We start from the raw sequence: 57,671 nt of genomic DNA, 5'->3' as shown, positions 1-57,671 counted from the left end.
TTGCTGAGTAAATACTTTGTGCTGGGGAGTGCATTTATTTACATTTTTTAAGTGTTGGCTTTTTGTCAACACTTTTTTTATACCATTCCATTCTCTAAAGCGTGATTGATTTGCTTTCTTGAAATATATTTTTTAGAACCTTTCCCCGCAAGTTGTACAGATTCGAAAACGCCATTCTCTAAATATCTTTCTATCGTTGCGCGTCCCACTTTTAATATTTTCATCGCTTCGGGAATTGTTACAAGCTCCTTTTCTTCTTTATCTACTATCTTCGAAATTTTATTCGTTAATAGCTCTATTTGTTGTTTTAAATTGTTCCATTCTTCCGCTGGAATAGTAAGCACTGCAATTTGATTTGATGTTGTCATAAATTGATTTTTTTAGATTAAAACCTACACAATTCATTTTACCGAATTGCATAGGTTTTCAATACAAAGAATATGAAAATTGTTATGGTAAATGATTTATTATTTTTGGATTTGGTATAAAAACTAAATCTCCATTTATAGCAAAGCCACTATGGTCTACTTTAAATAAATCTGATAGATGGTTTATACTAATTCGAGTACTTTTAGTTATCGGCAATACTAAAGGTTGAATCTCTGTTAATATTTGAGTGATATTGTTCAATTTATCCCAAACTAACTTCTGATTATCTGAAGTAATATAGATTGAATACTGCTTGTCTAAATCCTCTATATGACTTTGTTTTATTTGTACTTTTTTATTGACAATCTCTAAGTATTGAAAAAAAACAGCTTCTGTTTCCCATTTATCCTTTTGATTTTGGCTATACTCTTCAATGAGATTTTTTGCAGATTCGGGGAGCTCTAATAAATCAAAAACTTTCTCTTTCGATAAAGGGAACCCTTGCATCGTTTCCTCTTCAATAACTAATAAATCAATAAAAAACTTTTTAGGGTTTCTGTATATAGTAGTTAATTCTTTTACATCCTTTATTAACTCTATTGATGCGAATACTGCTAAATCATCAATAATATTTTGAACTTTTTCTACAATAATTTCTAAATCTGAAATCTTTTCATCAATTGTATTTTGGTCTCTATGTATTAATATTTTTTCCATACTTATTTATTTTTTGGTTTTTTACCGAATTGTTGTGTAAATCTTTTTGCGAAATAATTAGGGCTATTCGCTTTTAATGTTGCTAAATGATTGCCTTTGTCTAATTCATCCCAAGTCATATCATCAAATCTTTTCAAGTTTGAAGATTCTAAGGCTTTCAATTTTGACTGCTCCATTTCGTAAGGAGTTGGGAGAATAGGTGCAGCACTTAATGTTTTATTCGAATTTGATTTGTTAGAATCTTCAAAAAATTCGATTAAATGGTTAAAAAAGGCAGAAATAACTTCCTCGTCGGTTGATGCTGATTTTAACCCTAATAATTTTTGGGTTCTTTCTTTTATTCTGTTTTCCATAATCTATGTATAAAAGGTCATTTTTTGCGATTTTAGCCCAAAATGATTTGGGTCTATACCTAACTTCAAAGACAAGCTTTTTTGTTCTTCTTGCGTTAGTGGTCTACTATTTAAAGGTTGAGATTTTAATTGATTAACCTTTGAGCCTTGCTGTTTTTCAAGGTATTCTATTACATATTCGATAAACGAATACAATACTTCATCATCTTTTGTTGAATAGGATAAATTCAAAATATCGCATATTCTTTTTTTCTGAGTGGTTGTCATATTTATTTGGGGCTAATTTTCTCCTGTAATTCATCAATCTTTTTATTGATGATTTCTAATCGATTTAAAATGATTTTATTTGATATTTTTTTGCTTTTTATAGCGTCCGAAATTTCCTCATTGGTTGCAGATTCGGGCAAATTCAAATAAGCTTTTATTTCTTCGATTGTATATTTTTTGCTGTTACTCATTATGATTTAAGCTTTTTTTCGAATTGTATTTTATTAAGAAAATTTATAACCTCCCGAATACAATATATTTCTGATGTTGTTATTTCTATTTCTTCATTATGACATTTACAATGTTCTACATAGCTAAAAAATAATTCGCTAACAGCGTTTGCGTGGTCTTTAAATCCTTCTGATGATTCAGATAACTTAACTAATGCCGATAGGTTGTTTTGGTCTATTTCTGTTACTTCTATTTCTGATATTGGAGTTGCTGTTACATTCATTTATTTACGTTTTTAAGTGTTCTTTTTTTTCGTTACTTGTACAAATGTGGGGAGTGCATTTATTTAGTATTCCAAGTGTTGATTTGTTTTGTGAAAATTAAAATTGTAAAAAGAAATACCTTTCTAAGAGTTGTAATTGGTTCCAAATTTTCATCTAATTGATGAATCGTTTTGATGTGAAAAATTGATTTCATTTTTTCTGATTTTTAAAATTGTTGATTTCTTGATTTAATAATTCTGTGTTACAAAATCCGATTATGATATAATACAAATCGGCTTTTAAAGACTTTGATACTCTTATTTTTTGGTTGGTTATCATTTCTTTGATAATTGGTACAACTTCATTAATATTAGAGCCTATATACTCGCATAAATCGGGAATACGCCAGCCATTATGTCCGTTACTTAGAATATGCTTTTTTATTAAAGCTCTTTCTATACTGATTTGTAAATTAGATTGCTCCATAGTTCACAACTTCATTAAACCTCGCTGTTAATTCTGCGTCTTGCTGTTTTTGTTCTTCCAAAACTTCTAAAGCTTTCGATAATACAAGAGTGAACTTTGGCGAAGTTGGATTCTTACCATTCATTATATTTACAATTGTGATATAATGAAGATTAGTTTCTTTTGCTATTCGTTTTAATGCGCCGTGCTTTAATTCACTTTTAATTTTTGATACATTCATGTTTGACTAATTTTAGTTAAACAAAAAGGAATATGAATATCCTTTTCTTATTAATTCTGAGCAAATATAAAAAAAATGTTTGACTAATATTAGTCAAACATTTATAAATTTAATAAATCTTTATATATTTTCTTATAATTCGCTTATAATGAATATCTTTCCAATATATTAATATCTGCTAAGAAACCAACTGAATTAGAATTTTCGAATAAAAACTTATATTTTTCTGTTAAAACTCTATTCTTCTTAGAACCTAATAAATAATAATAGAACTTAGAGAAAGTACCTAAAAAAAGAAAATAATTAATATCTCTTATAGTTTGATTTAAATCTGTTTTACAATTACTGGCTTCTAATAATTCTTTGAACTTGATTTGATTTTCATAATTGTAAAAATCATAAATTGAAACTCCATCAACCAAAATATTATTTACAAATTCTAATAAAATAAGGTCTAGCTTGATTCCTGACTTATTTTTATCAGAATTATAAAAATTTATATCAATATTATTGTTAGTTAATTGTTCTATATCAGGGTCAAATAAATATATTTCATTTGAAAAGTTGAAATATGCAGAAAGAAAAGCAGTATCAAATGTCCCTAAAGTATCTATTATTAATTCTGAAATAATTTGAATTGTATTTACTTCATTTTTTATTAATAAAATATCAGATTCTTCTTCCGAGTTTAAAATATCATTAAAATTTGATTTGTTATAATATTCATTTAAAGCTATAGATTTAAATTTAGTATTCTGTCTATTAGCAGTAACAAGAATATAAACTGAATAATAATTTTCTCCAGCAATATTATAAGGCTTTAAATTTTCATTTAAAAAATGTTTGACTGTGATTTTACCCTGTTTGTTCATACTTTATTATTTATTTTATCAAATGCGACACACTGGGGAGTGCATTCTAAAATAACATTTATTTTGCTATTTTGTTCTATTCTCGGAACAAATTTACATTTTAAAAACTTTAAAAGCTATTTAAACACTATTTAAAGAGTATTTAAAACAAAAAAGACACAAGTCTAATAATTAAACTTGTGTCTCAGGGGTGCGGGCATTCTCCAAAGTGACTTATTGGTTCCCTCACCATCATTGCAAATATACAATATATTTTAAATAAAGAAGCCATAACTCTAATTATTAGACTTATGGCTCTGGGGGTATAGGCATTCTCCAAAGTGACTTATTGGTTCCCACACCAGTACCGCAAATATACAATTTATTATTAAATAAAGTAGGACTTAATTTCTTAAGTCCTACTGCCTTTATATTACTAAAGGGGGCACAGAATCGAAATCCCGTTTATTTATAAATATGAAATTAATCTTGTTAATAAAGTAGGACTTAATTTCTTAAGTCCTACTCCCTTTATATTAGTAAAGGGGTGCACAGAGTTTTTACGCCCCGTCATTGCAAATATATGAATTTTATATGGATAAGCTCCAATTAAAAAAAGGATAGACTTTTTTTAAATCTTTTTCATTCATTTTATCGTTTTCAAGTTGCGCTACTTGCTCGTTGCACTCTGATAAAATGTCGTCTATTCTACTTTCGGATATATCAAACTCTTCTTTTAGTTTTGATAAACATCTTTCGAAACGTAATCCTACCAAATTAGAATAAAAATAAAATCTTGCGCAAAGCTTCTTATTTCTGTTTATAATAAGCTCTTTTGCTCTACCTTTTTTTACTTCTACTTTACTCATAAGCCAAAGTTATAGAATATAAATACTATTGTCAAATTCTTGATATTAGCCCCGTAGCGTAATTATTTTTAATATCAAAATAGTAGTTTCTTAAATAATGGCAAAAGTGGCTAAAAACTGATTTTATCAAGTTCATTAACGATTGTCATATCCATTACTTTTGCGTAAATCTGAGTAGTTGCAATTTTTTTATGTCCTAACAACTTACTTACAACTGTCATACTAACGCCTTTATAAAGCAAATATGTTGCTTGTGTATGTCTTGCAACGTGGAACGTTACCAGCTTCTTTATTTTCGCTTGTTCTGCAATAGTTTTCAAAATTCGATTTACATGCTGATTTGTGAAATCATCAAAATAATACAATCGATCTGATTCGTATTTGTTTAAAATCTCAATCGGTTTCCCGTTGAATAGCTTAGATAATGGTATTCTTACTATTTGCGCTGTTCCGTTTTTACCCGCTATTTTAGATTTTTCCATTTCAACAATTAGCCATTTTTGCCCGTCCAGCATTTCAAAACTATTCTTATTAATTTGGATAATATCCGAAAATCGTAAACCCGTGTAACAAGAAAACAAAAACATATCTCGTATTTTTTCTATTCCGTGATGAAGTGGCTTTTCAAATACAAGATTTTCTATATTTTCAACCTCTAAAGGTGTCAAAAAATCTCTTTTCCCTTGTGTTTGTTTTATTTTTAGTTTCGGGAATGGGTATTCGTTCGCATCGTGCAAACCTTTACTTATTGCTAAATTGACATAGGTTTTAATATTCTTAAAATACTTATGCACACTATTTACACCCAAATTTTTAGAATATAAATATCTCTCGTAATCTTGCAGAAATGGGACGTTTATATCTGAAAAATCCATATTTTTTTTATATTCTTTTAATACGTCAAGTGTTCTTTGGTGCGTTTTTCTTGTGCTGATAGATATTTTTGCTCGGTTAAGTTCCAACTGCATAAATTCTATAAAATTTGAAAAAGAATCAGCTTTTCTAAAATCCCGTAAATTATCAAGTGTAAAGGTTTTGCCTTTATTCAAAAAATCTAATTCGTAGTTTTCCAGCTCTGAAATGGTATCATATATTTGTTTATTAAGCTTGTGGTAATTTGGATAATGAGAATTTAATTTTTTATTTTTCTCGTTCCATTGGCTCGGAGTTGCGTAAATTCCTAATGAAAAAAGAAATCTTTTTCCGCCTTGATAGCATTCAATTTGAATAAGAGAAGTCCCGTCTTTGCGTAACTTTCCCGTCCTATTAAAAATAGGCTTGTAATTAACTTTTTGCATGGGGAGTGCATTTTTTATTTTAATACCACAAAGTTAAACAAAAAGTAATTATAAAAAACTTTTCGTAAAAAAATCGGTAACAAAATAGTAACAAAAATTTGATAATTTATAGTAAACTTTAAAAACTCGTAAAACGTCTAAAGCATTGATTTTGAATTGAAGTAATAAAAAAAAGCACCTTTTAAAAGGTGCTTTTGTGGTCCCACTTGGGCTCGAACCAAGGACTTGCTGATTATGAGTCAGCTACTCTAACCAGCTGAGTTATAGGACCAGAGAATTAAGCAATAAAAAGGAAGCTATCACCTAATTCGTTTGCAATATTAAAGCTATTTTTTTGAACTTCAAAATTATTTTACATCTTCGCAAAGCTCTACCAATACGCCATTTGTTGTTTTAGGATGCAAAAAAACAATACGCTTATTATCTGCTCCTAATTTTGGCGTTTCATTGATAAAAGTAAACCCTTGATTTTTAAGACGCTCTATTTCGACTTCGATATTATCTACCCCAAAAGCAATGTGGTGAATTCCTTCGCGATTTTTTTCTAAATATTTTTCAATAGCACTATCATTTTTTTCAGAACCGACCAATTCAATCTTCGATTCGCCTACTTCAAAAAAAGAGGTTCTCACACCTTCCGACTCCACTGCTTCTTCTTTGTACGGTGCTTTTCCCAATAATTTTTCAAATAATTCATTCGATAATCCCAAATCTTTTACGGCAATTCCTAAATGTTCTATTTTCATGTGTGTTGTTTTGAGTAAAGATAAACTTTTCTAAAATTTTTTATTTAAAATTTAAAGAGTTTGTTGTAATATTGAACTATGAGTTTTTATGAAGATGGGAGTCAATATCTCCGCAAAGGTCAGTATAGAAAAGCGATTGATTATTTTACATTATCGATTAAGCGTCAAATAGAAGTGGCAAATTCATATTTCGGTCGTGGATTGAGCCAATATTATATGAAACAAAATACAGATGCAATCAAGGATTTTGATAAAGCAATTGAATTAGATGATAAAAATCCAAACTTCTATTTCTACAGAGGAATGGCAAATTTTAATCAATATAATCCAACAAAAGCAGCTGAGAATTTTGATAAAGTGATCGAGATTGATCCGGCAAGTTTTGTAGCTTATCATCAAAAAGGTTATGTATTGATGAATTTGAACAAATACGATGAGGCGATCGAATGTTTCAATAAAGCTTTAGAAATTAATCCAGATTACGAATCATGTTACCACAATCGTGCATTTTGCTACGATCAATTACAACAATTGGATAAAGCAATCGAAGATTATTCGAAAGTAATCGAAATGAAACCACATTTCTTGTCGTATTACAACAGAGGAAATACTTATTTTGTTTTGAATGATTTAGAAAATGCATTGAACGATTTTAATCAATCAATCGAGTTAAATCCAAATCATTTCTTATCATACTACAACAAAGGCGCAATCCTAGAAAAATTTGAGAAACAAGCCGAAGCTGTAGAGGAATACAAAAAAGCATTGCAGTTGAATCCTGAATTTTATTTAGCTGCCGAAAGATTAGCACAATTAGAAAATCAACAATAAAACATAGAAATCGTTTCGAATTGGAACGATTTTTTTTTATGTCATTTATTTCTTATCGTAAATCAATGTTAGACCATGCGTTGTGTTGTTAATTTGCCTTAAAATTAATCTAATATGCAAGTACAAATCGCCGTTTATGGTAAAAACAAAGAAATTGTAGACACGTTAGAACGCGTGATTAACAAAAATGAAAACTGGAAAGCATTTTGTACCTGCTCACAAGAAGAATTGAAAGGATACGTATCAACAAATAATATCCAAATAATATTATACAGTAGTGGAATTGGTGCTTCGGAGGTAGAGAAAATGGAGGAATGGATAAGCACTTATTTCCCTACGATAAAGCAAATCCATCATTATGGTGGCGGAAGTGGTTTGTTGAAGTGCGAAATTGATGGCGCTTTGGCTGGAATAAAACCTATTAGCAAAGCAAAAATCAATGTTATTCTTTAGCCTTTTAAGAGAAAAAAGCTTTTCAGTTGTAGATGAAAAGCTCTTTTTTTTACATATTTTTTATAATCCAATAATCTCGGGAAATCCCAACATCATTGCGATTAACTTCTATTTCGTCGCAAAAATCTAAAAATAATTCGTCCAAAGTTTTATCAATTTTTGGTGTAGAACCGAACAATTTCGTTAGAATGGGATTAGTTTCGTGCTCCAATAACTTCCCTGTAAACTGCTGAATGTTATTTTCTTTAATTCCAATAAATGTACTTGGCGCAAAAACCATCACCTCGTCCGCATCAATCACCAAAAATGTTTTTGATTTTTTGATTAACTGAATCGATTTCTTTTTTTCTTCATCCGTTCCAACTTCTAGACTTTCCAAAAACAACTCGACGTTATCAAAAACTTCTTCCTTATCTTGAACAAATTCCATCTTATAAATTTTAGCAAAATTAAAGTTTTTTTTCTGATTGTCCACTTTTATTCACGTTACCTATTTATCATTTCAATAGAAAAGTCTTCATCTATTTATGCAAAACTGAAATAAACTCAACTTGACATTATTGTCATTCTAAACCTGTCGAAGAATCTCAGATTATTCTAAACTACTTCAGTCATCTTCAACTCGATTCAAGATCACAACAAAAATATTTCCTTGAGAAAAATGTAGTTGAGTAAAAAAACTAATCTTCTTTCAATAGAATTTCGACTTCTAAATATTCGTGGTAATTTTTGACAAAATCATGGTCAAAATCAATGTCTTCTAAGCGCATTTGAATCCCTTTTTTATCAACATCAATATAATCTAAAATCGTTTGAACATTATAAATTTCAAGATTATGAAACGTCGGATACAACGTAATTTGCTTCAAGGTAAGTGCCATTATAAAGCAATTGATTCCATTAAAATTAACCCCGATATCAGCGAAATTCTTATAAAAAGCAATCAAATTTGTTTTGAGCTGAAGATTATAATTAAAACTTCTCAACTTGAAATTTTTTAAGACCAATCGATTTGTCGTTTTCAAGACAATTTCTTCTGTGATCTGAAGATTTTTACTCAATAATTCTAAAACTTGTTTATCCTCAACCAATTGATACAAAATATTCAAATATCGTTTAGCTTCATCAAATTCAAACAATTCCAAACTCACTAAAATTGATAAGAAAAGAAATCGTTGATTGGTAGGATACACAATTTCTATTTCTTTCAAATACTTTTGTGCTTCCTCAAATTTCAATTTATGAATATAATATTCGGCAATGTAGAAATTCGCCGCATACAAGTAATAATCTTCCTTTTTTGCTTCTAAAAGATACAAAATCGACTCTTCGTTGAAGTTTAAATTGCGCTGAACAACTCCTTTCAGAAAAAGTGCTTTTTTATCTTTTGGATATTCGTGTAGCAACTGATTTAATAAATCTTGTGCCTTAATTAATTGCTGAATCGGATTGTGAATAAACGAAAAACTTTTCCAAATGGGATATTGATTCTCATCCATCTCGTCGTCAAGAATCAAGAAAAAAATATCATTAAAAAGTTTATTGTAATCCACAGTATAAGTTTTTTAGTAGTGCTAAAATTAAGCTATTTTTAGGTAAAATACACGAACAAAATAAAAAATAGGTCGGTTCTAAAACTGTTGTCTTTTTACTTTTCCACTTTCAGTTCGTGGAAATTGATCGATAAAAACAATTTCTTTCGGTTGTTGGTATTTAGTTAAATCTGCCAAAGAAAAATCCAAGCTCCTCTGCTCTCCTTCCACAACTAAAATTAATTTCTGACCTAATAATTCATCCGTTTTTGAAGTGATATAAAAATCAGAATCAATGAACGGTTTCAGCTTATTTTCTATTTGTTCTGGAAATAATTTTATTCCACCCGAATTAATCACATTATCCGCTCTACCAATCCAGTTAAATTTTCGTGTATCAATCAATTCAACCACATCATTCGTTACAACTTGCAATCCATCATAAGGCGTATCAATCACCAAACAACCTCGCTCATCTTGTGAAATCGTTACCTCATCAAACGCTTCAAAAACTTGTTCTGCATTAGGATATTTTTGATTCGCAACTTGTTTAAACGCAATATGTGTAATCGTCTCCGTCATTGCATATGTTTCGTAGACTTCGTTCTCAAAAGCAAACAATTCTTGTTTCACTTTCTCCGAAAGAGGCGCTCCTCCGATAATTAACTTTTGACATCTTGAAACAAAATCTAACGAATTTTCAACTTGCATAGGCGTTAACGCAACAAAATCAATCGAGGTAAAATTTTGTGAAATTCCACGATTAATTTCATTCAAAGAAATATGAGAAGTTGGTTGCATACAAATCAATTTCAATCCGATTTCTACTGCACGAACCAACATCAATTTTCCAGCAATATAAGTAACAGGCATCACCAATAAAGCCGAATTTCCTTTCTCTAAATGCAAATATTTTCCCGTCATATTCGCACTTTTTCGCATATTTTTTTTGGTTAAAATAATCTCTTTCGGAGTTCCAGTAGACCCCGAAGTATGCGCAATCATCACCTCAGAATCAGAAAACCATTCAACCAAAAAATCTTTTACGGATTGTTCAAATTCGTTGGTAACTTCAATAGCGTTGACATCAAAATTAGGTTGAGAAAAATCTAAATACAACATTCTATTTATAATAACTTACACCTGCATTAATTTCGATATCCAACACATTATTCGCTGGCGGAATGGGACAATTGTAATGTTTGCTATATGCACAATATGGATTATACACTTGATTAAAATCCAACGTAATTTCATTGGCTGTTGTACCTAAATCCTTTGTACTCAAATCCAAATAACGTCCACCTCCATAAGACGTCACGCCGTTTGTTTCGTCCATAAAAGGTAAAAACAAACTGTCTGCATATTTCTCCATAATTGGTGAAGATTGATAAACCGTCAGCGTTTGTTCAACATTATCCAACATGAACGTTACCGTTCCGTATTCTTTGTAATTTTTGATTTTTTTCGCAGAAGTAGGAAACGGAATCACCTTTCCATCTTTGATTGGCGTAAATTTCGCTTTCACTATATATTTTTCGCTGATCGGAAAAAATGTAATGCCTTTGAAATTCGTTTTTTCTTCGTCTACCAATGGCGTCGTTTTAAGATCAGTATAAAAAGTCGCCAATTCGGTTTGATATTTTTGAATTGCAACTAAATCAATTGTTTTTTTTGTCGTTTGACAACTCATTAAAACGATTGTTGCAAAAAATGCGATAATTACTTTATTCATGCTAATTTGTTTCGAAATAAATATTCTCCTCTTAATTCTAATCGACTTGGGAAATTGTTTGTAAACAAACCTCCTGTGCCCAATCCTTGTGGCATTTCTGGATATAAAATCGCTGTCCATTGTGCAATAGCATTTAAGCCTATATTACTTTCCAATGCTGATGTTATCCAAAACGGAATTTCGTATGTATCTGCTGCATTAATCCATTCCAACGAACCTCTAATTCCCCCAACCAAACTTGGTTTTAGAATAATATATTGCGGTTTGATTTTTTCTAACAATTCGAATTTATCCTCTTGATGAACAATTCCAATTAATTCTTCGTCCAACGCAATTGGTGTCGGTGTTGTAGCACACAATTCCGTCATCAAATCGATTTGTCCAGCTTTGATAGGTTGTTCAATCGAATGTATTTTTAAATCAGCCAATTGTTGCAAGACCACTTTTGCTTCCTCAAACGTAAAACCTCCGTTCGCATCTACTCTTAATTCTAATTGATCCGCAGAAAAATCTTGTCTTAATTGTTGAATAATCTTATGCTCATTTTCCCAATCAACACCGATTTTCAACTTGATACAGTTGAAACCAATCGCTAATTTTTCTTTGATTTGTTCGCGCATAAAATCAATCGAACCCATCCAAATTAAACCATTAGTTTGAATACCTTTATCACCTGTCGAAAAAGCTGATTCATACAAATCAGGATTCAATTTATCTGTATAATTTTCGTTGTAACGATTCGCAAACATACTCTGAAAAGCCTGCTCTACTCCAAACTGAATCGAAGGCCATTCGCGCAATTCACGCCACAATTCATCAACTCCTAAGTCAATATTGTCACAAACCCATTGCAATTTTTCTTCATAATCAGGGCGGTCATCAAAACTCAACCCTTTAAACAATCCACATTCACCAACATATTCTTTTCCATCTTCTTCTAATGTAAAAAGATACGTCAATTTCTCTGTCAAAACGCCGCGCGAAGTACCGCTTGGATTTTTGAATTTCAAAAAATAAGGTTCAAAACTTGCTTTCATACTTCAAATTTAAACAATGCTTTTTAGAAAAATATTGATTTAAATTAATTTTTCATTAAATCGAAACTCAATCGTTCACAATTTATCAATTAAACTATTTTTTTTTAATCTCATTTTTATTTTATTACTTTATTTCTCAAAGTGATTTCAATAAATAGTTAGTTATGAATACAAAAATGCACCTTAAATAATCTTTAATTTTTGGAATAATTGGTCTAATAATAACAATTCCACTAATTGCTATGCAATTTACAAATGAAGTCAACTGGAGTTTATTTGATTTTATTATTGCATTTATTTTACTTTCGGTTATTGGATTAACGATAAACTACATTCTACAACTGACTAACCGTTTACAAAATAAAATCTTTTTCTGCATAATGGTTTTACTCATTGGTTTATTAATATGGACTGAATTAGCTGTCGGAGTTTTCGGTAGTCCAATAGCAGGAAATTAGAATGATTTTTTTATTGAATACTTTTCCATTTATGTCAACCTAAAAAAGATCTGAAATACGTCTAAATTTTAAAATAGAATACTAAAAAGAATTTTAGTGAAAAATTGTCATAACTTTAATTCACAAAAACAGTTAATTATGAAAAGAAGTGAACACATTGTCGTTTTATCAAAGGATCATCATTTTGGATTGCTTTGTAGTTGGAAAATTGAACAAGGTTTCTTTAAAAATATTGCATTAGAACGAATTGCATCTTATGTTGAATATTTTTGGAACAATCATCTTTCTGAGCACTTTAAACATGAAGAAACGATTATTTTTCCCTATTCAAACGAAACATACAACCAACAAATTAAAACCGAACATCAAGAATTAAAGGTTTTAGCACAAAAGATTGCTCAACATCCAGAGAAATCAATAGTAGAAAAATTTGCTCATTTATTAAAAAATCATATTCGATTCGAGGAACGTGAATGGTTTCCTTACTTACAAGAAAATCTTGATGAAAGTGATTTGAAACAAATAGGTAAAAGATTAGAAAACTCGCACACAAAACCATTTGATAATTTTGAAGACGAATTTTGGAAATAATTAGAATTAATAAAACACCTTTTACTCTTTTATTAAAGAAATGATGTATATTTGTAGTGTAAAAGAATTGTAAATGTTATCAAAAACTTGTGAATACGCCGTTAGAGCAGTAATTTATATCGCACAGCAAACCAAAGACGGAAATCGAGTTGGAATAAAAGATGTAGCGAAAGGAATTGATTCTCCTGAATATTTTATTGCAAAAATTTTGCAAGAAATGGTTCGAAAAAATCTTTTACAGTCTACAAAAGGACCAAATGGTGGTTTTCATCTCGATGAAAAATATATGAAAAATTCGTTGGCTGTAATTGTTAGACATTTTGATGGAGATAAAATTTTTAGTGGTTGTGCACTTGGACTAAAACGATGTTCAGAAAAAAATCCTTGTCCTTTGCATCAGCAATTCAAAGAAATACGAAATACTTTAAAGCATTTATTAGAAACAACTACTATCAACCAATTGGTTGAGAAATTAGATTCGCAAGAAGTATTTCTAAAATTAAATTTAGAATAAAATTTACCTTAATAAAAGATAAAAAGGTCTTTTTTATTTCAATTGAAAATAAAAAACTTACTCAAATGAAAAATGATACAATTGATAAAATGTCTGGACATTGGCTCCTTGCTAAAATAGGAAAAAAAGTACTAAGACCTGGAGGAAAAAAGTTGACAAATGAAATGGTTGAATTGTTAGATATCAATACAAATGATGCGATTGTAGAATTTGCTCCTGGGCTTGGTTATACCACTTCTATTGTACTTGACAAACAGCCAACATCATACATTGGAATTGATTTAGACGAAAAAATTATCGAGAATTTAAATCAAAAATTTGATAATCAAAAAGCTGTTTTTCAATTAGGAAATGCTGCTGACACAAGACTTGATGACTGTTCTCAAACTAAAATTTTTGGAGAAGCTATGCTAACGATGCATGCCAATCATCGTAAAAGTGAAATCATAAAAGAAGCTCATCGTGTTCTAAAAAAAGATGGATACTATGCAATTCATGAATTAGCATTAAAACCGAATAATATTTCAGATGAAATCAAAAAGAACATTCAAAAAGAGCTTGCAATTACGATGAATGTTAATGCAAGACCATTAACAGTTGAAGAATGGAAAATTCTTGTAAAAGAAGAAGGTTTCGAAATTATTGAAATTAAAACAGCTGAAATGCGCCTGCTTGAACCTTCAAGATTAATTGATGATGAAGGATTTTCAGGGTTTTTAACTATCATAAAAAATATTGCAACTCAAACAGAAGTGAGAGAAAGAGTAATAAAAATGAAGAAAGTTTTCAAAAAATACGAAGAACATTTGTGTGCTTTTGTCATGATTGCAAAGAAAAAATAATAATGCTAAAAGGCTCAAAAAAAATTTAATTTAATAAAAGATAAAAAGTATTCTATTATGGACATAAAAACAGATTTAATCGGAGAAATGGTCTCAGAAGATTTTAGAACTGCGGCGATTTTCAAAAAACATGGCATTGATTTTTGTTGCCGTGGTGGAAGAACCATCGAAGAAGCCTGTGAAAATAAAACTACAGATGTAAACAAAGTGTATAATGATTTGGAAAATTTACCTTCTCAAACCGAAGCTTCAATTGATTTTAAATCGTGGCCATTGGATTTGCTAAGTGAATATGTTGAAAAAATACATCATGCTTATGTGGAAGAAAAAATACCTGTTTTACTCGCTTTCTTAGACAAATTATGCAAAGTTCATGGTGAAAGACATCCAGTACTTTATGAAATAAACGCTTTATTTAATCAAACAGCTCAAGATTTGAGTGCTCATTTAAAAAAAGAAGAATTAATTCTTTTTCCATTTATCAAAAAAATGACTCATGCAAAGAAAAGAGGAATAGAATTAGAAGTTCCTCATTTTGGTACAGTTGAAAATCCAGTTCACATGATGGAACATGAACATACCGCAGAAGGTGATCGTTTTGCAAGGATTGCAGAACTTACCAATCATTACACTCCACCAGCAGATGCGTGTAACACTTATCGCGTGACCTATGCAATGTTAGAAGAATTCGAGAATGATTTGCATACTCATATTCACATCGAAAACAACATTCTATTTCCAAAATCTATTCAATTAGAAAAAGAACTTAAATAAGTTTATTCACTCCCAATAATCCCCTTATTGGGAGTTTTTGATTCTTTAATTCATTATTATTTAAGATATTTTCACTTATAGTTTTGTAACTTTTTGATGATTGATGCGTCTTATTTGTAAACAACCCTATAAATGAAAAAATATTTTCTTCCAATTATTTGTATTGCATCTGTTCATACTTTTGCTCAACAAGAAATAAAAGGAACTTTTCAATATACCAATCAAGCTCCAATAGCGTTAGCAGATGTAATCATTTTTCAAGGCGAAAAAATTATAGATGAAATTTCTACTGACAAAAATGGGCACTTTACGGTTATTTTAGAAGAAGGAACTTATACGTATAGAATTGAAGAAGCTGGAATTTTACTTCATTCATCCTCTCTCACGATTATGAATCATACGGATTTAGGAATTATTTTAGTTCCTAAAACTGAAAATGTAACCTTAACGGAAGCTGTTGTTACAGGTCAAAAAAAATTAGTTGAAAAGAAAGTAGACCGATTAATTTTCAATGTCGATCAAGCAGAAGGTGCAAAAGGTGGAAATGCCTTAGATGCATTGAAACTTGCGCCACGTATCGAGGTGGAAGAAGCGACAGATGCTATTTCGATTATAGGAAAAGGTTCAGTAAGCGTCATGATTAATGACCGATTAATGCAAATGAGCAGTGAACAATTGTCAAATTATCTAAAAACCATTCGAACAGAAGATATTGAAAAAATTGAAGTCATTACAAATCCTCCAGCCAAATACGATGCGACAGGAAACAGTGGAATCATCAATATTGTATTGAAAAATGCAAAACAAGAAAGTTTGAATGGTTCTATTTCGACTTCATACAACCAGCAAAAATACGGTGGATTCAATTTGAACGGGAATATCAATTACCGAAAAGGAAAATGGACATTAACTTCTAGTATTTACAGTGGATTAGGAAATTGGTATGGTAAAAGTAAAAATACAACTTTATATCCAGATCAAAAATGGACTTCGGACGGAATTAATAAAAATGAGAACAATTATTATGGTGGTCGAATTGGTATTGATTATCAAATCAATGACAACTTAATTACAGGTTTCAATTTAGATATTTCAGATGGTAAAGGAGAAAGTAAAGGAAATTCAGTCATTGATATTTTCGATTTAGTGAACAACAAAACAAATCGTTATATGACGACGAATTGGGATGGTGGAAAATGGAATTGGAATTATCTGGGATTAAATTACCATATCATCAAAAAATTCAAAACCGAAGGTAAAAAGTTAACATTCGATTTTGACTATTCGAATAACGGAAACGATAGCAATAACAAAAATATCAGTAACGAATTTGATCCTAATTGGGCAGAAATCCCTGGTAAATACGAAAATAATTACAGCTTAAATGACGGCTCTTCAAACCGATTCAATGCAAGTATCGATATGGAGCATCCTGTTAATTCGTGGAAAATGAATTATGGAACGCGTTTACGTTGGGCAACAGATGAAGCGGAAAATCAACGATTTTTAAAACTTAATCCGAATGATAATTTCCATGAAGATACCGATTTTGCAAGCAAATACAATTACAAAGAGAATGTCTACGCATTGTATTATTCGGTAGAAAAACAATTGAGTGAAAAGCTGACAGGAAAAGTTGGGTTACGCTATGAGCATGCACAAGTGAAAAGCATTATGGAAGATCCGAAAAATAATTACGAAAAAACTTATGACGGCTTATATCCTACCGCTTATTTGATGTATCAATCATCGGAAAATCATTCGTTTACATTAAACTATAGTCGTCGTGTAGATCGTCCATTTATTTGGTATTTAAATCCAAGAAGAACGAAACAAAATGAGTATAATTATTCAGAAGGAAATCCAAATTTGACGCCTTCTAATTCGAATAATTTCGAGTTAGAGCATGCGTATAAAGATTTATTGGTAACAAGTTTGTATTACCGCAATGCGAATGATCTTTTTGAGCAAGTAAGCATCATGGATCCTGATACCAAGATTACACTTTCTAAGCCTTATAATATTGGAAAAACATATAGTATTGGTTTAAGTGAAAACATCAACGTAAAACCTTATAAATGGTGGAAAGTAAATGCTTCGGCAGATGTTTTCTATCGTAAAACAACCAGTAAAATTCCTGAAATGAATTATACATTAGACGGAATGAATGGGGAATTTAGAATTACAAATAATTTAGATTTAAATAAAAAGAAAACACTTTTTGCTAATTACACTTATTCATATTATACAAAAAGTACAGATGGATTAGACAAATTTGGAGATTTTATGCGTCATAACATTGGTATGAGAGCAATGGTATTTAAAAAGAAATTACAACTTTCGGCAAATATCTCTAACCTTTTCGAAAATAAAAATGGAACTTACACAAGTACGTCTAACAACGTAACAAATATGGGAGTTAATCAAGCTTTCAGAATGTATCGTATTGGAATTAGTTACAATTTCGGAAAACAATTTAATATAGAACGCTCAAAATCTAACCAAGAACAAAGCGGAGGCGTAGGAAATGGTTAACATATAAAAACTTTTTAATCAAAACTAAAAATACAAAAACCCTAAAACTTATCATTTTAGGGTTTTGTTATTTTAAAAAAAATTAGTCCATTATATGGAATAATTACGATGTCCAAAAATTGAACTTCCAATGCGAACCATTGTACTACCTTCTTCTATCGCAATTTGATAATCTCCCGACATTCCCATTGATAAAATAGTTAGATTTTCGAAATTATTTTTCAACGAATCAAAGTTAGATTTTAAAGAACGAAATTCTTCGCGAATTTGATTTTCATCTTCCGTAAACGTTGCCATTCCCATCAATCCAACAACTCTTACATTTGGTAAATGTTGAATTTCTTCTTGCATAATTTGTTGAATTTCTTCTTGATCCAAACCAAATTTAGTTTCTTCATCTGCTATAAATTGTTGCAACAAAACATCAATTACGCGATTATTTTTCTCGGCTTGTTTGTGAATTTCTTTCAACAATTTTAGACTATCAACTCCATGAATTAAATGCACAAAAGGCGCCATATACTTCACTTTGTTGGTTTGTACATGTCCAATCATATGCCAACGAATATCCTTTGGAAGAACTTCGTATTTATCACACATTTCTTGAATTTTGTTTTCTCCAAAATCTCGCATTCCAGCCGCATAAGCTTCTTGCAAATCCTCTACAGGTTTTGTCTTAGAAACCGCTACCAATGTCACATGAGCAGGAATTGTAGCTTCGATTGTTTTTAAATTTTCTTGAATACTCATTTTTTATTCTTTCAAATCGAATACAGCAAAACCGCTTAAAGGTTTTGGTTCGATATATGTACTTTTTGGAGGCATTTTAAGCCCTAAATCTGCAATCAATTGCAAATCCTTCACATCCACTGGATAGAAAGCAAAAGCTGCAATATAATCGTGATGATCAACCTTGTTTTTAAGTGCTTCCACTCCTTCTCTATTACGCGTTCCACATTCGTAATGAACACGTTTATCCTTTTTAGAATCTTGAATATTAAGAATTGGTTTCATCACATTTTCTTCGAAAATATACGTATCCAACTCGCTTAATCCTTCGGTTGTCAATAAGTTATTTTTGACATATAAACTATAAAATTGACCATCTAAATACATCACAATATGATGTTTTTTTGTTGGCACAACTAATTCATCAGCTTTCGGAATAATTTCAAAATCAACTTCTAAAGCAGTTAAAAACGCTTCTGGAGTTAAGCCATTTAAATCTTTAATTAATCGATTATAATCATTGATAATCAAATCTTCATTCGAAACTAAAAGTGCTAACGTATAATTAAAAGCTTCATCACCATAGACTTCATCTTTCGAATTTTCAACCGCAAATTTTGTGTATCGTTCCGAACTTTCCATACGATGATGTCCATCTGCAATATACAATTCGTCCAATTTCTCGATCGAATCTTTTAATTGTTTTAAATTCAATCGATTATCTACTCTCCACAATAAATGTTGCGTTCCGTTTTCTTCTTCTATTTTCAGGATCGGTTTGCGTTTCATTTCCGTATCAATCAATAAATCAACGCGTTGAGCAGGTTTATAAGTCAATAAAACAGGCTCCGCATGGAAGTGAGATTCCTTCAAATAATCAGCAAATAATTCCACACGACGTTCCAATGTTTCTTCGTGCTTTTTAATTTTATTTTGACGATAATCATCAATATTCACCAAGCCCAAAAGTCCTTTTGTTTCGCGTCCATCAGGCTGTATCACTTGATAAATATAAAAAGAAGACTTGTCTTGCGTTAATATTTTTTTCGAAATAAAATCCTCAAAATTCTCGCGAACTTTTCTGAATTTCTCTTTCGGATCTTGAATCGTTTCGTCCCAAGTTGGTAAAATAATATGCAAAAAAGAGTTTTCTCTGTTATTGATATAATAGTCCAATTCTTCTTTCGAATATTGATTAACGGCAAGCGTCACAAATTCTTGAGAAGTTTCTTCTGTAGGTCGAATTCCTTTGAATGGTTTAAATTGAGGCATTTTGAATAGTTTTAGATAGAATGAAACTCAAAATTATTTTCCGTAAATCTCAACGATTTGCGAAGCTAATTCAGTTCCAATTCTGTCCTGCGCTTCATTCGTAGAACCTGCAATATGAGGAGATAATGACAAAGATTCGTTCATCAACAAGCCCATTTCTGGTGTTGGCTCATTCTCAAAAACATCTAAGGCTGCTCCAGCAACTTTTCCGTCTTCAATTGCATCAACCAAAGCACGCTCGTCAACTACTCCACCACGAGCCGTATTAATTACAATCACGCCATCTTTCATTTTTGCAAATTCTTTTTCACCCAAAATATATCCATCTTGTGCTGGAACATGCAGCGAAATGAAATCTGCTTTTGTAATGACTTCATCAAAATCAACAGAAGTGATGGTAAACGTTAATTTTTGACCATCAAAAAATTCTAATTCAATGTCACGTGTTGCTGGGAATTTATCATACACTAAAATATTCATTCCTAAACCAATCGCTTCACGAATCACTTCTACACCGATACGGCCAAAACCGATTACACCCATTGTTTTTCCTCTCAATTCGATTGCTTTTGCGTAAGCTTTTTTCAATCCATTGAAGTTAGAATCTCCTTCTAAAGGCATATTACGATTGGCTTGGTGTAAATTACGAACGATAGAAAACAAATGCGCAATTACAAATTCTGCTACAGATTGAGAAGAAGATGCTGGCGTATTAATCACCTGAATTCCTTTTTCGCGTGCATACGCAACATCGATATTGTCCATACCAACTCCTCCACGACCGATAATTTTAAGATTTGTCGCATCAATCAAAGGTTGACGAACTTTAGTCGCAGAACGCACTAAAAGTACTTCAACTCCATTTTCGTTGATATAATTTTCTAATTGTTCTTGTGCTACGTGAACAGTTATTACTTCGAAACCTTTTGCTTCTAAAGCTTCTATTCCTGCCTTAGAAATTCCATCGTTTGCTAATATTTTCATGTTATTATTATAGAATTAAGATGTGAGATTTTAGATGTTAGATAATATATTTCTCAATACTAATATCTAGCATCTAATGTCTGCTGATTAACCAAATTTTTGTTCAAATTGTTTCATTACTTCTACCAAAACTTGAACAGATTCTAATGGTAAAGCATTGTACATAGACGCACGGTATCCACCAACATCACGGTGACCAGCCAAAGAAACAACTCCAGCTTCTTTTAACATTGCATCAAAATCAGCTTTGAAATCTTCGTTATTTAAGACAAAAGTGGCATTCATTTGAGAACGATCTTCTGTTGCAGCAGTTCCTGTAAATAATCCGTTACGATCAATTTCAGCATACATTGCATCTGCTTTTGCAGTATTAATTTTTGCAATCGCTTCTACTCCACCTTGCTCTTTTAACCATTGTAAATTTAACATGACACCGTAAATTGCAATTACTGGCCACGTATTAAACGATGATTCTTTTTTGATATGTGTTTCGTAGTTTAAATAATCGGGAATATTACGTCCCGTTTTACCTAATAAATCTTTTTGAACGATTGCAACAGCAGAACCTGCAGGTCCCATATTTTTTTGGGCTCCAGCATAGATTACACCAAATTTAGAAACATCAATTGTGCGAGATAAAATATCCGAAGACATATCACAAACTATTGGAACTGGAGAATTTGGAAACTCTTTCATTTGTGTTCCAAAAATGGTATTATTTGATGTGCAGTGGAAATAATCAACATCTGAAGGAACAGTATATCCTTTTGGAATATAACTATAATTTTGATCTTTTGAAGAAGCAATAACTTCGATTTCTCCGAAACGCTTCGCTTCTTTGATAGCATTTTCTGCCCATTTTCCTGTTTGTGTATAAGCTGCTTTTCCGCCTTCTTTCAATAAATTGTAAGCTACAGTAGGAAATTGCAATGAAGCTCCACCTTGCATAAAAACTACGTCATGTGTTTCTGGAACATTCATCAATTCTTTTACCAACGCTCTTGCTGTATCAATTACTTCTACCGCATCTTTGCGACGGTGAGAAATTTCTAAGATTGATGTTCCTGAATTGTTGAAATCTAAACAAGCTTGAGCCATTTTGTCGAAAACAACTTGTGGTAAAATGCATGGTCCTGCACTAAAATTGTGAATTTTCATAATTAAAATTGTTGTGTGTTTGTGTGTCTAATTTGTAAACAAATATAGTAAATCAAATATGGAAAAAAGTGAATAATTACTTAACTTTTGAACAGAATACAAACAAAAAACCCTAAACTAATTCAGTTTAGGGTTTTTCTATTATTTGATTGAATATTTATTTTAGTATTGAACAAAATCAACATTCAATTCTTCTGCTTTGCGTTTGTAATATCCGTCAGCTAATTTATCTTTAATCTCAGCAAATGAGTTTAACGTATATTCGATGTGTTCGTCTTCGTGAGCAGCAGTTGGAATAATACGGAAAATAATCATTCCTTTTGGAATAACTGGATAAACTACTACAGAAACGAAAATACCATATTCTTCGCGCATTTCTTTTGCCAATACAGTCGCTTCGATAGGAGAACCATTCAATACGATTGGCGTAACACATGTGTTAGAACCTCCAATATCAAACCCTCTTTCTTGTAAACCTTTCTGAATTTTTTCTACATTGTGCCATAACTTGTCTTTAAGCTCAGATTGAGAACGTAATAATTCAAGACGTTTTAAACCTCCGATTACCATTGGCATTGTCAATGATTTTGCAAAGATTTGAGAACGTAAGTTATATTTTAAAATACGGATAATATCTTTATTTCCAGCGATAAAAGCTCCAAAACCAGCCATAGATTTTGCGAAAGTAGAGAAATAGATATCAATTGCATCTTGACAACCTTGCTCTTCTCCAGCTCCAGCTCCAGTTTTACCTAAAGTACCAAAACCATGTGCATCATCAACTAATAAACGGAATTTGTATTCGTCTTTGTAAGCAGCAATTTCTTTTAAAATACCTTGCTTACCTGTCATTCCGAAAACACCTTCTGTAATCACTAAAATTCCTCCTCCTTGTTTGTCGGCTAATTTACGTGCACGAATAATTGTTTTTTCGAAACTTTCGATGTTATTGTGTTGATAAATAAAACGTTTACCAAAGTGTAAACGAACACCATCCACGATACAAGCATGACATTCAGCATCATAAACGATTACATCATTTTTAGACACTAAAGCATCAATTGTAGATACCATTCCTTGGTATCCAAAATTCATTAAATAAGCAGACTCTTTTTGAACAAAATCAGCCAATTCTTGCTCTAATTGTGCGTGAAAATCTGTTTGTCCAGACATTGCGCGAGCTCCCATTGGATAAGCCATACCATATTCAGCTGCCGCATCAGCATCAGCTTTACGAACTTCTGGATGGTTAGCTAAACCTAAATAGTTATTGATTGACCAAGTAATTACTTTTTTACCTTGGAATTCCATTACGGGTCCAATTTCTCCTTTTAACTGTGGAAAAACATAATAACCTTCACCATAATCAGCGAATTGACCTAATGGTCCAGGGTTCTGTTTTAAACGTTCAAAAATGTCCATTTTATTATAGTTTAATTTTTTATTAATTGAAAAAAAGTAGAAAGTGAACGAACACTACCTACTTTAAATATTTAATTTTTACAAATATACGTATTATTTAATTCTTTCGACTGTTGCTCGAGCTTCTAAACCATTGAGTCTGCTATTTGTAAAGCCTTGCTCTGCCATCCAATCATCACTAAAAACTTTTGTCATATAGCGCGAACCATGGTCTGGATACAAAATTACAACTAAAGAATTTTCGTCAAATTCTCCAGCTTCAGCCAATTGTTTATATGCTAGTGTTGCAGCACCAGAAGTATATCCTGCCATAATTCCTTCTTTCAAAGCAATTTCTCTTGTACGATAAGCAGCTTCTTCGTCTGTCACTTTGATAAAAGAATCAACCATTTCAAAATCTAAAGCTCCAGGAACTAAATTTTTTCCCATTCCTTCGATTCTGTAAGGATAGATATCATTCTGATCAATTTTTCCAGTTTCGTGATAACCTTTCAATATTGATCCATAAGCATCAACTCCGATGATTTTCACATCTGGGTTTTGCTCTTTTATATAACGTGCACTACCTGTCAAAGTTCCTCCTGTACCTGTACAACCGATTAGGTGAGTAATTTTACCCTCTGTTTGATTCCAGATTTCAGGACCTGTTGTTAAATAGTGAGCTTCTGTATTCCCTTGATTAAAATATTGATTAATATAAAGAGAATTTGGCGTTTCCGCAGCAATACGTTTTGCTACTTCGTAATATGATCTTGGATCATCAGCAGGTACATTCGCAGGGCACAAAAATACTTTTGCTCCCATCGCTTTCAAGAATGAAATCTTTTCTGCCTTTGTTTTATCCGATACCGCTAAGATACATTTGTACCCTTTTACGATAGCCACCATAGCTACAGCAAATCCAGTGTTACCTGAAGTTGTTTCTACAATCGTAGCACCAGGTTTTAATAGACCATTTTTTTCAGCCTCTTCTATAATATGTAAAGCTATTCTGTCTTTTGTTGAATGTCCAGGATTGTAACATTCTAACTTTGCATAAACTTCGCCTGGAATGTCTTGGTTAATTCTGTTTAATTGAACTAATGGAGTATCTCCAATTAACTCTAAAACGTTTTTATATTTACCAGTCATTTCACAAATATTCTTTTCTAACAAAAAGCAAAATTAAGGATTTTTTAATTAATTGTTAAAAGATTAACACGTAAAATTAATCATATTACAATTTTAAACTTAAATTCTTATGATTTACTCGTTATTAAATTAGTTATTATTTAAATTAAAAATATGTTCTAAAATTCTTTTATCAGCAAGTGTAAAAGCAATTTTTCTTCTTTCCATCATTTTTTCTGCAGCTTCACAAGCTTTATCAAAATTAAAAACAGGAGCGTCTGATTGTCCACCCCAACTATAATGTTTAATCATATTTGGTGGAAAACCTGATTGAAAAACGTTCGCACAAACTCCAACAACTGTACCAGTATTAAATTGTGTATTGATTGCAGATTTAGCATAATCGCCCATTATTAAACCACAAAATTGCAAACCTGTTTTTACAAATCTTTTTTGGTTATAACTCCATAACTTTACTTCTGCATAATTATTTTTCAAGTTTGAGTTATTTGTATCCGCGCCTAAATTGCACCATTCTCCAATTACAGAATTCCCTAAAAACCCATCATGTCCTTTATTTGAATATGCTATTAGGATTGAATTATTTAATTCACCACCAACTTTACAAAAAGGACCAATCGTACAACCAGCATATATTTTTGCACCCATATTTATTTTTGCATGCTCGCATAAAGCTAATCCGCCACGAATCATAGAACCTTCCATAATTTCGGCATCTTTTCCAATATAAATTGGACCTTCTGATGCATTCAAAATAGAAAATTCAACTTTCGCACCTTCTTCAATAAATATTTTTTCAGGAGCTAAAACTTGGTTGGTTGTAGATATTGATTGAGAAGTTCTTCCTTTTGTCACCAAATCAAAATCAAATTCAATTGCCTGGAAATTGTAAGTAAACAGATCCCAAGAATGTTGTAGATGAATTACTTCATCTTCAAATTGAATAATATCTGATGTGATTTTTGGAGTTTCTTCAGTTGATTTAACTGCTACAAGTTGATTGTCAAAAATTAGGGTTTGGTTTGGTTTTAAATTCTTTATCGCTTCAATTAATTTTTCATTCGGAAAAAAAGTTGGGTTGATAAATGTATTTTCTGTTTGAAGTTTAGCAGGAAATTTTTCTTGCAAATAAGGTTTCGTTTGATAAGAAACCTCTGTATTTAGTATTTTTTCCCAACGTTCTGCAAAACTCAATATCCCCATTCTTAGGGCAGCTACAGGTCTTGTAAATGTTAGGGGCAAAAAATCTTCCCATTCTTCGCCATCAAAAAGAACTATGTTCATTGATCTATGAATTTGTGCAAATTTAAAAATAATTATTTTATAAGTCGATAATATCAATATAGATTCTATCGACAGCCCTCCTAAAATAAATCATTCAAAATATTTGGTTGATGTAAAAAGGTCGTCGTAATTTTAGGCACATTTTAAAAACATTTTTCATTTTGAAATCAGCTCCGATTCATTTTGGTTCAATCGCATATATATTAGACGATTACCTTGCAAATAACACTTTTTCTTCTATCTTCTTTTTGGTAGATGAGAACACTCATGTGCATTGTTTACCGCTATTATTAGCCGATTTGGACAATATTTCTGCTTACGAAATCCTTGAAATTGACTCTGGAGAAGAAAATAAAAACATCGATACTGTAACTAATCTTTGGTTAGCATTAAGCGAGTTGGGTGCAGATCGTCATTCATTAGTTATTAATGTTGGTGGTGGAGTTTTAACCGATATGGGAGGTTTTATGGCTTCTACTTTCAAGCGTGGAATCAAATTCATCAACATTCCAACTACGTTATTATCGCAAGTTGATGCTTCTGCTGGTGGAAAAAATGGAATTGATTTGGAAGGAATGAAAAACATGATTGGGACATTTACACAGCCGGAAATGGTGTTAGTTGATCCTAAATTTTTGTTGACATTAGAGCAACGTCAAGTAAAATCTGGCTTAGCCGAAATGTTAAAACATGGTTTAATCAAGAACCGTGATCATTGGGATAATTTGGTGCAATTACCTTCGCACGATGCCGAATCTTTAGCTCCTTTTATCATGGATTCTATTCATATCAAAGAAAATGTGGTTGTCAATGATCCATATGAAAAAGGTGAACGCAAAATTTTAAATTTTGGTCATACAATAGGTCATGCTATAGAAAGTGAATCCTTAGAAACTGATTTTCCGCTTTTACATGGAGAAGCAATTGTAATCGGAATGATTATTGAGACATTCCTTAGTTATGATCAAGAATTAATTTCTAAAGCTGATGTGGAAGAGGTTTGCGAAAGTTTTTCGTCAATGTATGCATTAAATACAATTGATATGAAAATTTTTCCGAACTTAATGGAATGGATGAAACACGACAAAAAAAATCAAAACAATTCAATCAACTTTAGTTTGATCAACAAGATTGGAAATTGTCGTTATGATGTAGTTTGTACTGAAGAAGAAATCAGACAAGCTTTTGAAAAATATAATCAATGGATTGCCTAAAAAAATATACTTCTTTTTTTGTTGTTGGATTAATAATGAGCCTTATGGCTGCTTGTACATCTCAACACAAGAAAGAAGATGCTAAAGTAGAACAACCTTCAAACACTGTTACGATGAACGAAAAACCTCAATTCAATATCAATAAGTCAAACGAAGAATGGAAAAAAGAACTTTCTTCTGAAGAATATTATGTTTTAAGAGAAGCTGGAACAGAACGTCCTTTTACAGGAAAATTCAACATGCATTTCGAAAACGGAATTTATACATGTAATGCGTGTGGAGAAGAATTGTTTTCTTCTTCTTCTAAGTTTGATGGACATTGTGGTTGGCCAAGTTTTGACAAAGAAATAAAAGAAGGGAAAATTGTAGAACGTGTAGACACTTCGCACGGAATGAAGAGAACAGAAATTCTTTGCGGAAATTGTGGAAGCCATTTAGGACACGTTTTTGATGACGGACCTACAGAAACTGGTTTACGTTATTGTGTGAATTCGCTTTCGTTAGATTTCAAACCTGTAAAATAAAATCAAAAAGCTGTTTCGACAGCTTTTTTAATGCAAAAATACTTTATGAAAATACTTCGTATCATTATCGTTCTTATCTTATTGTTATTAATTTATAACGGTGTTTACAATTACAATTTAATGGTGAATATAAGAACAACCGATCGTCCGATTAATCCATTGCGCTACATCTTTTTCGGTTTTTATTTCTTCTTAATTCTTTTGAATTTGATCGAATATATTCGTGGAAAATTTACTTACGGATCATTCAAAAAAGTAATTTATTATTTAATTTTTGCTGGATATTTAGCGTGTATTTTCATGTTCAAATACAACAATTATCACATTCCGGGTTTGCCACTTTTGGGTTATTTTACATTGGTCGGAACTACCTTATTTATGTTGAGTCAAATCATCAAAAACAAACCTCCGTACAAACGCATAAAAAAATAATTCTTCGAAATGAGTTTGGTTTCGGATAGAATTACGTTCAAACAAATTAATCAATTAGCGATTCCTGCGATTTTTTCGGGAATTGCCGAATCTCTTATTACCTTAACCGATATTGCTATGGTGGGTAATGTAAAAGAATATTCGGTTGAAGCACTTGCTGCTACTGGTTTAGTTGGTTCTTTTCTTTCAGGAATTATCTGGATTGTTGCCCAAACCAAAACCTCTATTTCGTCTTTGGTTTCGCAAAGTTTTGGAGCAAATAAATTGGAAAGTCTCAAAACTTTAGTTCCGCAAGCGATGTATTTCAATATATTTTTGAGTTTACTTATTTTTGTTCCAACGTATTTTTTTGCACAAAATCTATTCGAGTTGTACAATGCAAAAGATTTGGTTCTTCAATTTTCAGTAGATTATTACAAAATCAGAGCATTTGGTTTTCCATTAACACTTATTTCGCTCACTCTTTTTGGAGCATTTAGAGGAATGCAAAACACCGTTTGGGCAATGAAATGTAGTTTAACAGCTGCATTTGTTCATGTCTTTTTAGACTATATTCTAATCTTTGGAGTAAATGGGATAATCCCCGCTTATCATATTAAAGGCGCTGCTTATGCAAGTTTAATTGCGCAATTGATTATGGTAATTATGGCGTTTTACTACTATTTCACGAAAACTTCATTTGGATTAAATCCAGGAAAAACCATTCATCCACTTTTTAAGAAATATGTCAACTTAAGTTTCAATTTTATTTTGCGAACAGCTTCACTGAATGTTGCATTTTTTCTTGCCAATTCTTATGCCACCGATTATGGAAAAGATTATATCGCAGCTCAAAGTATTTTGATGAATATTTGGTTGTTTTTTTCATTTTTTATCGATGGATATGCTGGCGCTGGAAATGCAATGGCAGGACGATTACAAGGCGAACGAAATTATTCTAAACTTTGGATTTTAAGCAAAAATATTTCTAAATATTCTGTTTTAATTGCATGTATTTTAATTGCTATTTGTTTCATTTTTTATAATCAAATTGGGCAAATTTTCAATCAAGATCCAAATGTTTTGACCATTTTCAATTCGGTATTTTGGATGGTTTTACTGATGCAACCAATCAACACATTGGCTTATATTTTTGATGGATTTTTCAAGGGAATGGGCGATGCAAAACTCTTGCGAAACAACTTAATTATCGCAACATTTTTTGGTTTTCTACCAACCATTTATCTTGCAGATTACTTTGGTTTAAATATTTATGGAATCTGGATTGCATTCGGAATTTGGATGTTTTTACGCAGTTTTCCGTTGATGTATATTTTTAGAAAACGAGTTTTTGAATCGTATTAATTATCAATTTCTTTTATATTAAATGCAACATTTATTTAATTTTTGCGTCATTATAGAATATCATTAAAACTATAAAAATGAAGCAATTATTAAAATTTATTTTCTCTTTATTCTTAATTTCAAATTTTGCTTTCAGTCAAAATACAATAAAAATGACGTATAAATATGGAAGCGATAATGGTGAAATTCAAGATATCATTGATTTTGAAAATATTTATATCGAAACTTTAAATTTTGAAGGAGATTTACTAAACGGAAAGAATTATCAAATTAATCTTGAAGAATATAAAAATGGAAAATTAACTACTAAAAAGTTACTTTTTGACTCTTCAGAATCTGATTATTTCAAGATTAATTCAAACTCATTATCATTAAAATTCTTTTTCAAAATGAGTGATGGAAAACTTAAAACATATATTAGGAGTAATCTTTTTGGAACAAAAAAATCATATTTCAATCTTATGAATGATTCAGATAAATATGCTTTAAAAGATTTTTTTGGAGAGAAAAAAGAATTAACAATCAATCCAAATAAGAAAAATGCAGTATTTGCTATTCTCACTCCTACAATTCATCCAGATGGTTCAGGTTCATATTGTGAAGTTGCTCAATCAGATATTGCACCAGAAAAATTGGGCGAACATTTCAAAATTCCACATTATTTTTTAGTTACAATCAATTTTAAATAAATAGCATTAAAAAAAATCCAACTTTTCACAAAGTTGGATTTTATTATTTATCTAAATTCTATTTTTCCTAAGGAGTAGAAATAGAAGCTTGTTGAATTTTTCCGTTGAAATATTTCCAACCATTCAATCCAAAATCGACCAAATATTCGGCCATTTCATCTGGTTGCAAAGGCGCAATATAGCCCGGAAAAGCTTCCTCCAACATCTCTGTTTGCACCGCTCCCAACGCCACAGCGTTTATTCTTGGTCCATGATCTTTCAATTCTTCTGCCAACAATTCAGTCAAATTAACCGTTGCAGATTTTGAAGACGAATAAACAGACAAACCTGGAAATTTCACCGAACCTTGTACTGCTCCCATTGTCGAAATATTAACTACATGAGAAGATGTATCAAATTTTGGCATCAAAACCTGTATCAATCGGTATGGTGCTATAAAATTAATTTGCCAAGAAGTTAACAAATCCTCTTGTTGCATTTCTATGAATGGTTTGTTGATACAAACTCCCGCATTATTGTACAAAACATCTACTTTATTCCAAGATTCCACAGCTTTCAAAACCTCTGAAATCTCATCAAAATTAGCCAAATCAACACCGATAAACTGATATTGATTTTCTTTTGCAAAAGCTGTTAATTCCTTCAATTTATCTACATTTCGAGAGACTGTCAACACTCGATTTCCTAATTCCAAATGTTGTTTTGCCAATTCAAAACCAATTCCTCTACTCGCTCCCGTTACAATTATATTTTTCATAATGTTGTACAAAATTTACAATTTCTTCTATCGTTTCAAACTTTATTCCATCAAAGATGATGTTATTTTCTGTGATTTCAATATGATTTTCCGCATTATTTTCGACAGAAATTCCATTTCGAATTAAGGCATTTTTTACCCAAAAAGCCAATTCCGAATTTCCTTTTACACCAATCGTTTTAGAAAATGATTTTTGTGTTGAAAAACGATTATTTTTTTCATCATACGTTAAATTTTGGTTGGATAATTTTTGAATAATTTGATGTTCAAAAGCCATTTGTTCTGGAATATTTTCAAACAAATTTCCGTTTTCAATCCACCAAATTTTATCCGCTTTTTCTAAAGCAAAATCAACTTCGTGCGTAATCATCAGAAATGATTTATCCGTTTTCAATTTTAACTCATTCAGTAAATTGAAAATTCGATATTGATTCGCTAAATCTAAATTTGATGTTGGTTCATCCAAAATAACCAATTTCGCATCTTGACACAACGCGCGCGCAATCATCACCAATTGCAATTGACCTTCGCTGATTTCATTCGCAAATTGATTTGCCAAATTCGAAATTCCAACCAATTCTAAAACCTCATCAATTAGGTTTTGTTCTTCCTCAGAAATCTTTTTCAAAACCTTGTGATAAGGCAAACGTCCCATCGCAACCAATTCCGAAACTTTAATTTTTGGAACAATCGACAAACGTGGTAAAACAACTGCAATTTGCTGCGCAATTTCTTGAGAAGATAATTTTTTGATCGAATTATTTTCTAAATAAATTTCTCCATTCAGTGTTTTCTGAAAACCTAAAATCGAATTAATCAACGTTGATTTTCCTGCACCATTTTTACCTAAAACAGCAACTAATTCATTCGAATTTATACTCGCATTTATGGTTGAAACAATTTCTTTTGAACCATATCCAACCGAAAGATTTTCTAATTTCAAAATGGTATTTTTCATCGCACTTCGTTTTTATTATTCAACAAAATACTAATGACAATTGGAGCTCCAAACAACGCGGTAATGATATTAATCGGTAACGTTCCGAACGGAAAAACTTCGGTCAAAATCGAGAATAATAACATGAAAAATATACCTGAAACGAAAATCCATCGGTACAAAATTTTCATATCACCTGTTCGTAACAATGTTCTACAAATATGTGGAACTGCCAATCCAATAAAACTAATTGGACCTGCAAAAGCCGTTGCTGAAGCCGTTAATAAAGCTGTTGAAATTAAAATTGTAAAACGTAATTTTTTGATATTAATTCCTAATGATTGTGCATATTTTTCGCCCAATAACAAGGCTGTAATTCCACGTAAAGCAAATAATGAAATGATGATTCCACTCAAAACAAATAAACCAAAAACGCTTAATTGTTCCCAAGACAATCCGCTTAATGAGCCAAATCCCCAAACTAAATACGCTTTTATTTTATCGGAAGGAGCAAAATATTGCATCATGCCTATTAATGCGCCTGCTAAACCTGCAATCATAAATCCTATAATCACCAAAGATGCCGATGATTTGACACGAAATGATAATGAAATAACCAAAAACAACGCAACAATTGCGCCCAAAAATGAAGCTATAATTGTAATCCAAGGATTATTAAGAAATTCTTCTAAACCAATCATCGAAAAAAGAAAAATCACAATCGCAACGCCTAAACTTGCCATCGAAGTTATTCCCAAAACAGAAGGTTCTGCCAACGGATTTTTGAATAATTCTTGCATTAAAAAACCTGAAATTGGCAACGAAATTCCGACCAATAAAGCAGTTAATGATTTTGGTAAACGAAAATTAAGAACAAGATTATGCAACATTTCGTCTGAGTGACCAGAAAACACATTAAAAATTTCGATGAAAGAAATCGAGACTTTTCCAACACTTAAACTCAAAACAAAAAGTAAAAGTGTTAGAATTATTAAAACAAAAAATAGTGGTTTTTCTTTCATCAAGACAAAGATAGAAATTCTAATAATTTCTTAAAGTTTAATTGTGAATTGGTTTTTATTGAAAATTAATGATTAGTTTCGTTCCATGAATTTTAGAAGTTTCGTTTTAATCATCTCTTCAATTTTTGTGCTACTTACACCATGTAGCATTAAAGCTTCTATTCATACGATTTTGGACGTAGAAAATGTTCATCAAACGAAAACTTCTCAAGTCAAAATTAATCAAAATCATTCGAATTCATGTTCGGTTGTCAAGTTTGAAACGATTAAAAAATCGACAAAAAATCTTGATGTTCCGAATTTTGATTTACCAGATTCATCTATTCATTTCATTGGGTTAGCACGTTCTTCATTAATCGAAGAAGATATTGATTCGAATGAAATTCAATCACCAAAAATACCTTTTTATCTGTTGTATAAGCAATTGAAGTATTCGTTGATGTCTTAATTTTCCTTAATTAATTTAGACAACAATATTCAATCACTTATATAAAAATTCATGCAAAATAAATCTGTTTTATCAATGGGTAATGCTGTATTGGCGTTACGTTTAGTCATTGGTTGGACGTACTTTTCTGCCTTTTGGAGGCGTTTAATTTTAGAAAATAAACTCGATCCAGAAGCTGCGGGTTATATTGGCGAAAAATTCAATCATTTTTTACCAAATGCCCTTTTCATCAAACCACTTATTCAATATTTAGTCGAAAATCCTGAAGCGTTGCTTTGGAATATGTGGATTTTCACCATTGTAGAAGGCGTTGTAGGCTTACTCTTAATGCTTGGTTACAAAACACGAATCATGAGTATAGCCGTTTTCTTTTTGGCAATGGGAATTTTACTTGGTTCCGGCTGGATTGGTACAACTTGTCTGGATGAATGGCAAATTGGTGTTTTAGGATTAGCTGGAGGTTTTACGCTATTTCAGGCTGGTTCAGGAAAAATTTCGTTGGATTATTTCTTCAATAAAAACCAATTTATTCAACAAGAAAATAATTGGAATTCGATTTCATTCCAAAAATATAGACCTTATTTTATAGGTTTTAGTTTTTTTATTTTATTCGTTACTTTGTTTACAAATCAGGTTTTTCATGGTGGAGTTTACGGAACTTTGCACAATAAATCTGTCAAACCAAAAGTAGAAATCTCAAATTTAAAACAACATCAAAACAAGGTTTCATTTGATGTAATGCGAATAGAAGGCGCGGATGTTTATGGCTCTTTTTTGATTCAAATCGATTTTCATAATCATCAAAATGAAATAATTGAAAGTTTGGATATGAAAGAGTTATCAAATTTGGACAAACAACAAATTTCGAATTATTATGTATCAAAAGTTACACCGCACAAACACAGTTTGGTGTTACCTTTGGGAGCGAAAGCAAATCTGAATTTTGATATTTCAGACAAAATTCACAAAGTAGTTTTAACCGATATAAGCGGATTACAATGGGAACAAACAATAACAAATTTATAGCAATGTTAAAAAGAAATTACTCAACAATTATTATAGGAGCGCTGGCTTTGGTCTTACTTTTTGTGCCAGAAGCAAAAGCAATGATGCAACAAGGTTTAATGAAATTAGGCTTATTTGAACCGAAATTAGAAAAAGTTGAACCAACAACTCAACCAAAATCTGAAGCAAATTATACGTTCGAAATGGTATATGCTGATGGAAAAGCAATCAACATGGAAGATTTGAAAGGTAAAGTTGTTTTCATGAATTTTTGGGCTACTTGGTGTCCTCCTTGTATTGCGGAAATGCCATCAATTCAAAAATTGTATGACAAAGTAAAAGATGACAAAGACATCGTTATTTTGACGGTTGAAGTGGAAGGAAAACGTGATAAAGTGGCAAAATTTATGGAACGTAAAAAATTATCGTTGCCTGTCGTTTATCCAAATTCATCTATTCCAACTGAGTTTTTTAATGGTTCTTTACCAACAACTGTTATTTTGGACAAGAAAGGAAATATTGCACATACAACAATGGGAATGGCGGATTATTCTGGACAAGATATTGTTGATTTCTTGAATGAATTAAAAGCAATGAATTAATCTTTTAAAAATTATAAAAACATAAAAAAGCTTCGAGAAAATTCTCGAAGCTTTTTGTTTTGTACTATTTATATTTCTAATAAACCAATCGCAATCCTACACCAAATCCCATATCGCTATCGTAATGAGTTCTGATATGCATATTTCTGTTTAAGATATAGCTCAATTCACCCATATATTCTTTATCGGTATTCCACATAAAACCAGCGCGAACTCGTTTTGAGATTGGAATATCTTCGCGCATAAATTGCAAACGAACTTTTCCTGTATGATAAATTTCGGTCTGAAAATCAATCAACATTGGTAATTTATACACAAAACCTGCACTGAATAATCCTTTGTTTCGATCAGTTTTTTGACCAAAAATATTCTTTTCTATATTTCCGTGTTCCGCTAACATTTTATGTTGATTCCAATCAAATCCTACAAAAACCTGAAACCATTGATTTCGATCTATAAAACGTCCCAAATGTGTTTCAACCTCGTAACCGTGTTCTGGTTTGTAACCTATACTCCATTCCGAAGTCAATGCCCAACGTGCATCTTGCACCATCAACATACCATCTAACCCATTTGTTGCAAAATCATTTTCTGCCATTACATGCTTCATATTACTTTCCATTTGTAACATTTTATACGCATGTTTTTTGTTTGGTAAATTCGGATTTTGATAATCTCCAACTTCAAAAACGCGGTTCATTCCGCCCATCATGTGATACAAAATATGGCAATGAAAAAACCAATCACCTTCTGTATTTGCCTGAAATTCGATGACATTTGTTTCCATCGGCATAATATCCAACACATTTTTCAACGGAGAATATTCACCATTTTTGTTGATGACACGAAAATCAAAACCATGTAAATGCATCGGATGACGCATCATCGAATTGTTGTATAAAGTAATACGCAGAATTTCGCCTTTTTTGACTGGAATTTTATCCGATTCTGAAAATACTTTGTTATCCATACTCCATACATAACGACTCATATTTCCCGTTAATTCAAAACGTAATTCTTTTACAGGAGCATCTTTCGGAAGTGTTGTATTTTCAGGTGATTTTAGCATTCCATAATTCAATGTTGTGATATTTGATGATAAATTTTCATGCGAAGAATGATCCATTTCTCCCATTTCCGAATGATTCATTTCTTGATGATTTTCTGCCGAATCTTTCTTTGATTTTTTAGATTTCTTTTTCGCTTCACCAGAAATTTCAGGATACATCACGGTATTCATGTCCATTTGCTGCAAGCTCATTTTCATGCCCATATCGTTCATTGTTCCATCCATATTCATCATGTCGTTCATCATTTTCATTCCTTCAAAATACTTCAATTTCGGAAGTGGTTCCATCAATTGTTTCTTTCCTTCACCAATGAACAACGAAGCCGAGCCCGTTCTGTCTTCAGAAGTCGCTTGAAATTCGTACGATAAACCACCTTCGGGAACTGTAACTACGACATCATAGGTTTCGGAAACGCCAATAATCAAACGATCAACTTCTAAAGGTTCTACGTCGTTTCCATCATTTGCTACAACCGTAATTTTTCCTCCCGCATAACGCAACCAAAAATAAGTTGATGCGCCACCGTTCGAAATTCGTAAACGTACTTTATCTCCTGCTTTGAATTGTTTCAGTTGACTTTCATTCTGGGCATTTATCAAGAATTTTTCATAATAAACATCGCTCACATCCATTGCCAACATACGCTTCCATTCGTTGGTCAATTTTGTTTTGAAATGCCCTTCTCGAATTGCTTCAGCATAACTTTGCGTTGAACCTTTTTTGATTCCCGCCCAATCGTTTGCATTATGCAACATTCGCTGAATATTTTTTGGATTAAGATCTGTCCATTCACTCAACATTACAGGAATTGTAGGTAAATCATCAATTCCTTTTCGGAAAGTGGGATCATTTTCGCGTTTCTTCAAAATCATCGAACCGTACATCCCAATTTGTTCTTGATACCCCGAATGACTGTGGTACCAATGCGTTCCGTTCTGAATAATCGGAAATGAATACGTGTACGTTTCGCCAGGTTTGATTCCCATTTGTGTCAACATCGGAACCCCATCTTCTTTATTTGGCAACCACACGCCGTGCCAATGCAACGAAGTATCTTCGTTCAATTTATTATGTACACGAATGACAGCCGTATCACCTTCCGTAAACTCCAAAGTTGGCATAGGAATTTGACCATTTACCGAAATCGCTCTTTTCTCTTTTCCTAAAAAATTAACAATGGTATCACGTACATATAAATCGTATTCCACACGTTTTTGTGCTTGTAAAGCAATCACCGACGGAATAAAAAGTAAACAAAGTAATTTCCTCATGTGAATGATTGATTATAATTGACTAAACTTCTTATAATTCTCCTCATTTTCGAAATAATCAACATTTCCTTGTTGATCTTTCAAAACGATATACGCATTCGCTTTATCAATTTCCTTTCCTGTAAAAGGATCTTTTGCTTTACGCGCAGTTTCATCATTCGGAATTCTTTCTACACACATATTACAACATCCATAATACGTTTTTCCATCATAAGGAACTTCAAACTGATCTTTGCCCATATAGGCATTGTTCACCATACAAACTTGCTTATTCGGCACTTTATCTCCTACATTGTAAGCCATTGTTTGCGAAGGTTGCATCATATCTGACATCTGTTCTTCGTGAGCAGTAACTGCTGGTTCTTCTGTTTTATTTTGACAAGATGTTAATACAAAAATACTTAATATTGAAACGCCTAAAACTATCTTTAAATTCTTCATTTTCATTCTATTTTTTAATTATTATTTCAATGTTTCAACTGTGCTTCCGCATGTCAACATCATATTTCCGTAGAAAGGATTTTTGATATCTGAATCTTTACTCAACCAATTCGAACCACCATTAAACATCGGACAATTTTGATAATAAACCGTGTAACCAAGATTTGCTTTTTGAGCTAATTTGTACATTGGTTGTGACAATTTTGCAAAAGTTGAACGTTGTTTTTCAATATTTTTTTCTTGAGATAATTGTTTCGAAGTTGCTTCTAAATCATTCAAAACTTCCATCCAAACCATATGCGATTCATGCGAAAGTTTACCCATTTCTACAGTAGAAATTGATTTAGAAAATACAGTAATTTGTTTCGAGATTTCACTTTCATTTGCTTTTACAAAAGCATCTTTCAATGAAAAATAAGCATCAAAAACGTGCGACAATTGATTTTTTTGTTGAGAAGTTTCAGTTTGATTATGATTAGGATGATCCATTTCTTGATGATTCATCACCATTTTTTTATCACGAGAATATTGACAATCTTTTTCCAATTTCGCATAAGCTTCATCAGGCGCCATATACTCTGCATTATCAAAACCTGCTAGCGCGATGTTTTTCAAGATTTCGTTCGAATTTGTTTTTGATTTATTATACGAAATCGAAGCTGTTTGTGTGTTTACATCAAAATCTACTTTCGAAATTCGAGCTTGATTTCCCGCTTTTTCAATTAATTCTTTTGCATTTGCACAATTTCCTTTCACTTGAAATTGTTTGGTTTCTTGATTTTTAAACTGTGCATTTACAGCAAAAGCAAGAAAACTTCCGATAACTAAAAAACTATATTTTTTCATGATTTTTAATTTAGATTTTATCAATTGGTCGACGCGTATGTTTGCTCAATTGTTTGAAAACAGAAGGCGTTAAACCAGTTACTTTTTTGAATTGTGCACTAAGATGTGCTACACTCGAATAATTCAATTGAAACGCAATTTCGCTCAACGATAATTCATCATAAATCATTAATTCTTTGACTTTTTCGATCTTTTGTTGAATAAAATATTTCTCAATTGTTTGCCCTTCCATTTCCGAAAAAAGATTCGAAATATATTTATAATCTAACTTCGTTTGTTCGCTCAAATAATCAGATAAATTAACTTTCAGTTCGTTATTTTCTTGATGAACCAATTGAATAATCAATGTTTTAATTTGTTCAATCAACTTGCTACGTTTATCATCAATCAACTCAAAACCAACCTCTTCCAATTCATTTCGAACCAATTCTAATTGATTAGAATTTATCGGATTTTTCAATTCAACTTCTCCCAATTCGATATGATTTGTTTCGATGTTATTCATCTTCAAAATTCGTCCAACCACTACTTTACAGCGATGACAAACCATATTTTTTATAAATAATTTACTTGTATTTTCCATAATATATTCTTCAAATTTGAGCGATTTATTTCACTTAAATTTACAAAATCTTATGTTACAAATTTCGTACAACTTCAGCTCAAAAGATTATACAATTTGCAAGATGATGTATATAATTTTCAGATTACTCATTTTTCATTAACCTATTCTTTATAAATGAATTACCAAAATCATCTGTTTTTTGAATATATTTGGTTAGAAAAATAATTTCTCAAAACAATAAATTCTATGACAAAAAAAGAACTAACTCCAATAGAACAAAATAACTGCATTCAGATTTTGAAAGAACGTTTTGAGAAAAATATGCATCGACATCAAGATTTAGATTGGCAAAAAATAGAAGAAAGTATCATTAATCAACCTGAAAAAATTTGGTGTTTGCATCAAATGGAAATTACTGGTGGTGAACCTGATATTATTTTTTATGAGGATAAAACAGACGAGTATTATATTGTAGATTGTTCGGCAGAAAGTCCGAAAGATCGTAGAAGTTTAGCGTATGATTACGAAGGACAGACGTCTCGCAAAGAGCATCAACCAAAAAATAATGCGATAGATGTTGCAAAAAGTATGAAAATTGAATTATTGACCGAAGAAGAATATCGTTTGTTGCAAGCTGTAGAAATTGTAGATCAAAAAACCTCAAGTTGGTTAAAAACTCCTGAAAAAATTAGAGAATTAGGCGGCGCTATATTTGGCGATTATCGTTACGGAACTATTTTTATTTATCACAACGGCGCACAATCTTATTATGCAGCTCGTGGTTTTAGAGGAATTTTAAAAGTTTAAAAACTATGAAATTTGCATTTCCATTAATTGTTTTCCTTTGTGGTTCAATTCTATTTATTATTGGCATTTTGTGTAAAATCACACATTTTTACTTTATTATTTCTGCAAATTTGATGTTATTTTTAGCTTCCATTATTCAAATCATTGGAGTTATCATCTTCATTTTCAAATTAATTATTCCTCTTAAAAAAGACACCTCTATAAATTCTTGATTGCATCAAAACCAAGATTATTTCTTTAATAAAAAATCACCATAAAAATCAGGAATATCACTCGAATAAATAGCAGATGCGACTTCTTCTATTAGATAATCAACCTTGACAATTTCAGCTTCAATCTTCTGCTCATCCAAAGTTAGAATTGTATAAGTTGCTTTCCTATCATCTTCCTTGCTTCTGCCTACAGAACCACTATTTATGAATAAAATATTCGAAACCTGTTGAATATAAGATTGATGCGTATGCCCCATCACCAAAGCATCTATATTTTTATCTTTCAAAAAAGAATACATCATTTGCTTGTCATCGGTTTCATAAACATATTGGTCGTTGGTCTCTAAACTTGCATGAACAAGTAATATTTTCTTAAACGAATTCCCTGTTTTAAATACCAATTCAAGTTGATAAGGCAAATTACCTAACCATTCTTTATGTTCTAAACTAATGGTTCTTTTACTATGATTAATTGCTTCAAATCTATTTTTAGTTTCAATATCGTCATGATGTAAAAGCGGAAATAAAGGTAAATCTAAAGCAATTCGGTCATCGTGATTTCCTAATAAACATGGAATTTTATTCTTGATAAAAAAAGAAATAACTTCATTACTCCAAGGTGCAAAATCAACTAAATCTCCTAAACAATAAATTTGATTGATATTCTTATCCTTAATATCCTTTAAAACTTCATTCAAAGCCAATAAATTTCCATGAATGTCACTAATAATTGCAATCTTCATCATTTCTTCCCACATTAAAAAAACTAATTTAGATTTTTTATTACAAACTAAAAAACAATTATTCTCTCCAATTCTATGATTATTATCAAATTACTTTTATCTCTAAAACAATATTTACAGATCAATTAATTTTAATTGCATATATTTATTTTAAATTATTCTAAATAAATATTGTCTAACTAAATCTTTTTCCTAATATTTGTATTTTAATTTAGACTTAATACAAATAATAATGAAAAAACTATTTATTTCTACTGCAATATTAGCTCTATTAGCAAGCTGCACGAATAAAGAAGCTAAAAATGAATCGACTGAAGAGGTAAAAACAGAGAACACGATTTCGAACGAAAAAATTGTTTCTTTAAATGGAGCGATTACTGAAATTTTAGCTGATTTAGGAGAAGAAAATAACCTTGTTGGTGTTGACGTTACAAGTACTTACCCTGCTTCTGTAAAGGAAAAAGCGACAGATTTGGGACATACTCGTTCTTTGTCAATAGAGGCTTTATTGGCTTTGAAACCAACAAAAGTATATGCAACGGATAAAGACTTGAATCCAGAACAAATTGCACAACTAAAAAATGCTGGAATTCAAACTGAAATTATCAAACAAGATTATTCAGTTGAAGGAACGAAAAAGTTAGTAAAAACGGTTGCAACTTCTCTAAATAAACAAGATTTTGATGCTATTACTACTAAAATTGATACAGATTTAAAAGCTGTAAAACCTTTAGCTACAAAACCAAAAGTATTGTTCATATACGCTCGTGGAGCAGGAAACTTGATGGTTGCTGGAACAAACACACCAATGGAAAAAATTATTGGAATTGCTGGTGGACAAAATGCCATTACAGAATTTGAAGATTTCAAACCATTAACGCCAGAAGCGGTTGTAAAATCAAATCCTGATTATATTTTGATGTTTGACAAAGGCTTAGAAAGTATTGGTGGCGTTGACGGCGTATTAAAATTAGAAGGTGTAGCTTCTACAAATGCAGGAAAAAACAAAAAAATCATCGCGATGGATGGTCAATTGGTTTCTGGATTTGGACCACGTGTCGGACAAGCAGCAGCGCAATTAAATCAATTACTTCAAAAATAAAAAAGTCTAAAACAATATGTATCCGCAAATTAGAATACATCTTTCTTTGTTAAGCTTAAGCATCTTTGGTCTTGCAATTCTTGCATTATTTCTGGGTGTTTATCAATTTAACGAATCCATCCTATCCATCATCAATAAAGCGATTACCAATAGAACTGCCATCAACGACAGCGATTATTATGTGCTTTTCGATTTACGATTACCACGTATTATTATGTCTATTTTGGTTGGTGCTGGTTTGGCGGTTGCTGGAACTTGTCTACAAGGTATTTTCAAAAATCCGTTGGCTTCTCCAGACTTGATTGGAATAACATCAGGAAGTATTTTATTTGCTGCAATTACAATTGTTTTGGGAGGATATATCAAAGATTTTGTTCCAGAAATTATCCATTACTCATTGCTTAGTTTGATGGCATTTGTCGGCGCTATGTGTTCCACAATTTTTGTGTATAAAATTTCTTCACATCATCAAAAAACAAATATCACCATTTTACTGTTAGCCGGAGTTGCCATTTCTGCTTTATGCGGATCTGCAACCGGATTGTTAACCTATCTATCATCAGAAGAAGAATTACGCAATCTAACATTTTGGACATTAGGTAGTATTGCGAGTGCCAACTGGGACAAAATCTTAATTTTAACAATCGTGATTAGTGTAAGTTTTTACTTTTTAATTGGAAAAGGAAAAATACTAAACGCGATGATGTTAGGCGAAAAAGATGCTGAACATTTGGGTATTAATGTCGAAAAAACGAAAAGACAGATCATTGTTTTTTCAGCTTTATTGGTCGGAACAATTGTTTCTTTTACAGGAACAATAGGATTTGTAGGATTAATCGTTCCGTATATTTTACGCTTAATCTTCAAATCAAATTATGTTATCATTCTTCCTTTATCTGCATTTTTAGGCGCAATTTTAGTCATTGTTGCAGATACAATCAGTCGAACATTGGTTGCTCCATCCGAAATTCCAATCGGAATTTTAACTTCGTTAATGGGCGCACCAGTTTTTATTTCAATTTTAATGAATTATAAAAAATCATTGTAATGTTAAAGGTAGAAAATATTAATTATCAACACAAATCATTCAAGATTTTAGATACGATTTCATTTGATGCAAAAGCAGGAAAAATGATTGCAATCGTTGGACCAAACGGTGCAGGAAAATCGTCTTTATTGAGCTATATCGCGAATGAAATTGAACCAAATGCTAACCTAATTCGACTAAAAGACATTGCCTTAAAAAATTGGAAAAAAGAAGATTTACCGCAACATAAAGCTAAATTTTCGCAACATCAACCAACTGATATTCCACTAACAGTGAAGGAAGTTGTGCTAATGGGACGTTATCCATATTTCCAAAATTCACCTCAACAACAAGACATCAATGCGGTTGATTATTGGATGACCAAAACCGATATCAATCATTTAAAAGACAGGGATTACATTCATCTTTCTGGTGGCGAAAAACAGCGTGTACATTTGGCGCGCGTTTTTGTGCAATTGGAAAATGAAGTCAATCAAAAACTACTATTATTAGACGAACCTTTGAATAATTTGGACGTTTCTCATCAATTTAATTTGTTAGAAATTCTGAATGATTTTAAACAAAAAGGAAACTTAGTAATTTTGGTGATGCACGACCTTAATTTGGCTTCTCAGTTTGCTGATGAAGTGATCTTAATGAACAAAGGAAAAATTGTTTATCAAGACAGTCCAGAAAAGGTTTTCCGACCAGAAATCATTTCCAAAATTTATAGATTTCCTTGTACCATTTGTAAAAATCCAATCGACCAAAAACCACTTATTTTATTCGGTAAAAAAACAATTACAATGAACACACTTACAGATTTAAAACAACAATGGGAAGATTTGAAAGCAAATCAACCTAAAATTAGAATACGTAACGCAGCGAAAGAACTTGGCGTTAGCGAAATGGAACTTTTAGCAACACAATTAGGTGATAATGTTACAAAATTAAAACCTGAATTTGCTGCGATTTTACAAGAGATAGAGTCACTTGGAAAAGTGATGGCTTTGACGCGCAACAACGAATGTGTGCACGAACGCAAAGGTATTTATCTGAATCCTGATTTTTCTTCGCCTCACGCACAACTTTTTGTTGGGGAAGATATTGATATGCGAATTTTCTTGAATCATTGGAAAACAGCTTTTGCTGTTGTAGAAAAATCTGAACATGGAGAACGCAAAAGTTTACAATTTTTCGGGAAAGATGGTGAAGCAATTCACAAAATATATTTGGTTCCGCAAAGTAATGTAGAAGTCTTTGATGCATTGGTTGAGAAATACAAAGACGAAGATCAACAAACTATTCCTGCAACAGAAATCATCGAAAATAATGTTACAGAAAAACCTGATAACGAGATTGATGTTGAAGGTTTTCAACAAGCTTGGGTTGAGTTGAAAGACACGCACAATTTCTTTATGATGTTGCACAAATTCGGCGTTACACGTACGCAAGCGTTGCGTTTGGCTCCGACAGATTATCATGCAAAACAAATTTCGAATGAAGCAATTGTTCAGTTCTTAGAAAAATCTGCCGAAACGCAAACGCCAATCATGGTTTTCACAGGAAACAAAGGAAATATTCAGATTCATACTGGTGAAATTAAACGTACGATGTGGCACGAAAACTGGTTCAATATTTTAGATCCAGATTTTAATATGCATTTGGATATGTCAAAAATTGCCTCTACTTGGATTGTTAGAAAACCTACTGAAGACGGTATTGTAACAGCGATTGAAGTTTTTAACGATAAAGGCGAAATTATTGTTCAATTCTTTGGAAAAAGAAAACCAGGTATCCCTGAATTGGAGCAATGGCGCGAGATTGTTGCTGAATTGAATTAAGAAGAATCTTACCAAATTTTATATTTCACACTAAATATTTTACCCGATTAATAGAAAATGTTAATCGGGTTTTTATTGTACTATAATTTAGTCTTTCATCAAGAGTTTTATATATTTGATTATGCTAACGACAAAAGAAAAAATAAAATTCATTTTTAAACCTTATATATTAAGTATGTTGATTTTTTCAGTAGGATTTACACTATTTTTTACTCTTCTAAAAACCATCTTTCTTGATCATATTGATCTATTTATTGTAGATTTTATTGTTCCTGTTATATTTGGACTCATATATGTTTTTGTCTATTTATTCAAGTTTTCTTTTCAAAATTTAGTGTTTGATAATAAATTAAATTTTACACGTTTAGTTTTATTCTGTACAATAACACCTTTATTTATACTTCAAATTACCATCTCAAAATATTTACTGAATGAAGAGTTAATAGAACCATTCATAACATTTATATTTTTAGAAATATTTACGCTTTTTTCATTTTTGATTAGTCTAAAATTTGCGAAAGTAAAATCTAATAACCAACTTTACAATTCTTTCTAACTTATCAATTTTTAAAGCATTATAAAATCACATAATAAAAAAAGGTCGCCTTTCTAGACGACCTCACACAAAGAGACAAATAAAGTACTCAAAACTTTATTTCAAAACTATTTTTTTCGTTTCAACTTTATCGGCAGATTGTACTTTTATGATGTAAATTCCAGCCGAAAGTTTACTTAATTGTATTGTTTTATTTGTAAATGATGACGTTGGTTGATAGCTTTCTTGATGCACCAATTGTCCATTTATCGCATAAATCTGAATATTTAATGGAGACGATTTCGCTTCTTGCGAATTGTACACTAAACCAATTGTTTTCGGTTGAGAAGTCGTATAAATCTCAAATTTCGTTTTGGCTAATTCTGTTGTTCCTAAATTAGCTGTTACATTTTCGTAATCGAATGTCATTTTTCCTGTAGAAGTTCCTTCAAACGTTTTGAAAACCAATTTATAAATCTGATTTGTAGATGTATTTTTGATAAAATGATTCGTCGGATTTACAACATAAGACCAACCTGATAAGGTTTTCCAATTATATCCAACTGCATTAATATCTGCTACGTAAGTCGTATCATCAGTAGGATTTCCAGATTCTGTTTTCGCTACTTTGATCAAATCACTTTGCAAAACTCCCGTTACCGTATACATCACAACATCACCTTCATTTGTTGTAAGTGGTGTAACATATTTTGTAAATTTCAAATCCCATTTACTTTGGTCTGGCTCTGGTGTAACCGCTTTATCAGTCAATAAACTATAATAATTGAACAAATTTGTTGGATTGGTTTTGTGTGGAAGATTTACTTTTGTATCAGCAGACCAAGTTCCATTTATCAATTTAGAATACGTAAAATTATATTCGCCTAAAGGAGCTGCTAAATTATCTATTTTCAATTTCACATATTCTCCTGTTGCATATTTCAAGACAAAAATGATAGAACCATTTACGTAATGATTTGCAATACTATAATCGCCCCAACCATACGTCGCAGAACCATTATTGAAAGCCCCATCTTGCCAATCTGTATCCGAATTATACAAAGCAGTCCAAGACGATAAATTTGCTACATCAATTGCATTCCATTTCGATAAATCATTTGATGCTTCGTACACCTGAATTCCTGCGCCATCATTCACTCGAATTCCTGTCGACATATTTGATTTTCGATAAAATGAAATATCCCAATCGCTTCTATTTACAGAATTTGTCGATTGATCTGCCAATCCGTAATAAACATCCTTTGCATAAGCAGCGCCCATTGTGACCTCACCTTTTATCGTTTGTGCATTTATTGCAACAGATGTTAGAATGATTGTTGCTAAAAGTGTAAATTTGTTTTTCATGATATAATAATTTTTTAATTGTTATTCAGAATTAGAACAGTCAATCCGAGAGATTACACTCTGACCCGTATGACTCGGATTGACGCATTCTAACCACTAATAATGAGTATGTTTATGATAAATTTATTTGATAAGTTTATATTCAAATTTTGGATAACCTCTCACGCCAGAAGCATTCAGGAAGGCTAACATTTTAATTTTGTAATAATTATTTTCTGCATCTTTGATGATATAAAATCGATCCGAGAATAATTTTTGAGGAGCAGTTACTTGTCGCCAAGAATCTCCAATTGCACGCTGATCGTCTAAAAATTTTGTTTCATCAATCATCGTTTCATTAAATTTTTCGTAGGTAATTTCATTGGTTACATCTACACGATAAGCTTTTGCACCTGCTTTCAAATTATTGACCACATAATCCGAATATCCATACGAACCATTTCCTGTAATAAGATTAGTGAAAACTGTAAAATTCAAATCCCATTCTAATTTTGGAGGTTCAACATTTACAATATCATTTGTCGTAAAACTGAAGTGAACAAAATTGTGCGTCGTCGTTTTTGCTATTACTTTTTCTTTGTAAGTCGTATCATCTAAATCGGCATATTGCATCACATATTGCTCATCTTTTTTGATGAATTTCACTTTTTTCCAACCGCGTGAATTCCCAGCAACAGCCGCCGAACCAACCGCAGGCGTTGAAGTTCCGACTTCGTAACCCAAATTCAGTAAATAAACTGGATTATCCGATTCTTTAATTTCCGCAATCGCCGTTTTCAAAATATCTCCAGTAGGATCGTCAACATATTCTTTGTTCGAATCTGTAAATGTACCTACTGCAACTTCGTTGATTAATTTCCCAACAGATGCTTTTGTTACTTTCGACAAATCAGTTTCGTCCAGCGCTTTTACCGCCATATAAATAGAAGTATTTAACATCACTCGGAAATTTGTTCCATTGTAAAAACCTAAATCCCAAGAATCCCTTTTTACCTTTGTTTGCGTTCCTTTACTTAAGTCAACATAAACTTGATATTGCTCATTTGGTCCGCCAATTTCCACATCCATTGTTCCGCCAATCGAATTTTCGAAAGAGATTTTTGTTGACGAATATCCTTGAACAATCGCTGATGGATAATCAATTTTTGAAATTTCAAACTGAATCGTTTTATCAGAACGATCAAATGGATAAATCAAATTCTTGAACGTAAAACTTGTCGACGTTTCACCTTTTTTGATTGGAATAATAATTTCTTGATTTGTAACTGCAACAGAAGTTGAATAATCGACATTATAAGTTGCTTTATCTTCGGTTACTTTGATATGAATTTCACCATCTCGTTCCGCAACTTTAGAATAAATTAAATTTATTGTTTTCTCATTATCAATCTTACTAAAATCGATACTTGCATCCTTAAAAGCAACAACAAAATCTTGTCCAATTGGATTGTTTTCATCATTACACGACCACCAAAAAGAAAGACTAAACAATAGGGTATATATAAATATTTTTTTCATGATTTTTTGATTAATTAATTCCTTAATTGAAGGTAAGTTTAGCGAAATACGAACGTCCATATCCATACAAAATACTCGTAGAAACTTGACTGTGAGCACCATCATTTCCAGATGAACTGTTCAAATACTTAACATCAAAAAGATTTCTTGCACCAATTGTTAAACTAAGTTTTTTGTTCCAAAAACTTTGTCTTATTGACGTATCCATCCAGTTAAAAGCTTCTTGTTTGCCTTTTGCTAAAATTTGTTCACTTGTATTTGACGGATTATTTTTCAAGACAAATTGTTCTTGAGCTCCATTGTATTTATAGAAAAATGAGAAAATTGTATTGGTTTTTGACAAGGTGTACGAAACATTTGCATTGATTTGCGTTGAATAGAAATATTTATTTTTAACTGAATTTACAGCAACTGCTTCATCAATATCTTGCTTGATTCCTGTCAACGTAAAACCAACTCCTCCCGAAAATTGATGGACTTTGAATTGATTCAAATACGTAATACCTTGTACATCATAATTATCAATATTACGATATTGATATTTCAATGGAGATTCTTCGACAACAATCAAATCAATCTTATCTTTCAGATTAATTTTCCACAACGATACTTTTTGCTCTAATGAATTATTTTCTCCGATATTCCAATTCTTTTTTAAGTGAACAAAAGCAGAAACTCCTTTTTCTGGATTCAGATTTTCGTTTCCTTGCACATTATGATTGACGTCTACGAAATACGAATACATTTCCTCATAATTTGGCAAACGTGGTGAAGTACCAACAATCGCGCGCAATTCCCATTGTTTTCCAAATAGATATTTCGCACTCAAACTCATCACATACTGCTTATCAAATTGCTCCGAAAACATCACGCGAGCGCCTGGACGAAACGAAAGTTTATCATTTAGATTAATTTCAGAAGAAGCAAAAAAATCATACGTTCCTAATTTTCTTTCTATAGGTTTTTGGAAAAATTCTCCTGCCGAAGTTGAAGCAAAACCTTTTGTTTGATCGATTTCATAACCAAATTGAAAATCGAAATAATCATTTTTATTGATAAAATTGCTGAACATCCCTTTCGAATAATACACTTTTCGACTTTCATATTCGAATTTGTTTACATCATGTTCAACACCTTCAAGAATTTCATAATTATACGATTTCAATTTTCTTTTTTGTTCTTGATACGAAAACGAAACATCATAATTAATTGCTTTTCTAAATCGTCCTGAAGCATTTAAGTGATTGTAAATACGATCTGTTGTGTACACTCTATCTTTTCCAAAATAATCTACCGTCGCAGTTGGCGCATTCGGTGCAAGAGTTGGATTGGGATCGTAATACTTAGTTTCTTCGTTGAAATATTCGAATTTATAAAACAAACGATAATTGTCTTTTTTATATTGAACAAATGCCTTTGCTGCATTTTGTTCTTTTGGCAACCATTCGTATCCTCTCAATCCGTCATTATTAGGATAATTCTTTCCTTTTTTATCATCAAAAAATCCTTGAAAATCATTACGTGAAAAACTTAAATTAGCGTAGATTTTGTCTGAAAATTTATGCCCGATTTTCAAGGATTGTATATGTCTTCCTTTATTTTTCCAATTGTATTCATCTCCAATTGTTTCCTCTTGCAAAGTCGCAGAAATATCAAATTTATTCTTCCCTCCTTTTTTAGTAATAATATTGATTACTCCCGCAATAGAATTTGCTCCATATTCCACTCCCATCGCACCTTCTACGATTTCTATTTGTTGAATATCATCTAAGTTAATCTGCGTTAAATCGGTATTATTCCCTAAACCTTCGTCGTTAACTAATGGAATATTGTCCACCAAAATTTTGAAATATTGTGCATCCAAACCAAACATTTGCACCGTCGATTTTCCTGTAGAAGAACTCGGAATAATATTCATATTCAATGTTTGATTTAAAACATCTGCCAATGTGTTTCCTGCTTGTCTCTCGATCATTTCTTGCGAAATCACTTTTACTTCGTAAATAGATTTCTTGACCGATTGCGCATTATATTGCCCAGAAATCACGGTTTGTTCCAAATTAATCGTCGAATCTTTTGGAAACGAATTAATTTCTTGAGCCTGTAGAATTAGTGTTGTAAGTAAGCTTAGTAGAAAAAAGCGCCTCTTCATTTGTCCTTAATTTTATTATTTAGAATTAGTCTAATAATTAATAAGACAAATGTAAACGAATTTTTTAATTTATTTTTATTTATTCTAAATTAATTTATTGAATAGTGATAAAAATCGAGCTTCGTCTTCTAATTCTGATAAAAGAATGAGATGTTAAAACATTATTAATCAATTTAATTGTTAAAGAATTAAATTAAGGAAAGTAAAAATTGAACGAAATTAAAACGAATTATTTTCGTTTAGGTTTTGTTTTCGTAACAGCAAAATAAGACGCTGTAAAAGCAGACAAACTTTTGTAACCGACTTTATAAGCGATTTCGCTCAATGTAAAATTATTGGTATCTATTAATTCAATACTTTTTAGAATTCGGACAAGTTGCATATATTTCTGAAGTGTAATTCCTGTTTCTTGTTTGAAAATTCGTTGCAAATTTCGAGCAGACATATTCGCTTTATCTGCCAATTCATTCAAATTAAAATTTGTCGAATAATGAAAATGAATGTACTCACTCACCGGAATTAAACGGGTATCAACAAGAACTGGTAATTCTAGATTATGGTTTTCATCACAAAAATGAGGCAAACTATACAACATTGAATTTAAGAAAATCTTTTGCTCCTTCTCTTCTACCAAAAATTTGTTCCATTTTGAGGCATATAACATCATTTCCTTTAGAATTGGCGGCGCAACAAAAACATGAATATCATTGTAAAAATCATCCTTAAAAACTTCTTTAAACAAAATCAACATTGGATTGACGGTTTTCGCCTCGGAAGTCGTACGATGTAGCTTATTTGCAGGAATCCAAATCACATGATTTTGAGGGACTAAATAAATCTTTTGTTCGATATGAAAATATTGGTAACCTTCTTCAACATAATTTAATTGGAAATAATCGTGCGAATGAACCTCATCCGCATTTTTGCGATTCTTCTCGTACCAAACATAAGTATTGGTCTTCATATGATCAGAATATTCTCCAATAATTTGTTTCATAAATTAATTAATTTTCTCTTTTATACATTTAGCTAATTATAGCAATAAAACCGTCAGTTCGAGTGAAATTCTGCAAGAATTTTGTATCGAGAATAAAGTTTTAGAAGATAAAAATTCATCTTAATTCTCGATACAATTTTTATTCATTTCATTTCTAAAAATCACTCGAACTGACGAATTTTAATTCAATATGTACAAGAAGTTAATTTTATTTGTCGTTTTAAATATAATATATGGCAAAATTAATAAAAACGACATGATTAATTTTGTAACCGAATTAGAAATATCAAGTCAATGGAAAAAAATAAAAATATTTGGATTGGAATTGCAGTTGTCATTTTAGTTTCAACTAACCTAAGAGCTCCAATTACAGCTGTTAGTCCAATTTTAGATGAAATGAAATCTGTCTTAAAAATAGATAATTTTCAAGCAAGTTTATTGACTTCTATTCCACTTTTCGTATTTGCATTTTGTTCAATTTTAGTGAGTAAAGCCACTGCAAAAATTAACATTCGACACGGATTAATTTATTCCTTAATCATTCTAATTATCGGGATTTACGTCCGTATTTACGGCAATATTTCGATGTTATATATCGGTTCGTTATTAATTGGATTGGGAATTTGTATTGGAAATGTTTTGACACCAGCGTATATAAAAAATACGTTTCCAACAAAAATTGGAATTATGACAGGTATTTTTTCGGTTTCGATGAGTTTAATCGCCGCATTAGCTTCTGGATTGAGTATTGCAATTGGAAATTGGACAAATTTAGGTTGGAAAGGTTCTCTTGGAGTTTGGATTGTAGCGGCTATAGCTGCACTTATAATTGTCTGTATTGATTCTTTAAAAAATAAAACAGCAACTCAACAAAAAATTGTTCAATCAGAGGATGTAAAATTCAATATTTTCAAATCAAAACAAGCATGGAACATTAGTATTTTTATGGGATTACAATCGTTGATTTATTATTGTTTGGTTGCATTATTACCTACATTACTAATAGATTTTGGTATGACAAAAAACAATGCAGGTTGGGTATTTTCGGTTTTACAACTTGCCATGTTACCCGCCATGTTAGTAAGTCCAGTTTTAGCCTCACGCATGAAAAATCCAAAAATTATGATTTACATAACTTCCATTTTATATTTTATTGGAATCATAACATTGCTAATTTTCAAAGCGAAATTCAGTTATTTGAGTGCGATTTTAATTGGAATTGCAGGAGGATTTGCCTTTAGTCTTTCTATTTTATTCTTCTCATTAAGAACAAAAACAATGGTTGGAACAATCAAAATTTCGGGAATGGCACAATCTGTTGGTTATTTAATTGCGGCATTTGGACCTCCTATTTTCGGAAAATTATATGATATCGATTCTACTTGGAGCTATTCATTATACTTTTTAATGTTCTGCATGATGATCCTAACATTTTTTGGAATAAAAGCTTCTCAACCTAAATTTGTGGAGGAAGATTAAAAATAATTCGAATTTACACGTAACATACATCAAGCAAAAGCGTCTATAGAATAGAACACGTTATCAACGTGTTAATCGCGCAAATTGATTTTATTACGTGTACGTTTATGAAAACCGAAATTATACAACCTCATCATCCTGAATTAAAAAATATTGTTCAGTATTTCATCCTTTTCAAATCTGAAAAGGATGAAAAAGTTGAGTATTCAACTTTCCCTAACACCAATTTGTGTCTTGCCATTTACAAGCAGAATAAAATCATTCTCGAACAAAATAAAACAAGCAAACATCTTTTTACCTTAAAAGGATATGCTACATACAAAAGTTATTTATCAGGATTTCATGAATCTAATCTTAATGTAAGCATTGACGCTACTTTAGATGAAATTTGCATCATTTTTCATCCAGCTGCGCTACGCTTATTTACGAATATTTCGTACGATGAATTAATTAAAAGTGATGAAGTTTTTGAAATGATTTTCCCAAAATCTGCTACAGATTTTACAGAACAATTATTTGAGGAAAAGAATTCGCTGAAAAGAATTTCAATGCTCGAAAATATACTATTGAAAAACTTAAATCAAGATTATTTAAATACTAAAACCAAAGAAATCTTATATCTCATTCAACAAACAGATGAATTAAAAGTTAGTCCTTTAGCCAAACAACTTTCGATAAACGAATCGACATTATATCGCCTGTTTATGAATCAAATTGGGCAAAGTCCTAAATCTTTTTTGAAAACAGTTCGATTTAGAAAAGCACTAGATTCTATTCTTCATTTCGAAAATGAAAAACTTACTCATATCGCTTACCAAAATAATTATACGGATCAATCCCATTTTATTCGCGATTTTAAAGAAATTACGGGGCAATCTCCTAATCAATTAAGAAATAAAACAAGCATTCAACAAGAACAATTGGCTTGGATTTATGCGCAACATTAAGCTGCACGATTTTTACAATTTTATCTTTCTTCGATACTTTTTCTTTGTTATAAATTAATATAACATATGAAAAATCTTATTTTGATTAGCTGCTATTTGATTGCCTTTAGCTTTTGTTCGTCGGTTTTTGGGCAACAATTTTCGATAAAAGGAAAAGTAATCAATCAACATGATAAAGCATTTGAATTTGCTGATATTCTTCTTTTCGAAAATGATAGTTTACTTATCAATCAAGCATATACAGATAGTCTGGGATTATTTTCTATGAAAATAGATACTGGAACTTATTTACTTAAAATAGAACAACTTGGCGTAGAATTTTATTCACAAGAAATAGAAATCAAGCAAGATAAAGACTTAGGGCTTATCAAAATTCAAGATGCTACAACTCTAGAAGGCGCAACGATTACAGCAAAAAAGAAATTGATTGAACAGAAAGTTGATCGTCTTGTTTACAATATCGAAAATTCTATTGCATCACAAGGAATGTCTGCGTTGGACGCTTTACGTAACACACCAATGGTGAATGTACTAAATGATAATATTTCTATTGTCGGAAAAGGAAATGTTTCGGTTATGGTGAATGACAGAATGCTTAATTTATCAGGAAGCGAACTTACTAATTATCTACAATCGCTGCGCTCCGATGATATTGCGAAAATTGAAATCATTACAACTCCTCCTTCAAAATATGAAGCACAAGGAAATAGCGGAATTATTAATATTATTTTAAAGAAAAATCCCAATCTTGGCTGGAGCGGGAGTGTAAATTCTTCATATCAACGAAATTCTTACAATGGTTTCAGAACAGGCGGAACGCTTAATTATCAATCAAATAAAATAAGTAGTTCATTAAAAATAAATCAAGGTAATATTAATTATAAATTACAAAATAGTCGAAATCTTATTGGGAAAGAATCCGCAATTTATACAAACGAAGAAAGACATGATAATCCGAAGATTTTTAGCGTTAATTATAACTTAGATGTCAAAATCAATAAAAACCAAAATACAGGATTTATTTACAGTTATAGTAAGTTGAATTATGATATGGATACAAAAGGAATCAGCCGATACCAAACACATTCAGTTATCGATTCTACTTTGTATACCAATCAAAAACAACATTGGACAACACCTACACATACCTTGAATGCTTATTATGACATAAAATTAGATAGTATTGGAAAAAAGCTAAATTTCACGGCAAATTTTCTGAATAATTCACCCAAAAAATTCAATGATTTTAATACGCAAAATGAGTTGAATAACAACGAAACTTTAATTCAGAACAATAGTAAAATGAAATATTCGATCTTTTCGATGCAAGCTGATTTTACTTTGCCTTACAAATGGTCGAACATAGAAACTGGTTTAAAATATACATTATTGGATAACAAATCAGATGTGGGATATTATGAATTTGATGGAACAGATTTTATTTTGAATCCTACTAATAGTAATGTTTTTCAGTACAAAGAAAATAATTATGCAGCTTATGTGAGTTTTCAAAAAGATTTCAACGAAAAATGGTCAGCAAAAGCAGGTTTACGATACGAATACACTTCGCTAGAAGGTTTTACACCAAATGAAGAAAACAGCAAACTGAAAAAGAACTATGGAAAATTATTTCCTACAGCTTATATCAGTTACAAACCAACTACTAATCATTCGTTCAGTATCAATTATTCCAAAAGAATAAATCGTCCCGATTTTCAATCTTTAAATCCATTCCGTTGGTACACGAATCCGTATATGTATTACACAGGAAATCCTAAATTACAACCATCTTTTAATGATAATATCGAACTAAATTATTCGTACAAAGGAAAATTGACTTTTGGACTTTACAATCAATATAGCCAAAATAATTTGGCTAATATTGCACATTTTTCAGATGGAATTTACAGCAATGTAGTAGAAAATAGTTACGATCAAAACAGAACGGGATTCAATATTGGATATTACAACACCTTTTTCAAAATTTGGGAAACTTCAGTTAATGCGAATGCATCTTATACAACCACAAAACCGACTATTTCTGAACTGGAAAAGTTAAAAGTTTATTCGATGTCGTATTCTTTTTATAATACCATCACATTAAATAAAGACAAAACATGGTTTTTGATGCTTAATTTTTGGCATACACTTCCATTCACTTATGCCAATATAAAACTGCAAGATCAATTAGAGTTTTCGCCAGGCATTAAAGCTTCGTTTTTCGATAAAAAATTACAAGCCAATTTTGTGATAAATGATGTATTCAAAACGATTAAAAACAAAGGGTATTCGTATAATGGCGATTATCGTTCAGAATTTAATCAATACAATGATTACCGAGGTTTCAAACTTAGTTTAACATATAATTTTGGAAATAACAAAGTGAAAGAAAACAACAAAAAAGTGAATTTCGAGGAACAAAATAGAGCAAATTAAACTTAATTCAACTCTCAAGAACTTCAACTTAATTGTTGGTGTTTAAATTTCGATACTATTTTCAAAAAATATAAAAATAGTTATGGTTCATTCCAATGAATATGAGATATTTGTTTGACTTAACACATCAATATAAATTAACAAGAACTAAATTTAATGAAGAAAGCATTAGAAAATTATTCAATTCAATTTATCAAAGAAATTATTCCTGTAACCGTAGGTATTTTGATTGCGTTGTTTATTGACAATTGGAACACAAATAGAAAAGACCAAGTGTATATTAATCAAGTTTTTTCAACGATAAAAAGTGAATTGAATGAAACAACGGAAGAAATAAAATACAATATTCCTTTGCAAAATTCTTATGTCGATTCACTTGAATACTATGCTGATAACAAAAGTGTTAACATTTTGGATATCACAATGAAATGTAAAGGCGTGTTTATTCCTCAGATTAAAACAAGCGCTTGGAAATCAGTTTCAACTTCCAAAATTGACTTGATAAATTATGATAAAATCACTTCTTTATCTAATATTGAAGAACAAAAAGATATATTGAAGAACAAAACAGAATTTTTCATGAATTTCTTATACTCCAACTTTTATGAAACAGAAAAGAACAAAAAAGAAACCATCAAAATTCTAATATTAGACATTATTCAAACCGAAAAAACAATTCAAAGACAAATTGATTTTTATAATAAGAAGTAAGGTTTAATGTTATCAAAATATTTGAAACGAATCTAAATATCAATATTTTAGAAAGTATTAACATTCAAAAATTGGGTTTGGTGCGAAAATTCCATTCAATATTCTCAACTTAAATAACCCTTAAAAATGAATACAACAAGAATTTCTAAAACATTACAAAAAGCACTAAATGATCAAATTACATTAGAAGCTTTTTCGGCACAAATTTATCTAATGCTTGCATGTTGGGCAGATGAAAATCAATTGGACGGAGTCAAAAATTTTATGATGAAACACTCTCAGGAAGAGCGCGTACATATGGCTAAAATTATAGAATATGTTCAAGAACGTGGTGGAACTGTAAAAATTGAAGCCATAAAAAAACCTGGACCTGAACCTAAAAATGTATTAGAGTGTTTTCAAGCTGTTTTAAAACAAGAAATCGAAAATACCGAATCCATTTACAAAATTGTAAAAATGAGTATGGAGGAAGAAGATTGGGCAACATGGAATTTCTTACAATGGTTGGTTGCTGAACAACGTGAAGAAGAAAAATTAGCACTCGATTTATTAGACAAAGCAAAATTAGCGGGTGGTGCTAATATGTCTGATGCTGCAAAATTTGATTTAAACAAAACGATCGGTAATACAGGGCAAGATTTTCCTACAGCAGATCAAATTAATCCATTAGCAGAATAATATATTCATCATTCATCTCAAAGGGCTAATTTCTTAAAAGAAATTAGCCCTTTGAGATG

61 protein-coding genes, 1 tRNA gene and 1 pseudogene are annotated in these 57,671 nt (G+C 31.2%); 25 read left to right on the top strand and 38 right to left on the bottom strand.

Features of this window, described 5'->3' with window-relative positions; all coding sequences use genetic code 11:
- Window positions 1-77: 77 nt before the first annotated feature.
- The 14 genes from B4L98_RS00550 to mce form a co-directional block, all read right to left on the bottom strand.
- Window positions 78-368 (bottom strand): helix-turn-helix domain-containing protein, encoded by a 291-nt coding sequence (locus tag B4L98_RS00550; protein ID WP_291077284.1) that lies wholly within the window; start codon window positions 366-368, stop codon window positions 78-80.
- 82 nt (window positions 369-450) lie between these two features.
- Window positions 451-1,086 (bottom strand): hypothetical protein, encoded by a 636-nt coding sequence (locus tag B4L98_RS00545; protein ID WP_291077282.1) that lies wholly within the window; start codon window positions 1,084-1,086, stop codon window positions 451-453.
- Between the two features lie 2 nt (window positions 1,087-1,088).
- The gene (locus B4L98_RS00540) at window positions 1,089-1,439 is read right to left on the bottom strand and encodes a hypothetical protein (protein WP_291077280.1); all 351 of its coding nucleotides are present in this window, start codon (window positions 1,437-1,439) and stop codon (window positions 1,089-1,091) included.
- Between the two features lie 3 nt (window positions 1,440-1,442).
- Window positions 1,443-1,706, bottom strand: a complete 264-nt coding sequence (locus B4L98_RS00535; protein ID WP_291077279.1) for a hypothetical protein — start codon at window positions 1,704-1,706, stop codon at window positions 1,443-1,445.
- Window positions 1,707-1,708: 2 nt separating this feature from the next.
- Window positions 1,709-1,897, bottom strand: coding sequence for a hypothetical protein (locus B4L98_RS00530; RefSeq protein ID WP_291077277.1), 189 nt, complete (start codon window positions 1,895-1,897; stop codon window positions 1,709-1,711).
- The gene (locus tag B4L98_RS00525; RefSeq protein ID WP_291077275.1) at window positions 1,897-2,160 is read right to left on the bottom strand and encodes a hypothetical protein; all 264 of its coding nucleotides are present in this window, start codon (window positions 2,158-2,160) and stop codon (window positions 1,897-1,899) included. Before B4L98_RS00525 ends, B4L98_RS00530 begins: the two co-directional genes overlap by 1 nt.
- 59 nt (window positions 2,161-2,219) lie before the next feature.
- Window positions 2,220-2,354 (bottom strand): hypothetical protein, encoded by a 135-nt coding sequence (locus tag B4L98_RS00520; protein ID WP_291077273.1) that lies wholly within the window; start codon window positions 2,352-2,354, stop codon window positions 2,220-2,222.
- Window positions 2,351-2,626, bottom strand: a complete 276-nt coding sequence (locus B4L98_RS00515; RefSeq protein WP_291077271.1) for a hypothetical protein — start codon at window positions 2,624-2,626, stop codon at window positions 2,351-2,353. Before B4L98_RS00515 ends, B4L98_RS00520 begins: the two co-directional genes overlap by 4 nt.
- Window positions 2,613-2,846, bottom strand: a complete 234-nt coding sequence (locus B4L98_RS00510; protein WP_291077269.1) for a hypothetical protein — start codon at window positions 2,844-2,846, stop codon at window positions 2,613-2,615. The genes B4L98_RS00515 and B4L98_RS00510 overlap by 14 nt, the downstream gene beginning before the upstream one ends.
- A gap of 143 nt (window positions 2,847-2,989) precedes the next feature.
- On the bottom strand, window positions 2,990-3,718 hold the full coding sequence (locus B4L98_RS00505; RefSeq protein ID WP_291077267.1) for a hypothetical protein: 729 nt from the start codon (window positions 3,716-3,718) through the stop codon (window positions 2,990-2,992).
- Window positions 3,719-4,287: 569 nt separating this feature from the next.
- Entirely contained in the window at window positions 4,288-4,566 is a 279-nt protein-coding gene (locus B4L98_RS00500; RefSeq protein ID WP_291077265.1) for a hypothetical protein, read from the bottom strand.
- A 110-nt stretch (window positions 4,567-4,676) separates the two neighbouring features.
- Complete coding sequence (locus B4L98_RS00495) at window positions 4,677-5,864, bottom strand: site-specific integrase (protein ID WP_291077263.1); 1,188 nt, start codon at window positions 5,862-5,864, stop codon at window positions 4,677-4,679.
- Between the two features lie 197 nt (window positions 5,865-6,061).
- Window positions 6,062-6,135, bottom strand: a tRNA-Ile gene (locus tag B4L98_RS00490).
- A 76-nt stretch (window positions 6,136-6,211) separates the two neighbouring features.
- On the bottom strand, window positions 6,212-6,610 hold the full coding sequence (mce, locus tag B4L98_RS00485) for a methylmalonyl-CoA epimerase (RefSeq protein ID WP_114999403.1): 399 nt from the start codon (window positions 6,608-6,610) through the stop codon (window positions 6,212-6,214).
- A gap of 78 nt (window positions 6,611-6,688) precedes the next feature.
- Between mce and B4L98_RS00480 the strand changes: the two genes are divergently transcribed.
- Both B4L98_RS00480 and B4L98_RS00475 read left to right on the top strand, forming a co-directional pair.
- Complete coding sequence (locus B4L98_RS00480) at window positions 6,689-7,441, top strand: tetratricopeptide repeat protein (RefSeq protein ID WP_038337013.1); 753 nt, start codon at window positions 6,689-6,691, stop codon at window positions 7,439-7,441.
- A gap of 114 nt (window positions 7,442-7,555) precedes the next feature.
- Complete coding sequence (locus tag B4L98_RS00475; protein WP_125350109.1) at window positions 7,556-7,894, top strand: hypothetical protein; 339 nt, start codon at window positions 7,556-7,558, stop codon at window positions 7,892-7,894.
- 49 nt (window positions 7,895-7,943) lie between these two features.
- Here the strand turns inward: B4L98_RS00475 and B4L98_RS00470 are convergent, their stop codons facing one another.
- The 5 genes from B4L98_RS00470 to B4L98_RS00450 all read right to left on the bottom strand — a co-directional run bounded on the left by B4L98_RS00470 (window position 7,944) and on the right by B4L98_RS00450 (window position 12,198).
- A complete protein-coding gene (locus tag B4L98_RS00470) occupies window positions 7,944-8,324 on the bottom strand; it encodes a hypothetical protein (protein WP_125350110.1) in 381 nt (126 codons plus the stop codon).
- Between the two features lie 250 nt (window positions 8,325-8,574).
- A complete protein-coding gene (locus B4L98_RS00465) occupies window positions 8,575-9,447 on the bottom strand; it encodes a tetratricopeptide repeat protein (RefSeq protein ID WP_114999398.1) in 873 nt (290 codons plus the stop codon).
- 78 nt (window positions 9,448-9,525) lie between these two features.
- Window positions 9,526-10,548 (bottom strand): AMP-binding protein, encoded by a 1,023-nt coding sequence (locus tag B4L98_RS00460; protein ID WP_114999396.1) that lies wholly within the window; start codon window positions 10,546-10,548, stop codon window positions 9,526-9,528.
- A 1-nt stretch (window position 10,549) separates the two neighbouring features.
- Window positions 10,550-11,161 carry a DUF1684 domain-containing protein gene (locus B4L98_RS00455; RefSeq protein ID WP_291077261.1) on the bottom strand — a complete coding sequence of 204 codons (612 nt, stop codon included), beginning with the start codon at window positions 11,159-11,161 and terminating at the stop codon, window positions 10,550-10,552.
- Window positions 11,158-12,198 (bottom strand): o-succinylbenzoate synthase, encoded by a 1,041-nt coding sequence (locus B4L98_RS00450; RefSeq protein ID WP_286496392.1) that lies wholly within the window; start codon window positions 12,196-12,198, stop codon window positions 11,158-11,160. Before B4L98_RS00450 ends, B4L98_RS00455 begins: the two co-directional genes overlap by 4 nt.
- A 596-nt stretch (window positions 12,199-12,794) precedes the next feature.
- Between B4L98_RS00450 and B4L98_RS00445 the strand changes: the two genes are divergently transcribed.
- The 5 genes from B4L98_RS00445 to B4L98_RS00425 all read left to right on the top strand — a co-directional run bounded on the left by B4L98_RS00445 (window position 12,795) and on the right by B4L98_RS00425 (window position 17,912).
- Entirely contained in the window at window positions 12,795-13,247 is a 453-nt protein-coding gene (locus B4L98_RS00445; protein ID WP_038337008.1) for a hemerythrin domain-containing protein, read from the top strand.
- Window positions 13,248-13,320: 73 nt separating this feature from the next.
- Window positions 13,321-13,761: an RrF2 family transcriptional regulator gene (locus B4L98_RS00440; RefSeq protein WP_038337007.1), complete on the top strand. Its 441-nt coding sequence runs from the start codon at window positions 13,321-13,323 to the stop codon at window positions 13,759-13,761.
- Between the two features lie 65 nt (window positions 13,762-13,826).
- The gene (locus tag B4L98_RS00435) at window positions 13,827-14,603 is read left to right on the top strand and encodes a class I SAM-dependent methyltransferase (protein ID WP_038337006.1); all 777 of its coding nucleotides are present in this window, start codon (window positions 13,827-13,829) and stop codon (window positions 14,601-14,603) included.
- Window positions 14,604-14,660: 57 nt separating this feature from the next.
- Window positions 14,661-15,377, top strand: a complete 717-nt coding sequence (gene ric / locus B4L98_RS00430) for an iron-sulfur cluster repair di-iron protein (protein ID WP_038337005.1) — start codon at window positions 14,661-14,663, stop codon at window positions 15,375-15,377.
- 132 nt (window positions 15,378-15,509) lie between these two features.
- Window positions 15,510-17,912, top strand: a complete 2,403-nt coding sequence (locus B4L98_RS00425) for a TonB-dependent receptor domain-containing protein (protein ID WP_291077260.1) — start codon at window positions 15,510-15,512, stop codon at window positions 17,910-17,912.
- A 90-nt stretch (window positions 17,913-18,002) separates the two neighbouring features.
- Here the strand turns inward: B4L98_RS00425 and B4L98_RS00420 are convergent, their stop codons facing one another.
- The 7 genes from B4L98_RS00420 to B4L98_RS00390 all read right to left on the bottom strand — a co-directional run bounded on the left by B4L98_RS00420 (window position 18,003) and on the right by B4L98_RS00390 (window position 25,892).
- Window positions 18,003-18,662: a YggS family pyridoxal phosphate-dependent enzyme gene (locus B4L98_RS00420; protein ID WP_286486145.1), complete on the bottom strand. Its 660-nt coding sequence runs from the start codon at window positions 18,660-18,662 to the stop codon at window positions 18,003-18,005.
- Window positions 18,663-18,665: 3 nt separating this feature from the next.
- Window positions 18,666-19,913 carry a DUF1015 domain-containing protein gene (locus B4L98_RS00415; protein ID WP_286513150.1) on the bottom strand — a complete coding sequence of 416 codons (1,248 nt, stop codon included), beginning with the start codon at window positions 19,911-19,913 and terminating at the stop codon, window positions 18,666-18,668.
- Window positions 19,914-19,946: 33 nt separating this feature from the next.
- Window positions 19,947-20,897 carry a D-2-hydroxyacid dehydrogenase gene (locus B4L98_RS00410; protein ID WP_291077257.1) on the bottom strand — a complete coding sequence of 317 codons (951 nt, stop codon included), beginning with the start codon at window positions 20,895-20,897 and terminating at the stop codon, window positions 19,947-19,949.
- An 87-nt stretch (window positions 20,898-20,984) separates the two neighbouring features.
- The gene (gene serC, locus B4L98_RS00405) at window positions 20,985-22,055 is read right to left on the bottom strand and encodes a 3-phosphoserine/phosphohydroxythreonine transaminase (protein WP_038337000.1); all 1,071 of its coding nucleotides are present in this window, start codon (window positions 22,053-22,055) and stop codon (window positions 20,985-20,987) included.
- Window positions 22,056-22,217: 162 nt separating this feature from the next.
- Window positions 22,218-23,477, bottom strand: a complete 1,260-nt coding sequence (locus tag B4L98_RS00400) for an aminotransferase class I/II-fold pyridoxal phosphate-dependent enzyme (RefSeq protein WP_114999385.1) — start codon at window positions 23,475-23,477, stop codon at window positions 22,218-22,220.
- A 93-nt stretch (window positions 23,478-23,570) separates the two neighbouring features.
- Window positions 23,571-24,608: a PLP-dependent cysteine synthase family protein gene (locus B4L98_RS00395; RefSeq protein ID WP_291077256.1), complete on the bottom strand. Its 1,038-nt coding sequence runs from the start codon at window positions 24,606-24,608 to the stop codon at window positions 23,571-23,573.
- Window positions 24,609-24,737: 129 nt separating this feature from the next.
- Window positions 24,738-25,892 (bottom strand): GlmU family protein, encoded by a 1,155-nt coding sequence (locus B4L98_RS00390; RefSeq protein ID WP_038336997.1) that lies wholly within the window; start codon window positions 25,890-25,892, stop codon window positions 24,738-24,740.
- A gap of 161 nt (window positions 25,893-26,053) precedes the next feature.
- Between B4L98_RS00390 and aroB the strand changes: the two genes are divergently transcribed.
- The 5 genes from aroB (at window position 26,054) to B4L98_RS00365 (ending at window position 30,095) form a co-directional block, all read left to right on the top strand.
- The gene (aroB, locus tag B4L98_RS00385; RefSeq protein WP_291077255.1) at window positions 26,054-27,106 is read left to right on the top strand and encodes a 3-dehydroquinate synthase; all 1,053 of its coding nucleotides are present in this window, start codon (window positions 26,054-26,056) and stop codon (window positions 27,104-27,106) included.
- Window positions 27,094-27,630: a peptide-methionine (R)-S-oxide reductase MsrB gene (gene msrB / locus B4L98_RS00380; protein ID WP_125350119.1), complete on the top strand. Its 537-nt coding sequence runs from the start codon at window positions 27,094-27,096 to the stop codon at window positions 27,628-27,630. Before aroB ends, msrB begins: the two co-directional genes overlap by 13 nt.
- A 45-nt stretch (window positions 27,631-27,675) precedes the next feature.
- On the top strand, window positions 27,676-28,062 hold the full coding sequence (locus tag B4L98_RS00375) for a hypothetical protein (protein WP_280062720.1): 387 nt from the start codon (window positions 27,676-27,678) through the stop codon (window positions 28,060-28,062).
- A gap of 9 nt (window positions 28,063-28,071) precedes the next feature.
- A complete protein-coding gene (locus B4L98_RS00370; RefSeq protein WP_280062721.1) occupies window positions 28,072-29,406 on the top strand; it encodes an MATE family efflux transporter in 1,335 nt (444 codons plus the stop codon).
- A gap of 77 nt (window positions 29,407-29,483) precedes the next feature.
- Complete coding sequence (locus tag B4L98_RS00365) at window positions 29,484-30,095, top strand: hypothetical protein (protein ID WP_280062723.1); 612 nt, start codon at window positions 29,484-29,486, stop codon at window positions 30,093-30,095.
- A gap of 67 nt (window positions 30,096-30,162) precedes the next feature.
- On the opposite strand, the gene B4L98_RS00360 is transcribed toward B4L98_RS00365, so the two are convergent.
- Genes B4L98_RS00360 through B4L98_RS00350 form a run of 3 tightly spaced genes read right to left on the bottom strand, consistent with a single transcriptional unit; the run spans window position 30,163 to window position 32,811 of the window.
- The gene (locus B4L98_RS00360) at window positions 30,163-30,852 is read right to left on the bottom strand and encodes an SDR family NAD(P)-dependent oxidoreductase (protein WP_280062724.1); all 690 of its coding nucleotides are present in this window, start codon (window positions 30,850-30,852) and stop codon (window positions 30,163-30,165) included.
- Window positions 30,821-31,810 (bottom strand): ABC transporter ATP-binding protein, encoded by a 990-nt coding sequence (locus B4L98_RS00355; protein WP_280062725.1) that lies wholly within the window; start codon window positions 31,808-31,810, stop codon window positions 30,821-30,823. Before B4L98_RS00355 ends, B4L98_RS00360 begins: the two co-directional genes overlap by 32 nt.
- Entirely contained in the window at window positions 31,807-32,811 is a 1,005-nt protein-coding gene (locus tag B4L98_RS00350) for a FecCD family ABC transporter permease (protein ID WP_291077253.1), read from the bottom strand. Before B4L98_RS00350 ends, B4L98_RS00355 begins: the two co-directional genes overlap by 4 nt.
- Window positions 32,812-32,896: 85 nt before the next feature.
- On the opposite strand from B4L98_RS00350, the gene B4L98_RS00345 reads away from it, so the two are divergent.
- The 3 genes from B4L98_RS00345 to B4L98_RS00335 are packed head-to-tail and all read left to right on the top strand — an operon-like array spanning window position 32,897 to window position 34,866.
- Window positions 32,897-33,259, top strand: a complete 363-nt coding sequence (locus B4L98_RS00345; protein WP_180906144.1) for a hypothetical protein — start codon at window positions 32,897-32,899, stop codon at window positions 33,257-33,259.
- A gap of 51 nt (window positions 33,260-33,310) precedes the next feature.
- Complete coding sequence (locus B4L98_RS00340; RefSeq protein WP_291077252.1) at window positions 33,311-34,285, top strand: TQO small subunit DoxD; 975 nt, start codon at window positions 33,311-33,313, stop codon at window positions 34,283-34,285.
- Between the two features lie 2 nt (window positions 34,286-34,287).
- The gene (locus B4L98_RS00335) at window positions 34,288-34,866 is read left to right on the top strand and encodes a TlpA family protein disulfide reductase (protein WP_280035899.1); all 579 of its coding nucleotides are present in this window, start codon (window positions 34,288-34,290) and stop codon (window positions 34,864-34,866) included.
- Between the two features lie 76 nt (window positions 34,867-34,942).
- Here B4L98_RS00335 and B4L98_RS00330 read toward each other — a convergent pair whose 3' ends face one another.
- The 4 genes from B4L98_RS00330 to B4L98_RS00315 are packed head-to-tail and all read right to left on the bottom strand — an operon-like array spanning window position 34,943 to window position 39,077.
- On the bottom strand, window positions 34,943-37,207 hold the full coding sequence (locus B4L98_RS00330) for a multicopper oxidase domain-containing protein (RefSeq protein ID WP_291077250.1): 2,265 nt from the start codon (window positions 37,205-37,207) through the stop codon (window positions 34,943-34,945).
- 12 nt (window positions 37,208-37,219) lie between these two features.
- Window positions 37,220-37,648, bottom strand: a complete 429-nt coding sequence (locus tag B4L98_RS00325; RefSeq protein ID WP_409558219.1) for a hypothetical protein — start codon at window positions 37,646-37,648, stop codon at window positions 37,220-37,222.
- A gap of 21 nt (window positions 37,649-37,669) precedes the next feature.
- Window positions 37,670-38,494, bottom strand: a complete 825-nt coding sequence (locus B4L98_RS00320; RefSeq protein ID WP_280062727.1) for a DUF3347 domain-containing protein — start codon at window positions 38,492-38,494, stop codon at window positions 37,670-37,672.
- Between the two features lie 10 nt (window positions 38,495-38,504).
- Entirely contained in the window at window positions 38,505-39,077 is a 573-nt protein-coding gene (locus tag B4L98_RS00315; RefSeq protein ID WP_280062728.1) for a helix-turn-helix domain-containing protein, read from the bottom strand.
- A gap of 228 nt (window positions 39,078-39,305) precedes the next feature.
- Between B4L98_RS00315 and B4L98_RS00310 the strand changes: the two genes are divergently transcribed.
- Window positions 39,306-39,866: a DUF4256 domain-containing protein gene (locus tag B4L98_RS00310; protein WP_280062729.1), complete on the top strand. Its 561-nt coding sequence runs from the start codon at window positions 39,306-39,308 to the stop codon at window positions 39,864-39,866.
- A gap of 229 nt (window positions 39,867-40,095) precedes the next feature.
- On the opposite strand, the gene B4L98_RS00305 is transcribed toward B4L98_RS00310, so the two are convergent.
- On the bottom strand, window positions 40,096-40,821 hold the full coding sequence (locus B4L98_RS00305) for a metallophosphoesterase family protein (RefSeq protein WP_291077248.1): 726 nt from the start codon (window positions 40,819-40,821) through the stop codon (window positions 40,096-40,098).
- A gap of 232 nt (window positions 40,822-41,053) precedes the next feature.
- Here B4L98_RS00305 and B4L98_RS00300 point away from each other — a divergent pair, with 232 nt between their 5' ends.
- From B4L98_RS00300 to B4L98_RS00285, 4 genes and pseudogenes are all read left to right on the top strand, one after another.
- Window positions 41,054-41,923, top strand: coding sequence for a heme/hemin ABC transporter substrate-binding protein (locus B4L98_RS00300; protein ID WP_280062732.1), 870 nt, complete (start codon window positions 41,054-41,056; stop codon window positions 41,921-41,923).
- A gap of 16 nt (window positions 41,924-41,939) precedes the next feature.
- On the top strand, window positions 41,940-42,971 hold the full coding sequence (locus B4L98_RS00295; protein ID WP_291077246.1) for a FecCD family ABC transporter permease: 1,032 nt from the start codon (window positions 41,940-41,942) through the stop codon (window positions 42,969-42,971).
- Window positions 42,971-43,675: pseudogene (locus B4L98_RS00290) on the top strand (heme ABC transporter ATP-binding protein); the annotation flags it as partial. The gene B4L98_RS00295 and the pseudogene B4L98_RS00290, both read left to right, overlap by 1 nt.
- An 81-nt stretch (window positions 43,676-43,756) precedes the next feature.
- Window positions 43,757-44,794, top strand: coding sequence for a hemin-degrading factor (locus B4L98_RS00285; RefSeq protein WP_280062747.1), 1,038 nt, complete (start codon window positions 43,757-43,759; stop codon window positions 44,792-44,794).
- Window positions 44,795-45,446: 652 nt separating this feature from the next.
- On the opposite strand, the gene B4L98_RS00280 is transcribed toward B4L98_RS00285, so the two are convergent.
- The 4 genes from B4L98_RS00280 to B4L98_RS00265 form a co-directional block, all read right to left on the bottom strand.
- On the bottom strand, window positions 45,447-46,694 hold the full coding sequence (locus B4L98_RS00280) for a T9SS type A sorting domain-containing protein (RefSeq protein WP_291077245.1): 1,248 nt from the start codon (window positions 46,692-46,694) through the stop codon (window positions 45,447-45,449).
- 123 nt (window positions 46,695-46,817) lie between these two features.
- Window positions 46,818-48,212, bottom strand: coding sequence for an HmuY family protein (locus B4L98_RS00275; RefSeq protein WP_291077244.1), 1,395 nt, complete (start codon window positions 48,210-48,212; stop codon window positions 46,818-46,820).
- A gap of 22 nt (window positions 48,213-48,234) precedes the next feature.
- Complete coding sequence (locus B4L98_RS00270) at window positions 48,235-50,364, bottom strand: TonB-dependent receptor plug domain-containing protein (RefSeq protein ID WP_291077243.1); 2,130 nt, start codon at window positions 50,362-50,364, stop codon at window positions 48,235-48,237.
- 229 nt (window positions 50,365-50,593) lie between these two features.
- The gene (locus B4L98_RS00265; protein WP_291077241.1) at window positions 50,594-51,361 is read right to left on the bottom strand and encodes a helix-turn-helix domain-containing protein; all 768 of its coding nucleotides are present in this window, start codon (window positions 51,359-51,361) and stop codon (window positions 50,594-50,596) included.
- 294 nt (window positions 51,362-51,655) lie between these two features.
- On the opposite strand from B4L98_RS00265, the gene B4L98_RS00260 reads away from it, so the two are divergent.
- The 5 genes from B4L98_RS00260 to B4L98_RS00240 all read left to right on the top strand — a co-directional run bounded on the left by B4L98_RS00260 (window position 51,656) and on the right by B4L98_RS00240 (window position 57,612).
- Complete coding sequence (locus B4L98_RS00260) at window positions 51,656-52,840, top strand: CynX/NimT family MFS transporter (RefSeq protein WP_114999342.1); 1,185 nt, start codon at window positions 51,656-51,658, stop codon at window positions 52,838-52,840.
- Between the two features lie 107 nt (window positions 52,841-52,947).
- Window positions 52,948-53,787, top strand: coding sequence for an AraC family transcriptional regulator (locus B4L98_RS00255; protein WP_291077239.1), 840 nt, complete (start codon window positions 52,948-52,950; stop codon window positions 53,785-53,787).
- 66 nt (window positions 53,788-53,853) lie between these two features.
- Entirely contained in the window at window positions 53,854-56,223 is a 2,370-nt protein-coding gene (locus tag B4L98_RS00250; RefSeq protein WP_291077237.1) for an outer membrane beta-barrel family protein, read from the top strand.
- 156 nt (window positions 56,224-56,379) lie between these two features.
- Window positions 56,380-56,934, top strand: a complete 555-nt coding sequence (locus B4L98_RS00245) for a hypothetical protein (protein ID WP_180906128.1) — start codon at window positions 56,380-56,382, stop codon at window positions 56,932-56,934.
- A 126-nt stretch (window positions 56,935-57,060) separates the two neighbouring features.
- Entirely contained in the window at window positions 57,061-57,612 is a 552-nt protein-coding gene (locus B4L98_RS00240; RefSeq protein WP_038334091.1) for a ferritin, read from the top strand.
- Window positions 57,613-57,671: the final 59 nt, after the last annotated feature.

Origin of the sequence: Empedobacter sp. UBA5528 (assembly GCF_002426075.1) — a bacterium.
Taxonomy (GTDB): Bacteria; Bacteroidota; Bacteroidia; order Flavobacteriales; family Weeksellaceae; genus Empedobacter; species Empedobacter falsenii_B.
This window is presented reverse-complemented; position numbering and strand designations above follow the sequence as displayed.

Bases quoted from the DNA above. Each gene is read 5' to 3' on its own strand.
- B4L98_RS00550 (WP_291077284.1), bottom strand. From the start codon at position 368: ATGACAACATCAAATCAAATTGCAGTGCTTACTATTCCAGCGGAAGAA.
- B4L98_RS00545 (WP_291077282.1), bottom strand. From the start codon at position 1,086: ATGGAAAAAATATTAATACATAGAGACCAAAATACAATTGATGAAAAG.
- B4L98_RS00540 (WP_291077280.1), bottom strand. From the start codon at position 1,439: ATGGAAAACAGAATAAAAGAAAGAACCCAAAAATTATTAGGGTTAAAA.
- B4L98_RS00535 (WP_291077279.1), bottom strand. From the start codon at position 1,706: ATGACAACCACTCAGAAAAAAAGAATATGCGATATTTTGAATTTATCC.
- B4L98_RS00530 (WP_291077277.1), bottom strand. From the start codon at position 1,897: ATGAGTAACAGCAAAAAATATACAATCGAAGAAATAAAAGCTTATTTG.
- B4L98_RS00525 (WP_291077275.1), bottom strand. From the start codon at position 2,160: ATGAATGTAACAGCAACTCCAATATCAGAAATAGAAGTAACAGAAATA.
- B4L98_RS00520 (WP_291077273.1), bottom strand. From the start codon at position 2,354: ATGAAATCAATTTTTCACATCAAAACGATTCATCAATTAGATGAAAAT.
- B4L98_RS00515 (WP_291077271.1), bottom strand. From the start codon at position 2,626: ATGGAGCAATCTAATTTACAAATCAGTATAGAAAGAGCTTTAATAAAA.
- B4L98_RS00510 (WP_291077269.1), bottom strand. From the start codon at position 2,846: ATGAATGTATCAAAAATTAAAAGTGAATTAAAGCACGGCGCATTAAAA.
- B4L98_RS00505 (WP_291077267.1), bottom strand. From the start codon at position 3,718: ATGAACAAACAGGGTAAAATCACAGTCAAACATTTTTTAAATGAAAAT.
- B4L98_RS00500 (WP_291077265.1), bottom strand. From the start codon at position 4,566: ATGAGTAAAGTAGAAGTAAAAAAAGGTAGAGCAAAAGAGCTTATTATA.
- B4L98_RS00495 (WP_291077263.1), bottom strand. From the start codon at position 5,864: ATGCAAAAAGTTAATTACAAGCCTATTTTTAATAGGACGGGAAAGTTA.
- mce (WP_114999403.1), bottom strand. From the start codon at position 6,610: ATGAAAATAGAACATTTAGGAATTGCCGTAAAAGATTTGGGATTATCG.
- B4L98_RS00480 (WP_038337013.1), top strand. From the start codon at position 6,689: ATGAGTTTTTATGAAGATGGGAGTCAATATCTCCGCAAAGGTCAGTAT.
- B4L98_RS00475 (WP_125350109.1), top strand. From the start codon at position 7,556: ATGCAAGTACAAATCGCCGTTTATGGTAAAAACAAAGAAATTGTAGAC.
- B4L98_RS00470 (WP_125350110.1), bottom strand. From the start codon at position 8,324: ATGGAATTTGTTCAAGATAAGGAAGAAGTTTTTGATAACGTCGAGTTG.
- B4L98_RS00460 (WP_114999396.1), bottom strand. From the start codon at position 10,548: ATGTTGTATTTAGATTTTTCTCAACCTAATTTTGATGTCAACGCTATT.
- B4L98_RS00455 (WP_291077261.1), bottom strand. From the start codon at position 11,161: ATGAATAAAGTAATTATCGCATTTTTTGCAACAATCGTTTTAATGAGT.
- B4L98_RS00450 (WP_286496392.1), bottom strand. From the start codon at position 12,198: ATGAAAGCAAGTTTTGAACCTTATTTTTTGAAATTCAAAAATCCAAGC.
- B4L98_RS00445 (WP_038337008.1), top strand. From the start codon at position 12,795: ATGAAAAGAAGTGAACACATTGTCGTTTTATCAAAGGATCATCATTTT.
- B4L98_RS00440 (WP_038337007.1), top strand. From the start codon at position 13,321: ATGTTATCAAAAACTTGTGAATACGCCGTTAGAGCAGTAATTTATATC.
- B4L98_RS00435 (WP_038337006.1), top strand. From the start codon at position 13,827: ATGAAAAATGATACAATTGATAAAATGTCTGGACATTGGCTCCTTGCT.
- ric (WP_038337005.1), top strand. From the start codon at position 14,661: ATGGACATAAAAACAGATTTAATCGGAGAAATGGTCTCAGAAGATTTT.
- B4L98_RS00425 (WP_291077260.1), top strand. From the start codon at position 15,510: ATGAAAAAATATTTTCTTCCAATTATTTGTATTGCATCTGTTCATACT.
- B4L98_RS00420 (WP_286486145.1), bottom strand. From the start codon at position 18,662: ATGAGTATTCAAGAAAATTTAAAAACAATCGAAGCTACAATTCCTGCT.
- B4L98_RS00415 (WP_286513150.1), bottom strand. From the start codon at position 19,913: ATGCCTCAATTTAAACCATTCAAAGGAATTCGACCTACAGAAGAAACT.
- B4L98_RS00410 (WP_291077257.1), bottom strand. From the start codon at position 20,897: ATGAAAATATTAGCAAACGATGGAATTTCTAAGGCAGGAATAGAAGCT.
- serC (WP_038337000.1), bottom strand. From the start codon at position 22,055: ATGAAAATTCACAATTTTAGTGCAGGACCATGCATTTTACCACAAGTT.
- B4L98_RS00400 (WP_114999385.1), bottom strand. From the start codon at position 23,477: ATGGACATTTTTGAACGTTTAAAACAGAACCCTGGACCATTAGGTCAA.
- B4L98_RS00395 (WP_291077256.1), bottom strand. From the start codon at position 24,608: ATGACTGGTAAATATAAAAACGTTTTAGAGTTAATTGGAGATACTCCA.
- B4L98_RS00390 (WP_038336997.1), bottom strand. From the start codon at position 25,892: ATGAACATAGTTCTTTTTGATGGCGAAGAATGGGAAGATTTTTTGCCC.
- msrB (WP_125350119.1), top strand. From the start codon at position 27,094: ATGGATTGCCTAAAAAAATATACTTCTTTTTTTGTTGTTGGATTAATA.
- B4L98_RS00375 (WP_280062720.1), top strand. From the start codon at position 27,676: ATGAAAATACTTCGTATCATTATCGTTCTTATCTTATTGTTATTAATT.
- B4L98_RS00370 (WP_280062721.1), top strand. From the start codon at position 28,072: ATGAGTTTGGTTTCGGATAGAATTACGTTCAAACAAATTAATCAATTA.
- B4L98_RS00365 (WP_280062723.1), top strand. From the start codon at position 29,484: ATGAAGCAATTATTAAAATTTATTTTCTCTTTATTCTTAATTTCAAAT.
- B4L98_RS00360 (WP_280062724.1), bottom strand. From the start codon at position 30,852: ATGAAAAATATAATTGTAACGGGAGCGAGTAGAGGAATTGGTTTTGAA.
- B4L98_RS00355 (WP_280062725.1), bottom strand. From the start codon at position 31,810: ATGAAAAATACCATTTTGAAATTAGAAAATCTTTCGGTTGGATATGGT.
- B4L98_RS00350 (WP_291077253.1), bottom strand. From the start codon at position 32,811: ATGAAAGAAAAACCACTATTTTTTGTTTTAATAATTCTAACACTTTTA.
- B4L98_RS00345 (WP_180906144.1), top strand. From the start codon at position 32,897: ATGAATTTTAGAAGTTTCGTTTTAATCATCTCTTCAATTTTTGTGCTA.
- B4L98_RS00340 (WP_291077252.1), top strand. From the start codon at position 33,311: ATGCAAAATAAATCTGTTTTATCAATGGGTAATGCTGTATTGGCGTTA.
- B4L98_RS00335 (WP_280035899.1), top strand. From the start codon at position 34,288: ATGTTAAAAAGAAATTACTCAACAATTATTATAGGAGCGCTGGCTTTG.
- B4L98_RS00330 (WP_291077250.1), bottom strand. From the start codon at position 37,207: ATGAGGAAATTACTTTGTTTACTTTTTATTCCGTCGGTGATTGCTTTA.
- B4L98_RS00325 (WP_409558219.1), bottom strand. From the start codon at position 37,648: ATGAAGAATTTAAAGATAGTTTTAGGCGTTTCAATATTAAGTATTTTT.
- B4L98_RS00320 (WP_280062727.1), bottom strand. From the start codon at position 38,494: ATGAAAAAATATAGTTTTTTAGTTATCGGAAGTTTTCTTGCTTTTGCT.
- B4L98_RS00315 (WP_280062728.1), bottom strand. From the start codon at position 39,077: ATGGAAAATACAAGTAAATTATTTATAAAAAATATGGTTTGTCATCGC.
- B4L98_RS00310 (WP_280062729.1), top strand. From the start codon at position 39,306: ATGACAAAAAAAGAACTAACTCCAATAGAACAAAATAACTGCATTCAG.
- B4L98_RS00305 (WP_291077248.1), bottom strand. From the start codon at position 40,821: ATGAAGATTGCAATTATTAGTGACATTCATGGAAATTTATTGGCTTTG.
- B4L98_RS00300 (WP_280062732.1), top strand. From the start codon at position 41,054: ATGAAAAAACTATTTATTTCTACTGCAATATTAGCTCTATTAGCAAGC.
- B4L98_RS00295 (WP_291077246.1), top strand. From the start codon at position 41,940: ATGTATCCGCAAATTAGAATACATCTTTCTTTGTTAAGCTTAAGCATC.
- B4L98_RS00285 (WP_280062747.1), top strand. From the start codon at position 43,757: ATGAACACACTTACAGATTTAAAACAACAATGGGAAGATTTGAAAGCA.
- B4L98_RS00280 (WP_291077245.1), bottom strand. From the start codon at position 46,694: ATGAAAAACAAATTTACACTTTTAGCAACAATCATTCTAACATCTGTT.
- B4L98_RS00275 (WP_291077244.1), bottom strand. From the start codon at position 48,212: ATGAAAAAAATATTTATATATACCCTATTGTTTAGTCTTTCTTTTTGG.
- B4L98_RS00270 (WP_291077243.1), bottom strand. From the start codon at position 50,364: ATGAAGAGGCGCTTTTTTCTACTAAGCTTACTTACAACACTAATTCTA.
- B4L98_RS00265 (WP_291077241.1), bottom strand. From the start codon at position 51,361: ATGAAACAAATTATTGGAGAATATTCTGATCATATGAAGACCAATACT.
- B4L98_RS00260 (WP_114999342.1), top strand. From the start codon at position 51,656: ATGGAAAAAAATAAAAATATTTGGATTGGAATTGCAGTTGTCATTTTA.
- B4L98_RS00255 (WP_291077239.1), top strand. From the start codon at position 52,948: ATGAAAACCGAAATTATACAACCTCATCATCCTGAATTAAAAAATATT.
- B4L98_RS00250 (WP_291077237.1), top strand. From the start codon at position 53,854: ATGAAAAATCTTATTTTGATTAGCTGCTATTTGATTGCCTTTAGCTTT.
- B4L98_RS00245 (WP_180906128.1), top strand. From the start codon at position 56,380: ATGAAGAAAGCATTAGAAAATTATTCAATTCAATTTATCAAAGAAATT.
- B4L98_RS00240 (WP_038334091.1), top strand. From the start codon at position 57,061: ATGAATACAACAAGAATTTCTAAAACATTACAAAAAGCACTAAATGAT.